Here is a 56,102-nt window from a genome sequence, read left to right on the forward strand (position 1 = left end):
TCATCCAGGCGCGGCAACTGCGCGACTGGGCTGGCGTCAATGTAGGTGCAGCGACGGCTGGCGAGGAAGTTGCCCCAACTTTGCCAGAATTTACAGCGGGCAACGGCACCGTTGGTGACGTGACTTTGTTAGCCAGCGCCAGCCTGTGCCAGCCGAGCATGGCGCTGGAGGCAAGCATGCCGCTTAGTACGTGCCGGCGTTTCAATTGGATTTCTCCTTGCTGATCCATTCAACTTTTTGCCAGGCTTTGCCACTGGCCTGGGTCTTGCTCAGTTCTAGACGGATTGGCGGGTAAGTCGCCAGGGCTTTCATGCGGGCAGGCAGATGTGTCTTTGCAGCTTCCAGGAAATTGGCATCTTCTGGTTTTGCCAGTGCAGCATAAATTTCGCGCTGTGCCATTTCTGACAAAGGGCGTGGTGTGATCAGGCCCAGGGTGCTTTGCGCGCCAGATGTCTGGTCAGCCACGCTGGGGTTGCTGCGGGCGATGGTATCCACCACTTTTTCAACCAGGCTGCCATCTGGAGAAAATACGACAAAGTCGCCACTGGCTGCCAACGTAGCCATGCTTTTGGTATTGCGCCACAATTTCTGGTCAGACTTGGCCTTGGTGGTACCCTTGCCTGGTGCTGCCTGTTCACCGCTGGCTATGGCCCAGGTCGCCATGGCTTGCAAGGTGGCGTCGCGATTGGCAGTGTTCAGTGGCAGTTTGGTGATAAACACCGGGGAATACAAATTCGATTCGCGGTACCAGCACGCGAGGCCAGGGCCAGATAGCGGTGCCAATGCCTGATCTGGCAGCTTGGGCTTGGCATCAGCTTCTTTCAATACGGTATTGACCATGCTCCAGTCAATTGGCACGACTATGCAAGCGCTGGGGTTGGCCGGTGCGGCAGTCCACAGGGCTGGATCAAGTAACTGTGCTGAAGTCGTCTTTTTTGCATCCAGCCAGACCGAGGTTGACCAGTTGCCACCAAAGTCAAAGCGCATACCTTTGAAGCCGGATACAAAAGCGCCGTAACCCAGGGCCATGGTCGGTGCACCGATCGCCATAGTATGTTTTGCCGTGCCGGCAGCCTGAGCTGGTGCAGGGGCGATATTGTCGAGATCAAATTGCAGCGACAGTGCACCATCATGTTCCAGCCACTTGGCAACAGCCGCACGCGCTTCCGACACGATGCCATTGCTGTCGTCGAACAAAAGACCCGGGTCAGACAGCACCACCAGGCGATCACCCTGACTGATCAGCAACAAGGTGCGGCGTGGATTCACTTCCATTGCCATGATCTGGGCTTTGCCATTACTGGTGCTGATGTCGCCTGCCAGTTTCAACTGGCCATCTTTCATAGCGACCTTGGCGGCTTCCTGCAGGGCTTTATTGAACAGGCCCATGCGCATGACAACAGCATAGTGACGCAAGGCACCTTTGCCATCGCGCCAGAAGGCTACTTCTGCAGGTTCATTGAAAATGCTGGCATACAGCTTGTCTTGCCAATCCAGATCATGCTCGTAGGCAATACGTTTGACTGTACCGTTCAAACCCAGACGGTCTTCATTTTGCTCGTAGTAAAAGGCCAGGTCTTCAGTCAATACATCTTTTGCGATAGGCACTTGCAGCAAATCACGTGGCAGTCTGGATAAGCTGGTGGTGCGTATCAAGGCATCCGGTTGTGAGATATCCACCATGAGGCGGGTGCCAACATAGTGATAATCCTTCCAGTGTTTGCTCAACTGGTAGGCAACAGCAGCGGCGGCAACTGTAATAACAGTGCCGGTGACGATCCAAATACGACGCATGAATTCTCCCTCAGGGGTCTGGCTTTTTTATTGCACGGATACTATCCAAAGCAAGCCCGCAAGACAATCGTTTGCGGCTGTCTAATTGGTAATTTTCTGTAAGCGTGCAGGTGAAGACTTAAACTGGCAATTGTGCCATGTATAAACTTGGGAATTTGTATTGTTGCAATATTTTTTTGTGGACTTGCAAGGCATGTTTCAGGAGGGGAAATCTGAAAGCGAAGAAGTAAAAATTCTGGGATGCACTACCCATACATGATTTGGCCCGGATATGGCCCGGATGGGCATCCGGGCCATAGGTACTGTTTTGTTGGCGTATTAAGGCCGACTCAATCAGGTTGGCCTAATCAGGCAGCCTTGTCTTCAGGCTTGGATTCACTGACGATGCGCTCATGTTCTGCCGCCCAGGCAGCATCAATGGCATCGGCTTTGACAAAAGCCGGACGGCTGCAGACACGTTCAATGTAATTCATTACGACAGGTGATTCAGGCACCAGCTTGAACATGGTACCCCAGCGCAAGGCATTGCCCCAGAGCACATCGGCTGCAGTGAAATGCTCACCCAGTAAATATGGCCCTTTTTCCAGTTGCGCCTTGATGATACCCAGCATGGTGTCAAAATCACTGTAAGGGCACATCGAAGGCGCTGCTGGCGGATGTTGTGCAAACTTGTCTACCAGCGCAGGCTCATAGCATGCCGCATAGTATGCCATCCAGCGCAGATAAGGGCCGCGCAATTGGCTATCCAGTGCGGGCGTCAGGCCTGCCTGCGGGAACAGGTCTGCCAGATATAAGTACACTGCAACTTGTTCGGTAATGAGCTCACCACGATGCTGTAATGCAGGCACTTTGCCCATGGGATTGATGGCAAGGTAGGCGCTTTGTCTTTGCTCTCCGGCTTTCATGTTCAAGACATGCAATTGATAGGGCGCCCCTAATTCTTCCAGCAAAATCAAAGCGCCGGTAGCGCGTGTTTGTGGGGCGTAGAACAGGGTGATGTTGTCTGCATTGCTCATGATAAGACCTTTCTTTTTAATCGAGGTGGCAGAATTGCCAGCCCGTTGATATAAGAATATGCCTTCATACCTGACATCTTTTGTCAGGTTGGTTTAATATTCATTCATATTTAAAAATTAATGCAAAAAGGCTTATTCCAACCATGCGCGCCAGCCGACTTATCTCCATCCTGACTATCCTGCAAGCGCGTGGTTTTGCTACTGCGCCCGAGCTGGCTGAACAGTGTGCGGTCAATTTGCGCACTATCTATCGTGATATCGACGCCATGAGTGAGGCGGGAATCCCCATTTATAGCGAACGTGGTTCAGGCGGAGGTTATCGCTTGCTGGATGGTTACCGCACCCAATTGAATGGCTTGTCGGCCAAGGAGGCGGAGGCCTTGCTCATGAGCGGGCTGGCCGGTGCGGCAACCGACATGGGGCTGGGTTCAGTCATGATGGCAGCGCAAAACAAATTGTTGTCAGCCATGCCCGCCTCATTGCGTGAAGGGGCGCTGGAAATGCGTTCCCGCTTTCACCTTGATGCGCCTAGCTGGTATGCGCGGGCAGAACAGCCACAGTATTTGCCCATGGTGGCGGATGCCGTCTGGGAGCAAAAACGAATACAGATACGTTACCAGAGCTGGAAAGGTACCAAGGAACGCATACTTGAGCCTTTGGGCATGGTCATGAAAGGCGGTTCCTGGTATCTGGTGGGGCAGGTGGATGAGATACCACGCACCTACAGAATTTCGCGGATACAAGAAATCTCTGTACTTGATCAGCATTTTCAGAGACCAGGCCCATTTGACCTGGCAGCCTACTGGCATAAATCAACAGCAAGGCTGGAGCAGGACATGCACACAAATACAGCAACAGTGCGCCTTTCACCAAGAGGTGTGAAATGGCGGGAAACTTATTTATCTCCCTACGTATTTTCTGAAATGCAGTTGTCAAGCGAGCCTGATGCTGATGGCTGGTCTGTAGTTACCATGCCAGTCGGGTCCCTGACGGTGGCTTGCGCCGAAATTTTGCGCTTCGGTAATGACGCAGAAGTGCTGGAGCCTCCAGAGCTGCGTCAAAAAATCATGGAGGCGATAGAAGGCATGAAAAACGTCTACAAGATGCAGGAATTTTCTTGAGCAAGGCGAGGAGCATGCTAGTTGGATGTGTCTATACTGCCGCCTTCTTCGCTTAATGCTTTACTTGTGAGCAGCCAGGGCCAGCAAATCCGCCATGGAACCCGCGAAGATATCAGTATCGACACTGCCGCTCACGCCAGCAACAGTACCTGATTCAGAATTTTGCCAGAAAGTCCATTTGTTCCATCCATTTGGCAGTTTCGGCTGTGCAACGCCATATTGTGCAACCCACAAGGCATATCTGGAGAAAGAACTGTTCATATACTGATTCCAGAAAGAAGGACCGGTATAAATCATGGGAGTGCGTCCCAATGCTTGTTCCACGATATTGAGCCAGGTCTGCACATTCGCTGCCAGCGGCACGCCGCCAAAGTCACCCTTGTAAGCTTCAATATCAATCACTGGAGGCAAGTCGCCTACAGCCAGACTGCCTACTGCCTTGATGAAATTGTTTGCTTGTGATACCGGGTCGTCGTTGCTTTCATAGAAGTGATAAGCGCCACGCAGCAGACCAGCCGCCTTCATGTCTGCCCAATTGGTCTGGAACTGCGGGTCGGCATAGGTGTTGCCGTCAGTGGCTTTGGCAAAGGCAAAGCCTATGCCATCATTCTTCACCGCGGCCCAGTTCACGCTTCCCTGATAATGGGATACGTCGATTCCTTGCACGTTCGTATTGGTCGTCATAGGTTTTCCGGTGAAAATTCTAGATGAAATAGCAAGTCAATAAGATAACAGAAAATAGCGTGAGTGATGTATAACAAGATGCTTTTTATTGGTGTTGTGCGATCTTTGTCTTGAATGTGCAGTTCTTGCTGCCTAGACTAAGTAGAGAAAAACCGCAAAACAGGTTTCCATTCAAGATGAAGAACAAGATCATGAAAGCCTTATTGTTATTGCTGTTAGCTTTGGGTTTCCCAGCATCAGCGGCGGAGATCATTGAGGTCAGCATTTATGCTGATGAATCCTATCCTCCATATTCATATAAGGAGAATGGTGAGGCTGGAGGCATTTATCCAGCAATCTTTAGTAAGGCTTTTGAGCGTATGCAAGCTTACAAGGTGCACATTAAACCTGTGTCCTGGAAGCGTGGGCTGATGCTCATGGAAACCGGCCAGGGGCTGGCTCTTTTTCCTCCCTATAATCGACCTCTGGAGCGTCCTTACCTTACTATTTCCGAGCCAGTACTGGTTGAGCAGGTTGTGGCGTTTTGCAGTGAAAACTCAATGAAAGGCAGAAAGCACCCGGCAGTATGGCCAGACGATTTCCATGGATTGAAAGTGGGTGTCAATGCAGGATTTAACATAGGTGGCGACAAGTATAAAAAAGCCGTCAAGGATGGCAAGATGTATGAAGACCAGGCACCCAGCAATCGTTCAAACATACTCAAGCTTTTGTTGGGGCGCATAGACTGCTATGTCAATGACCGCCTTTCCATCTTGTGGGAGATAGAGCGCATCAAGGCAGACGGTGTGTATGCTGACTCCAGGCAGGCCATCGTTGAAGCAGCTGTCATCAATCAGGAGCAGGCTTATCTGGGATACACCAATCGTGACAATGGACGTTATCCTTATAAGGTTGACTTCATGCGTGCACTGAACCAAATTTTGATTGATATGAAAAAATCTGGGGAAATTCAAAAAATTGTCGAAGAAGTGCTGAGTAAATAAGCATGTTTTATCTGGTTTGCGGCAGTCAAGCTCAGATGTCAAAAAACATCTGTCCGAGACTTGAACATAATATGGCTATGTGGAACTATATGGTTTGCATGGCAGGAAGCATTGCCATTTGTCATTATCTTGCGCAACCATAAATAACCATACATGAACATACACCTTACTCTCATGCCCATTCTCGCTCTGGTTGCTGGCATCTGCATCCTGATCAAACCTAAACTCGTTAGTTTCATCGTTGCACTTTATCTTATTGCCATCGGCCTCATTGGTATTCTTGGCCTGGGCCGTTTTGGCTTGCATTTGTAACTCATATTCTGGATCAAACCTGGCACAAACAGGAGATGCAAAATGGTGCTTGCATCCATCTTTTCACTTGAAGGCGGTTGTGATTGCGGATGACTCCGTTATCGCATGTTATGTGAGCCAATGATTGTGCATTGCTGCGATTGCCGTTGGTGTCAGCATGGTAGTGGCGCGGCCTTTGTACTGAATGCGATAATAGAAGCAGACCGCCTGCAGAATCTTGGAGCAGAACCATAGATGGTGGATATAGCCTCAGCGAGCGGCAAGGGACAATTGTTTGCCCTTTGCCCTGCATGTCGTGTGCCATCTGGAGTAATTATGCTGGTGCTGGCCCATTATTGCGATTTGTGCGTGTCGGTACCCTGGATCAACCAGATTATTTACCGCCAGACATCCATATTTATACGGAGTTAATGCAGCCTTGGGTTAAGTTGGCTGGCAATGCACCTGTGATGGCGCAGTACTATGACAGGGAACAATATTTGTCCGCAGCCAGTCCGAGCAGGCGGGCTGCACTGTTGCCGAGCATAGTGGCAGATCTGGCTGGATTGAAAAAGGCTCAACTGTAATGAAAGTAACGGTTTGCAGGTTAAGAAAATCATGAACATTGAGAGTGCAATATGGATGTAAGCAAGATCACTGTATGGGGCAGAGACACTTCATACAATGTACAAAGAGTGCTGTGGACATTGGATGAATTAAGTCTGGTTTATGAGCACAGAAATGCTGGCGGCAGCTTTGGTGGTCTGGATACGCCAGAATTTCTTGCCATGAATCCACATGGACGCGTGCCTGTCCTGCGAGATGGCGATACTGTTGTTTGGGAGTCAAATGCCATTGTACGATATCTGGCAGCTCACTATGGAAGTGCTACACTTTGGCAAGAGTCTGCGGCGGAGCGTGCGCTGGCCGATGGCTGGATGGATTGGTCAGCCACAACGTTGCAGGCAGACTTCATACGTCTTTTTTGGAGTTATTACCGCACACCGTCAGCACAACGCGATGAAAAAGTGATCAGCAATTTACTAGCGTCCTGTCAAAAGCATTTCCGTGTTTTGGATGGTTATCTGGCGACAAGAAATTATCTGGCTGGCGCGCAATTTAGTATGGCAGATATTCCTGCAGGGTCTATCCTGCATCGGTACTTTACAATGGGACTGGAAGTGGAACGTCCGTCAAACGTGCTCGCATGGTATGCTCGCCTGCAAGAGCGGCCAGCTTTTCAAAAGCAGATAGCTCAAGTTTTTGATGCTTTGTTCGGGCGTTTGGCATACTGAACTAACTGGCGTATTCCGCTTCGTGGCAATTTATTGGAGGAGACGAGCGTGAAGCAAGGATATAGGCTGGCGTTGCTAATGTGCATGCTCATGCCTGTGTTTGCCCACGCCGGAACGTACCGCTGCGTATCGCTGGATTACCCACCCTTGATCTACAAAGATAGCGATAGCCGTGTCAAAGGCTTCGCTGTGGACATCGTCAGTGGCGTTTTCAAGAATATGGGGCATACGATAGAAGTTGAAATCTATCCTTGGGCCAGGTCCCTGGAAATGCTCAAGACTGGTGAGCGCGACTGTATCTTCACTATTTTTCATTCCTCAGAACGTGAGCAGTTTCTGGACTTCAGTGCAGAGGCTATCGTTCCACAAGCGGTTTATTTTTATACCAGAAAAGATGCTGGCGTCGTATTCAATGGTGATTTCTCCAGTCTGGAAGGCATGCGCATCGGCACTGTGCGCAAAATCAACTACGGACCCAGATTTGAAGAAGTGCGGCACAAGTTGCGCTTGGATGAAGCTTACGAGCTGGAACAAAGCATGAAAAAATTACTGATAGGAAGAATAGATTTATTTCCCAGTAATTATTACTCCGCATCCTATTTGCTGAAACTGCCAAGGAATAAAGAAATAGCAGAAAAAATCCTGCAATTACCCTTTGCCATTGATGTCGTTCCAAGTCACTTGGCTTTTGCCAAATCGAAAAAACTGGGTTTGCTACGTGATCGTTTTGATCAAGAATTCAGGCACTTCGTTTCATCTGGTCGCTACAGAGATTTGCTCATCAAGTATGAACTTGAAAACGCACCAGAGTTACTTCGTTTTCTACAGCAGAAGTATTGAGATGTGTTTCAACAGGAGGAGTAATCTACAAAAGATTGTCTTGGCTGAAATATGGCTTCATGACAGGTGAAAGAGCGGCGCGTGTCTGTCTTGCCATGCACCTGGCCGCTCGTCTCACGTTTGAACTAACAACCTGAGCAGCGGTGGATAGGTTTGTAATAATTATTGCAGGCTGTCTGGTCGCCATTCTGGCATTCTTCAAGCCAGGCATAGCATGCTTCGCATGGTACTAATGCAGAGGCACTTCCGGCGATGCCGAAAGAAACGCCAACGCCAACAAAAAATACAAACAACGCTTTTTTCATTTTGTTCATTACAGACTCCTGTGGATGTATGAAAGTCAAACGCTTGGTATTGAGTGTGATCTCAACTTGTTGATCTTATTTTAACGATATTTTCAAGTCAATATTCATTTATTAAATATACTTATTGAATATTTATATTGACAACATTTGCTTTTGAAGAATATCGTTCAAGTTCAATTGCCGCGGAGTTGTCCTGCTTTGCGCCACTTTATAAAATGGTTTTGAGCTATCAAGAGGGGTCGGGAAGAGAATGCTGAAACAAAAATTGAAGTCATTTGCTGCATACGCCTTGATACTTGTGGCAGGTTTGGGGGTAGGGCTGGCTGCTGCTAACGTCCCGCGCTGGCTGACCCCGGCCTATGTGGAAGGGGATTACAGCGCTTATTTCCCTGATGCGAAAACCCAGGTTGTGGTGTATGCAACGGCTACCTGTCCTTTTTGTGCGAAAGCGCAAGAACATCTGAAGGCCAGGAATATCGCCTTTGTAAAGATGGATATCAACGACTCTCCCAAGGCAAAACAAGACTTTATACAATTAAAGGGCGATATCGTCCCCTTGATCCTGGTGGGCAATCGACAAATCCGTGGTTTCAAACCTGAAGTACTGGATACTGCCCTGGATAAACTGCACTGATAACTGGGCTGATGGCCTGCAAGAGTTTGCAGGCCAGATGGCCGAAGTGAGAGTAAGCGTAAAACTCAGCTTACCCGCACCCAGTCCATGATCCAGTTGTCTTCCCAGGTTTTTCCATCATCGCGGGAAGCCGCCTGTTGCCAGCGGCATGTCGTGGCTGAGATATTGTCCCAGATGCCGCGCACCTTGATGGGTTTGCCTTCCTCCTCTTCATCGGAAACAAATAAGCCGACACCATTCTCAAAACCACCGATGACACCAGGCGGGGTGAGCACGCCAGTCTGGATACCAACGACTGGTATCGCAATGAGCAAAGTACCATGGAGTTGCCGCGCATTGCCCGCGCCGTAATGGCGCAGCAGAAACTGAAAACCAGTTATGAAAGCTGGTCTGGCTTGCCGCAATGGCAAATGGAACCTCTGGGCCTGGTGCTCAAGGCGGGGGGCTGGTATTTAGTGGCGAATAGCCAGAGTCGTGCCAGCAGCTCTAAAAGAATACGCATCTTCAAAGTAGTACACATCACTGACATGCAAGTAATGGAAGAATACTTCGACAGACTTGGTGATTTTGATTTGCCAGATTTCTGGAATGAGGCAACAGCAAGGTTTGAAAAAGAACTGAGATCAAACACGGCACATTTGCGTGTCTCAGCTGCAGGCCGCGACAGGATAAGCAAACTGTGTGCCTTTGCAGCGCAGGCAGTGGAAACGCAACGGGATAAAATAATTAATGGGCAGGATCAAACCTGGCAAACCATCACTCTGCCCATAGAAACCATAGAGCATGCTGCGCAAATGTTATTGGGGATAGGGCCAGAACTGGAAGTGATTGCGCCGCCAGCATTGCGCCAGCGTCTGCGTGAACTTGCCTGGCAATGCTTTCAATTGCATGAGCAGGCAGATGCTCAGGATTAGTCTGCGTTTCGAGTTATATAGCAATGATGGGCCATGTTTCATTCTGCTGGCCCATCAGGGATTCATGGCGAATCAGGCAAAATGGCAGACGTAATCAAGTGTCTCCAGAGTTTCAATCTCGAATTTTGCATTTGCTGGTACATTAAATTGCTGACCACCTTCATAGGTGGACCATTCAGCTTCGTCATTGATGCGCACGCGGCATTTGCCTGCGTTCAATTCCATGATTTCTGCGACACCAGTGTTAAAAACCAGGCTGGAAGGGAAGATGATGCCCACGGTTTTTTTGCTGCCATCGGCAAACAATACAGTGTGGGAAACGCATTTGCCATCAAAAAACAGATTGGCTTTCTTGACGACGCTGACTTGATCAAATTGGGTAGACATGCAGGGCAACTCCGAAAAAAAGACCCGCGCAAATGAATGGGCGGGTCGGGAATAGGTTAAGTGTTCAGATAGTTATTGACTGCGTTACTGACCGCGTTTTGCGCGGGCATTGGCAGCAATACGCATGCGCAATGCATTCAGTTTGATGAAGCCGCCAGCGTCTGCCTGGTTGTAGGCGCCGCCATCTTCATCAAAGGTAGCGATGTTCATGTCGAACAGCGAATCGGTTTTCGAATCGCGCGATACCGTGATGACATTGCCTTTGTAAAGTTTCAGGCGTACCCAGCCATTGACTGTGTGTTGGGTATGATCAATCAGGGTTTGCAGCGCGACGCGCTCTGGTGCCCACCAGTAGCCGTTATAAATCAGGCTGGCGTAACGTGGCATCAGATCATCTTTCAGATGGGCGACTTCACGGTCCAGGGTGATGGATTCAATTGCACGGTGGGCGCGCAGCATGATGGTGCCGCCGGGTGTTTCATAGCAGCCGCGGGATTTCATACCGACATAACGGTTTTCTACCAGATCCAGACGGCCTATGCCGTGCTTGCCACCCAGGCGGTTCAGTTCTGTCAGTACGGTTGCTGGCGACATGCGTACGCCATTCAGTGCGACGATGTCACCGCGCTCAAATTCTACATCCAGGTATTCTGGCTGGTCTGGTGCCGCTTCTGGGCTGACAGTCCAGCGCCACATGGATTCTTCGGCTTCGGCACTTGGGTTTTCCAGGTGACGGCCTTCAAAGCTGATGTGCAGCAGGTTGGCGTCCATGGAGTAGGGCGCGCCACCGTTTTTATGCTTCTGGTCGATTTCTATGCCTGCATCTTCAGCATATTTCATCAGTTTTTCGCGGGACAGCAAATCCCATTCACGCCACGGAGCAATGATCTTGATACCTGGCATCAGCGCATAGGCGCCCAGCTCGAAACGCACCTGGTCATTACCTTTGCCGGTCGCACCGTGGGAAATGGTGTCTGCACCAGTTTCCTTGGCGATTTCGATGAGGCGTTTGGCGATCAGCGGACGAGCGATGGAGGTACCCAGCAGGTATTCACCCTCATACACGGTATTGGCGCGGAACATAGGGAAGACGAAATCGCGCACAAATTCTTCACGTACATCATCGATATAAATATTTTCAGGCTTGATACCAAACTTGATGGCTTTGGCACGCGCTGGTTCCAGCTCTTCACCCTGGCCCAGATCGGCAGTGAAAGTGACGATTTCGCACTGATAATTATCTTGCAGCCATTTTAAAATGACAGAGGTATCCAGACCGCCAGAATAGGCGAGGACGACTTTTTTAGTATCGCTCATGATGTGCTTTCGAAAAATTAAAACTTAAGGCTTAAGACCGAAAAGATCACCACAGAGGCACAGAGACACAGAGAAAAGAATGAGGAAAAACATCACTTATTTGTCTGCGACTTAGCGACTATGACCACCCTTAATTTGATCTTGCCCCTTCCAATACAAAACGATTACAGAGATATTGAACCAAGACAGTCTTTATTGACGCAGATTAAATCTCAAGTCACAAGATTTTCTCTTGTTTTTTCTCTGTGCCTCTGTGTTGAGAGGTCTTTTCCAAAAATTACGGCGTTTGAAACAAGACTAGCGAATCTCGCCTACAACCAAATATTCCAGCAAGGCTTTTTGCACGTGCAGGCGGTTTTCTGCTTCATCCCAGACGACTGATTGCGGGCCATCTATCACGCCGGCAGACACTTCTTCTCCACGGTGGGCGGGCAGGCAATGCATGAAAAGGGCGTCAGGATGGGCGCGGGCCATCTTGGCTTCATCGACTATCCAGCCGTCAAAGGCTTTCAGGCGGGCCTGGTTTTCATCTTCATAGCCCATGCTGGTCCAGACATCGGTATTCACTAGGTCGACTCCGGCGCAAGCGTCGGACGGGCTGTCAAATACCGTGTATTGCGATGGGTCTGCCGTCACCTGCTTCAAGTCCATGTCATAGCCTTTCGGCGTGGAGATATGCAGATGGAAGTTGAATACCTGTGCTGCTTGCAGCCATGAGTACAGCATGTTATTGGCGTCACCTATCCATGCCACCTTTTTACCGGTGATGGAGCCGCGGTGTTCAATATAAGTAAATACATCTGCCAATACCTGGCAGGGATGATGTTGATTCGTCAAGCCATTGATGACTGGCACACGTGAATTTGCAGCAAAGCGTTCTATCATTTCCTGCTCAAAGGTGCGGATCATGATGATGTCGCACATGCGTGACATGACCTGGCCTGCGTCTTCTACCGGCTCACCACGGCCCAATTGGCTGTCGCGGGTATTGAGGTAGATGGCAGCACCGCCCAGTTGATGCATGCCTGCTTCAAATGACAGGCGGGTACGGGTGGAGTTTTTCTCGAACACCATCACCAGGGTTCTATCCAGCAATGGGTGATAAGTTTGATAAGCCTTGAAACGTTGCTTGATGATGCGGGCGCGCTGCATCACGTATTCAAACTCGGACAAGGTGAAATCGGAGAACTGCAGGAAATGTTTGATAGCCATAAATAAAACGGGCAGCATTTTCATGCCGCCGCTTGTCATAACTGCTTAATTATAAGGGATTAATCAGGGCTGCCCATATTAAATTCCGGGAACAGGCAAATTTGATCCATATTACTTGGAGCTTGCCTGAAAAATAAGCTGTTCAGCCGCTTAATCTTCAGCTTGTTGAAGCTTAGCACTATTTACATGTCCCGGTGCACGCCCCGCGCCAAATGAGTTCAATTTACATGTAAAAATCGCTTGCAGTTTCCCTGCTTAAATTTATTGCTTAAAGAAATGTATTTGTGAACTTTCGTCAACTAGCTGGAATTTCAAACTGGTTTGTTTAAACTAGATTTTATTGCTGTATTTGCATAAATATCTGTCCTTAGTCTTGAACTTGGGACAAGGTCCAAGTGAATTGTAAGCAAATGCAATGAAGTGTAAATAAATGCAAGATTTAGTTTCCAGAGTTCGTCCAGCATGCTTGTCAAACAGCCAGGCGCGCAAAAACGACGAATATTTTTTAAATGAATATTTAAAAGTAAACATACCATGAGCGCACTGTTAGCCGGACTGACCGTCCTGATTATTGGCGATAGCCATATGTCGACTCCAGATTACCTGATCACCACCCTGCATGACGATTTGATGAGCAAGGGTGCTGTGGTGTATTCCTTCGGTGCTTGCGGTGTTGCAGCTGGTGACTGGATGGTGAAGAGTCAGTCGCCTTGCGGCGGTGCTGCGCGTATCAAGGATGGCCCGGTAGAAGTCAAAACCGGTCAGGATGCGATGACACGTCCATTCAATGAACTCATCAAAACCTACAAGCCAAATCTGGTGGTTGTCGTCAATGGCGACACTATGGCTTCTTACGCTGCGCCTGAATTGCCGAAGACCTGGATCTGGCAACAAGTGTCCCGCCTCACCAAAGGCGTCAAAAACAATGCGGTAGGTTGCGTTTGGGTTGGCCCTGCATGGGGTACTGAAGGTGGTAAGTTCAATAAGACATTTGCCCGCGCTAAAGAAATGTCGGGTTATTTGTCCGAGATCGTCGCTCCCTGTACTTACATAGATTCGCTGACTTTGTCCAAGCCGGGTGAATGGGCGTCTTCTGATGGTCAGCATTTTGATTTGGCGGGTTACAAAGCCTGGGGCGCAGCAATTGGCAATGCGATTTCTTCGCCGGCAGTCTTGCAGACCATCAAAAAATAATTACGGACACTGATTACCCATGAAAAAGCTTATCTTTGCTTGCTTGACTTCAGCCTTGACTCTGGCTGCACACGCCGACAATCCCTTGTATGAAACCGGGCCTGCTCAGGATTCATCCTTTGTCAGGTTCCTCAATGCAAGTGAAGATAAAGCCAATGTCGTCAACGGCGCAGCCAAAGTAGCTTTGGCTGCTCAGGGTGACGGCAGGGTTTCCCGCTTTTATCCTGTCAAAGCTGGTGCCAAGCTAGCAGCCAATGTACAGGTAGGCAATGCCAAGGCAGCAGTGGAAGTAGTCGCCAAGCCGGGCGAGTTCGTGACCATTGCCATCGTCAGCAATGGCGCAGGGATAGATACCGTGGTCGTCAAGGATACGCCTACCGATTTCAATGCCAGTAAGGCTTCTGTCGCCTTGCTGAATCTGGATAAGTCATGCAATGCTGCTGGCTTGAATGTGGCCGAAAAAAACACAGCCATAGTGGAAGCTGTTAAACCAGCCGGCCTGCAGCGTCGTCTGGTTAACCCCATCGGCCTGAAAACTCAGGTAATGTGTGATGCCAAAGATGCAGGCAAAGTAGTCGACCTGGGACAATTACAACCAGGCGAACGTTATAGCGTGGTGCTCATGCCTGGCAAAAAAGCGCGCCAGACTTTCTTTGTACGCGACAGTACATCCTGATCTGAATACGGGTTCTGGCTATGGTATTTGCGTCCCTGGAGTTTCTTACACTCTTTCTCCCCTTATTTTTTGCAATTTATCTCGTCACGCCCCAGCGCTTTCGTAATCACATCCTGCTGGTCGGTAGCTGGCTGTTTTATGCATGGTGGACCCCAAAGTTTTTGCTGCTGATCATCGCCCTGACCGTCCTGGGATGGGGTGCTGCAATACTGATAGACAAGAGCCAGAGCGAGCAGCGCAAAACCCGTTTGATGGTCATTGCCATTGTTCTTAATCTGTCTTCCCTGGTCTGGTATAAGTACACCAATATGCTGGTGTATTCACTCAATACCATCTTGACAGGGCGTGACATGCCCACCATACCGTGGGAAAACCTGATGTTGCCTATAGGCTTGTCTTTCACGGTCTTGCATGCGATTTCTTATATCGTTGATGTGCGTCGAAAAACTGTGGATGCGCAGTACAGCATTATTTCTTTCAGCGCCTATATGGCCATGTTCCCGCATTTGATCGCTGGCCCGATTGTGCGCTACAAGGTTATCGATACTGAATTGCGCGAGCGGGTTTTTTCCATCGATAAATTTGCCGCTGGCGTGCGTCGCTTTATGGTTGGTTTTTCGATGAAGGTCTTGATTGCCGACACCTTATCTCCCATCGTCACTCTGGGATTTGGCTTGCACAATCCCAGTTTGATCGATGCCTGGACTGCTTGCGCTGCTTATACACTGCAATTGTATTTTGACTTTGCCGGTTATAGCGCCATGGCCATAGGTCTGGGCATGATGCTGGGCTTTGATTTCCAGGAGAATTTCAATAATCCCTATCTGGCCGTATCAATACAGGATTTCTGGCGGCGTTGGCATATGACGCTGTCGTCATGGTTGCGTGACTACTTGTATATCAGCCTGGGTGGTAACCGTGGTGGCCCTGCCCGCACCTATATCAATCTTCTGTTGACCATGGCCATAGGTGGCCTGTGGCATGGTGGCGAGAACTGGAATTACCTGATCTGGGGCATTATTCAGGGCACGGCCCTTTGCTGTGACCGTGCATTTACGCAGCGTGGTTTATCCATGCCCAATTATTTGTCACGCACTCTGACCTTGCTTGTTGTCATGCTGGCGTGGACAGTTTTCCGTGCCGAGAGTTTTTCCACCGCCACTGATATATGGGCAGGCCAGTTTGGCATGCATGGCGTCGCCATGGGCGATGCGATTGCACAGGCGCTGCGCCCCAGCATTATCCTGACCTTTGTGCTTGGCCTGATTTGTGTCATTTATCCTGCCACCAAAATTGGCAAGCAGGGTGGTCTCGGCTTTGCAGGCTGGAGCATGACCTGGCCAGTACTGACTTTTGCTTATGCTGTCGTGGTTCTGGCCGGGCAAAAAGCGATTCCCTTTTTGTACTTCCAGTTTTAGGAGATCATCATGAGTGAGTGTTTTACCTTTGATCCCCAAAAAGCTGGCTGGACACGCTTTATTCCGGTAGCGGCCTTTAGCCTTATCATGCTGGGTGGTTTCGCCGTAACGCAATCATCTTTGCGCGATGTGCCTGTTGAAAAATGGGAAGGCATTGCTGATCCCCGGCGTTTGCTGGAAGGCGAGGCGACACGGCAATTCTCCGCGCAACTGAATGACCACTTCCTGTTAAGCAAATCATTTGCAAAAATTGAACGTGGCGTTACCTGGGTGATAGCAGGCGATACCGGTGCATCAGTGCGCCAGGGCTGCCCGGGCTGGCTATTTTTGTCAGATGAACTCACGCCACATGCCAACGCAGCAGACAATGCCGCCGCCAGGGCAAAAATCATCAGCCAGACTGCGAGTGACTTGCAAAAGAGCGGCATCAAGCTGGTGGTCGCCGTCGTGCCGGATAAAACCCGCATAGAAGAAAGCCATTTATGTGGCCTGCATCGTCCTGCGGCTTTTGCCAATCGCGTGAATGACTGGGTTGCCACGCTGGTCAATAACAGGGTTGAAGTGCTCAACTTCACACCAGCGCTGGCTGCCATGACGGGAGAGCGCTATTATCGCAGTGATTCTCACTGGAATGAGCGTGGTGCTGATCTGGCTGCAAAGACCCTGGCAGAGCGCTTACAAGCGATGAAGCTGGTTGACAAGCCAGTCACGCCGCCTGACCCCAAGGCCATACAAACCAATACGACTGAACGATCTGGTGATCTGATGCGCGTTTCCAATCTGGAGGGACTGCCAGCCTGGATGCGGCCTGCAACTGAAGTGACCCAGGTCAGCAAGGTTGCGCCGGTAGCAGTTGCCAGCGATGACTTGTTTGGTGACGCAGGTTTGCCAACGGTGGCGCTGCTTGGAACCTCCTTCAGCCGTGCTGCGAATTTTGTACCATTCCTGAGCCAGTATCTGGGTGCACCAGTCGCCAATCTTGCCAAGGATGGCGGTGATTTTGATGGTGCTGCCTTTGCCTATCTGAACAGTAAAGAATTCAAAACCCAGCCACCTAAAGTCGTGGTCTGGGAAGTACCAGAGCGCATGCTGCAAAAAACGTTGACAGCATCAGAGAAAAAATGGCTGGCATCATTCAGCTCCAAAAGCTGATGGCAGTACGAAGTATGCATGCAGGCATGACGGCGATGAGGGGATCATTGACATCACCCGCACGGATAATGGTAGGCTGATGCTTCTTTGATGTCTTAAATTGAAGTCAGAAGCGTGAAACCTGAAATACAATCCAACAAAATCGTCATTTTGTCCGGCTCTGGCATTAGTGCCGAGAGCGGCATTCCAACTTTTCGCGATGCGAATGGCTTATGGCATAACTACTCCTGGGAAGCTGTAGCCAGCCCCGCTGGGTGGCGCGCGCATCCAGAAGTCGTTCTGGAATTTTATAACGAACGTCGCAAACACGCTGCAGAGGCACTGCCGAATATAGCGCATTGCGCAATTGCTGCCCTTGAGTCAGCTTACGAAGTAGTCGTGATCACCCAAAATGTCGATGATCTGCATGAAAGAGCAGGCTCCACCCATGTAATTCATGTCCATGGACAGTTGAACTATGCGCGAGGTACTTCTGATGCTCGCAGGCGTTACCGTATCAATGCAGCGCCCATACTTATGGGACAACTATGTGAAGATGGCACGCAACTCCGCCCTGATATTGTCTGGTTTGGTGAAGATGTCGAGTACATGACAGAATCACGGCGGCATATTGAGACTGCGGCTAAGGTGCTGGTGGTTGGTACTTCACTTTCAGTTTTTCCTGCCGCATCGCTGGTCAAGGCTGCGCGGGGCAGGGCAGAGAAAATACTGATTGCCCTGGAAATGGATAAGTTACCCTTTGGTTTCAAGTTCATGCGTGGAAAGGCAGGCAGCATCGTTCCTTTTCTATGCGAGCGTTGGCTAGAAGAAGCGGGCAAGCATAAAATAACTTAGATGCAATTGGATTGCTAACCGCATGCCTACCACATAAAAAAGCGAAGGCTGAATAAATCAACCTCCGCTTTGATGATGAAGATAGCAGGAATTACCAAAGTGCAGTCTTGCAACTCAGCTTGTTCAGATCAAGATTGCTCAAGCTTAAAAAGTAAGAGCCAGGGTCAAGCGCCTTGGCTTTACAGGCCAGAGTTTGCTGTCTCTTCTTGTCTTTCTCCATCGCTGCCTGCATGCTGTACACCCATCCGTAATACGGAAAGACCAGTTCATAGCTGCGCAGGAATTGCAAAGCTTCAGTTCTGTATGCGTCATTACCTGTCTTCTTGAACATCAGGTAAGCTGCTGTTGCATACTGATAGGATGGAGGAATGCCTCTTTCTCTCATCTCGGATTTTCCTGATTCAGACAGCCCATAGCGTGCTGCTTTCAGATATTGCAGCGATTCACGCGACTTGCCTTCGAGTGCAAATATCATGGATTTGGCGAGTACATGATCAAAACTTTCATGCAGGTCTGCATTTCTGACAGTATCCAGATTTGCATCTTTGCCGTCACTTGCCTGCCATGCCACCCAGGCAAAAAAAGGTAAAACGAACTGGTTGCGTTTATTGGCGTCATAAGGCGCCAGGTTGGCAATAGCAAATTCATAGGCTTCTTTTGTGCCACTTTGCTCTAACGCACTCTTAATCAATTGTGCCGACACTGCAAACGTCTTGTTCCTATACTTGTTTGGTGCTGAGGGCTTCAGCAAAAGTTTGATATCATCATTGTTGGGAACTCTGTCTGTGACAGCATGCATGTGCACATAGAGATCATTGACATCCTGAAGATCAATTTGCACTGAATCATATTTCTGAGATTTGAGCCAGTCGTTAATTTGATCCAGGCTCTTTCCTTCCATTCTTTGCGCTACATAAGCAGCAACCCACAATTGGAATGTTTCCGCGGTGGCTGCACGTGGCTGGATAACTTGCCATCCCATCTCAGCCTGGCCTTCCATGAACAGGAAACTGGCGAGGTCACGTCGGGTAAAGTCAGAGTTATAGCGAGCCAGCGCCTGTATGGAGGATTGCATGGCTTCGCCTAGTCGGCTATCTATTAGTTTCAGCCTGGTTTGTGCATGAAATTCTGAAGAACTGCCAGTGCCCATGGCCAGACTGCGTTGATAGAATTGTTTGGCAGCCTCTAACTCTCCTGAGAAAAAGAAACCATGAGCAGGTGCTGCCCAGTCGTGGGATTCTTTCACACGGTCATTGATTTCAGCGCTTTTTGGATAAGCGTTGATGATCTTTAACGCATCTTGCAAAGTCTTTCCTTCTTTTCCTTCTTTTAAATGACGGAATGCTAGTGCGACCCTGGAGTCCATATCACCAGGGTACTGCTTGAGCTTGCTAAGTAATTGCTCTTCAGACGGAGTCTTGAACAAATGAAAGCGAAGAGGGAACAAACCTTGTTTTGTCGCATCTGCTTTTGGTGCCGCCTGTATAGCTGCCATCATCGCGGCTTGTTGTGGTGTCGGCAAGCTGGATGTGAGGAAGCGGTCAGCCTTCAGAATTTTGATCAACTGCGCTTCTTTGGAGCGGGCTTCCTGGATTTGCCTGTCATTGTCAATATTCTGACTGCCATTGCCTATGTAATGGTCTGACAAAGAACTTGTGGCAAGCCAGCTGTCATAGCGCTGCAGATTAACTATCATTTGCAGGTACGGCTTGAGCAAGGCTTGCTTGTGAACCAGAAAATCACCAGCATTACCGGTAAATTTCATGGATTGTTGCGCTGTGTGCTTGATCTGTTGAAGGTAAGGATGGCCGGCAATATCTTCGGGCGATTGCGCCAGAAGCATTAAACCTTGTTCAGGTAGGCCAAGGAAGCGTACATATCTTGCTGCATTTTTGTAGTGGGACAACAGTCGCCAGTCCTGATACAGTGCCAATTCTGCACTGCTAAGTGCCTTTGCCTGCCCGTTCTGAGTTTTGGATGAAGGACATGATTCCGGCGTGGGCAAACCTGAGAAGTAAGCCGCTATATCGCAAAACTTGACAGGCTTGGATGGATCTTCAATGTTCAGGCGCTCATTCATCAATAATCGCGTCAGCGCAGGCAATTTTTCTAAACCATGGGTATCACTGGGCTTACCGTTTGCTCTGGCTAATAGTTTGGCGACTTGCGAGACAATCGGGTCTGTGGACGACAACAGCATGGGGGAGATTTCATAGCTGCCTGTCAGACTGAGCCCCAACTGTTGCAAGGCTAAAGTTCGTATCACCTGCGCTACAGGAGGGGCCGATGGCCCCATATCTGCCTTGGCATAAGCTCTGGCCAGCCATGCACGTTTCAGTGGTGACATCAAGCGACCATAGTCGAGAATTGAGGCTTTAACATAATCGTAGGCAGGCAATAATGTGCCAACTGCCAGGGCATGGCAGGCTTGTTGCAAACGGTCTTTACCTGACGCAGGCAAAGAGAAGTCCCAATTGCTCTCTGCGCAAATGCTACCGTCGTTGCTGGCAGCAGGGGGCTCTCCGGCTTCCTTCAAGCCTGCTTCTTTAAGCAAGGCCGGCAGGGATTTTTTGATGATATCCAGCGCCTGCTCCGGGTCTTGAGGTAATTCCAGCGATTTATGTGCCTTGATGCTCTCATTTTGACTGCGTATGACGAGCGTAACAAAATTCTGCCCTTTATCTTGTCCAAGATAAAGCATGATCAATTTCTGTTGCTGGTATTGCTTGAGCAAGGCTTGTAATGTGGCCTCATCGAAACTGCGTACGAAGGGGCCATTGATATCTGCCAGATCGGTTTGCTGTACTGTGTGTATGCCACCAAGGCTTAATGCTTCGTCCAGTTGCGCACCGACTGCTGCACGGAATGAAGGCGCAAATCCAAGAGCCTGGGTTTGCACCGGCAGCACGATATACTTTGTTGACTCAGTGATGGCGTTTTCCGGAATCTTGATAGTACGAAACTTCTCATCAGGTGTCATGCCAATTGCGGACAAGGCAGTCGCCAGCCTGTCTGCTTGCGGCCAGGTTTCAACTTGTTTTTTAGCTGGCGCAGGAGTAGTGGTTTCGACTGGTGCTGGCTTACTGCATGACAGCGATGACATGCAAAGTAAGCTCAGAAGTGCTACATTTTTAATGTGTAAGTAATTGCGCATTCGGATGTTTTCAGCAAAATAATGGCATGGAATATCCATGAAACATTACATTCTGTCAATCCAATTCAGCTTTACTTGTTTTTTTGAAATGTTTTAATACAGCCATTTCCTGACAAGTTTTGGCCCATATCTCTGGGCAAGAAGTTCAAGGCCTGCTTCTTCGTTCTCGTGTATTTCTGCGAGGCAGCGTATCATTAGCGCATCAAGGTATTCTTCCACTGAGGTGAAAAAAGGGCAGAGCAAGTTGTCGTCATCATGGTCAAAATAAAAGACTTCGCCGCTTTCACGAAGAAAGCAAAACATATTGCCATTACCCAGGTAGTCACCAAAGACTATCATATCTTCAAACAGCCTTAGCACTTGCTCATCTTCGTGTTCCAGCATGTCAACTATGCCTGGATAGGCTTCCAGCAAAGGCTGGATAGGCGTATCGCTGTCTTGACTGACACTGCATAATTTTTCTGTCAGTGACAAAGCACCAAATTCCTGGTGGTAGCTCTTTAACGCAGATGGTAACGGGCAAGACAAACGTGTTTCCAGATCGAGAAGCTCAGTCTCGCTGACTGGTTTGAAATGTGCCTCAGTGACATGACCTTCCCATAATGAGGCGTAGGCGGTAATGACTGAACGATACCATGGCACCCTGGTCTCTGAAGTGAGTTGTTCTGGCCAGCACAAATCAGGACAGCCTGGTGGCGGCCAGTGATCAGTTGTCAAGTCGTTTTGCATGGGGTTTCCTGCTTATTGATACATTTCACTCAGGCTACGCTTAATTGCACACTTTCTTGTCAGACTGGCTCAAGACCTTTGCTTGGGTAATCAGTAATTGATAGATAGGGTAGGGCCAGTGCTCAAAAAGCTTCAATTTGCCGCTCACAGGGCAACTGGAAGTAGCGTATATCTTGCTGGAGTTTGTCTGCATATAGCCCATCTTGAATTTAATATCTTCAGGAAATGGGTTTTCTACTTCGAGCAGCATGTCCTTCTTTTTATCCATTTGCTGGAATTTAAATACCAGAGTACGCTCGGGGTGTGCATTGGTACTGACAGCTTGCTCCAGCCTGATTGCTCCATTATTGATACTTGCTTCTATGAAGACAGTCTCACCCGGGAAAACTGAGATTAATTTTTTATTGATCAGAACAGGAAGGGGTGTCTCAAAGGCGCCTTCAAATACATCTTTATTATTAAGCTGGAGTGTAAAGCTTGGTGTACGACAAAAAACCTGCTTGCATAGCTCCTTCACATCCAGCGAAGAGTCGGCAGATTGGGCAAAGGATAAATTTGCTTGCAGGCAGAGTAGGGCGATTATCAGTCTTGTTCTGAAGCGTGCTCGTAGTACATTCATGCGTTTTAATATCCAATTGTTTGCTTGGATTCATGCACCAGTTGTTCAAACATATCATGCCGCATGGTCGAGATATCGCCGTCCTTGACCGCTGCAAGAATCGCGCAACCAGGTTCGGTATGGTGATGGCAATTATAGAATTTGCATTTGCCCAGATGCGGCAAAAATTCTGGAAAGGCGCGTTCCAGCATGCCTTCACTTAAATGATGCAGACCAAATTCCTGGAAACCTGGTGAGTCGATCACATAAGAGTTTGCATCCATGTGATACAGGCGGGTGAAGGTGGTTGTGTGTTTGCCAGTATCCAGCGCTGCAGAGATTTCGCGGGTGGCGATTTCTGCGTCTGGGATCAGCAAATTGATCAGTGAAGACTTGCCCATGCCAGATTGGCCGATGAGGATGGTACTTTGCCCCTGCATCAGATTATGCATGAGCTGGCGTGTGCCTTCGGGGTCTGTTCTGACAGATACTTCATGTACCGGATAGCCCAGTTTGGCATACAGGCCAACGCGTTCTCTTGCCTTGGGCAGAGAGGCGGTGACATCCACTTTGTTTAAGATCAGGTGTGGCTTGATGCCTGCCGATTCGGCCGCCACCAGCGCGCGGGATACCAGATCATCGGTGAAGCTCGGTTCAGTCGCAACCACGATCAGCAACTGGGTGAGGTTGGCTGCCAGCATCTTGGATTTGTACTGGTCAGAGCGGTATAGCAAAGTCTTGCGCGTAGTGATGGCTTCGATGACGCCCTGGTTTTTTGAGGTCAGGGCGTATTCAACAATGTCGCCAACCGAGACATCGCTTTTCTTACCACGGGTCACGCAATGCAACTTGACCTGCTCACCATCAATCTCCGCCTGTACCAGATAATGGCGACCATGGGCAGCAATGACTAATGCCTGTGAACGCGCCATCAGGAAAAACTCTGCTGGAAAATGGCATCTATCTTGGCGGCGCAGATAAAATCATTTTCTGAAATGCCACCTTTACCATCATTGACGGTATGCGTATCAAACTTGATAACGCAGCGGTTGTAAGTGACGACAAGTTCAGGGTGGTGATCTTCTGCATGGATTACATAGGCAATCGCATTGATGAAGGACAGGGTTTCATAGTAATTCTTGAACTGAAAAGTCCTGACGATACGCGGGCCATCCTGCGTCCATTCAGGAGTAGCCGCAAAATAGGCTGGCAGGCTGGCGTCGTCCAGGGCGGTTTCTGTGTGCTGTGATTTTTTCGCCAGCAAGTCTGTGAATTTGATCATGGTATCTCCGTTATTGTGCAGCCAGCAGATGGTTAATACGCACCGATGCTGATGGGTGTGAGTCATAAAACGCCGAATGCAGGGGATCAGGCGTCAGGGTAGATGAATTGTCGTCATACATTTTGACCAGGGCAGTGATGAGGTCATTGGCATGGGTATGTTTGGCGGCAAAGGCATCGGCTTCGAATTCATGTTTACGCGAGGTGATCGCACTCAGCGGTGAAAACAGGAAGGTAAACACGGGTAAGGCCAGCATGAACAAGATAATCGCCATCGCATCATTCTGTGCCAACAGCATAGGATCAACACCCAGGCCAGTGTAGAACCAAACTTGATCTTTGAAAAAACCTAACATGGCCATGAAGACCAGTGACAAGGCGAACATCACTGCCATACGTTTGATGATGTGCTTGAGCTTGAAATGACCCAGTTCATGCGCCAGCACAGCTTCAATTTCATTCGGTGCCAAGCGTTCCAGCAAGGTATCATAAAACACGATACGCTTGGCTCCACCAAATCCAGAGAAATAGGCATTACCATGGCCAGAGCGTTTGGAACCATCCATGACAAAGATGCCTTTCAAAGCAAAGCTGACACGCTTGCTCAGGCTTTCTATGCGTTCGCGTACTTCTTCATTGTCCAGTGGCCAGAACTTGTTGAACAAGGGGGCAATCACGACAGGGAAAATCAGCATGATCAGCATCTGGAAGGCGATGAAGAATGCCCATGCATACAGCCACCAAAGGCTGCCTGCTTTTTCCATCAAGGTCAGAATCACCCAGATCAGGGGCAGACCCAGCACTGCACCTATCACGGCATTCTTGATCATGTCGGTGAAAAACAGTCCCAATGTCATCTTGTTGAAGCCAAATTTTTCTTCCAGCACGAATTGCGAGTAATAGCTGAAAGGGAATTCGATGATGCTGCTGATGATGGTAAACGCGACCAGTAAACTAATTTGATACCACATGCCTGGTCCCGTCAGTTTCACAAGATACACGGACAGCCATTGCAGACCGCCAAACAGGGTAAAACCAACCAGGACGAGGGCGTTCACTAACAGCATGACCATGCCCAGCTTGGTCTTTGCAATAGTGTAATCCGCTGCCTTTTGATGCGAGGCCAGGCCTATTTTTTCTGCGAATTGTGCAGGCACAGCCGCGCGGTTACGAAGGATGTGTCGGATATGACGGGAGGCCAGCCAGAACTGAATTATCAGCGTCAATAGCAGGAAGGAAACGAATAAAACCGAAAAAGCGACTGAAATCATGGGAAAATGTGACATTCGATAAGTAATAGCCAAGGAAGAATTATGTCACAAGCGACCGACATTCAAACAAACACTGCAAATCCTGCCACACCAGCACGCCCAAACGAGTTGAACCTGATCTGGCTGGACATGGAAATGACAGGCCTGGACCCGGATACAGATCGTATCATTGAGGTGGCTGTGGTGGTAACTGATTCACAATTGAATGTATTGGCGGAAGGCCCTGTATTTGCAATTCATCAATCCGATGAAACCCTGGACAAAATGGATAACTGGAACAAGGGCACACATGGCCGCTCTGGCCTGATCGACAAGGTCAAAGCCTCCACAGTCACAGAAGCGGATGCTGAAGCTGCCTTGATCGCTTTCCTGAAGCCATTTGTTCCAGCTGGTAAATCACCTATGTGTGGCAACACCATTTGCCAGGATCGCCGCTTCATGGCACGCGGCATGCCCAAGCTGGAAGCTTTTTTCCACTACCGCAATCTGGATGTGTCAACACTGAAAGAGCTATGCCGCCGCTGGAAGCCAGAACTGGCATCCGGCTTTAAAAAGCATCAAAAGCATACAGCTTTGGCGGATATTCTGGAATCAATTGAAGAATTGAAGTATTACCGTGAACATTTTATTAAAGAATAAATCGGTTTGAGATTGTTTTTGCTAAGACTTAGCCAAATGTAAAATGCTCAATGTAAAAAGCTCCCGCGCTGTCATCTTGCCGGGAGCTTTTTTAACGTACAACTAAATGCATTGCAATATAGCAATCACAATGTTTTATGACATTTTTTTGCCACTCAAGTGTTCTACTGCCAATTCAGCAAATTTTTCATACAACCAGCTCAGTCGCATTCCGTCCTGTCCGCCGGCAAGGCCGCCGAGCGCATAAGAAGCGCTGACTTCGAAGCGATTGATTTCCTTGCCGGTCGCGTCTTTCAGGATAACATCGCCGACGATATGATCATCACCGGCCATGAAGCCGAACATGATGGCCGTAAAGGCGGAGCGAACACGAAAATCCTTAACCAAGATCTCTACTGTATTGCTTGCTTCTGTATTGTTTTCGTTAAGTAGGTTCCGTGAGGACATTGCTCGTTTGACATTGCCAACCAAAGTATTCTGATCGAATTTTAAATTATCGGCGACTTGTTTCTTGGCTTCTGTAGACAATGATATGGAAACGGATTTAGCGGGGCGATTTGATAAATATTGCTTGTTGCCAGTATCCGCGTGCTTGACTCCAGACGCGCAACCAACGAGTGAAAATGCAATTAAACTTGTGATGAAGAGGCGAGCGAACATGAACTTCCTTCGTGATTTAGAATTGACCGTGAAATTACGGCCCGCCATTAGACTTGAAAGTTCTTGTCTTTACAATATATTTAAAAAATAATTAATCCTTCGTAGGAAAAATGCTTGAAGCTTTCTAGGCGAGTTTGCCAATCTCCCTCATGTAACTCCAGCTTGTACCCGTCGGGGTCTAACAAATAAGGCGAATCGCCTTCGCTTTGATTGGTTTTCCAAAGTTGGAATTCGCCAGCATCTGCTTTTTGTGAGAAAACTTCAAACGCCTCCCTGGTAACCGAAATTGCGCTGTGGGTATATTCTACAAGGGGACTGGTACGGCATTCCATATCCAGCGACAGACAGATCCAGTCGTCGCCAGCCAGCAGGTAAGCACCGCTTTTCCAGCGCGCCAGCGGTTTCTAGCCCAGCACTTCCACATAAAAGTGGAAAGAACGCTCCAGGTCTGAAACGGATAGCGTCAAATGATTCAAGCCCGTGACGGCGGCCACGGGCTTGTTTAAGTCAGGCATGCTGAGTTTTGATTGGTATCGCGAGGGAAATTAAACGCCCAGCAATTCCACTTCAAATATCAAGGTTGCATTGCCTGGGATAACACCGCCCGCACCACGTGGACCATAGCCCAGGCTGGATGGAATCGTCAGAATGCGGGTGCCGCCAATTTTCATGCCTTGTACGCCTTCATCCCAGCCCTTGATCACGTGACCAGCACCGAGAGGGAAAGAGAATGGGTCATTGCGGTCTTTGCTGGAATCAAATTTTTTGCCTGCGCTGCCGTCAGGATTTTGCAACCAGCCTGTGTAATGCACAACGACGTGGTTGCCTGCTTGCGCTTCAGCGCCCTCTCCAACGACTTTATCTTCGTATTGCAAACCGCTTACTGTAGTAATAGTGCTCATTATTTCTTCCTTGTTTTTGCGCTGGGGAACGCGGGTCATTTATTTCAGGCTTTGCCCTTGCAAGACAGGCGGGTGAACGCAGTCCTGTGCCGTACATCGCCAGATATTATTCAATTTATTGCTTACCAGTAATTGTCAATATGGCAGTGCGAAAGACACAAAGACAAAATGAAATCACTGTTCTTCCATGAATTAAGGATTACATTGAAAAAAAGCTGGCGCAATTGTAGAGCAAAAGAAAAGACTTGGGACAGCTCAAGATCATTTCTTATTTTAAAAGCAATGCGATGAAGCTTGATTTTGAACAAATTAAGTGAAAAAGCTGAAAAACAATTGAAGGAAAGCTCTTTCCTTATTGTCATGCGCTGTAAAATGCGAGTTCGATTTATTTTTTTGCGGTCCTCTTTCATGCGTAGTCGTATTCTGTTGTCGTCTTTGGCGTTTGCTTTCCTTTCTGGTTTTTCAGCACATGCTGCTCAGGCCAATGTTGTCGTGGTGTTGAATTCGCGCGATGCCACAGTGACTCTGTTGGACCAGACCACCTATAAAGAAATCAGTACTTTCCCTGTCGGCAAGGAACCCCATCACCTGATGGCAACGCCAGACAATAAATCCTTGATCGTGGCGAATGCTGTGGGCGATGATCTGGTATTTCTTGATCCCAAGACGGGGCAAATACAGCGGCGTATCAAAGATATTGTTGACCCATACCAAATTGGCTTTTCACCTGATCAAAAGTGGTTTATTTCTAATTCCTTGCGGCTTGATCGTGTCGATTTCTATAAGTTCGATGGACAGGACATGAAATTAGTACAACGAGTACCCTTAGCCAAGTTGCCCAGCCATATGGCTTTTGATGCGGCAAGTACTACGGTATTCATCACGCAGCAGGGTAGTGATCAGGTCTCTGCTATTGATCTGGCGACTCAAAAGGTCAAATGGACCATCCCTGTTGGCAAATTGCCAGCGGGCATAACCATGACACCAGATGACAAGTATCTATTGGTCGGCATCATGGGTAGCAATTATGTCGAAGTCATCGACTGGCGTACGCAAAAAACCGTGAAGAAAATCAAGGCAGGCGAGGGTACGCATAATTTCCGCGCCCTGGGTGATAAGCGTCATACCTTTGTCTCTAACCGCACTTCCAATGAAATCAATATTCTGGATCAGCAAACACTGGAAATCGTTGGCAGCATCCCAGTGCCTGGCGGGCCAGATTGCATGGAGGTCAGCGAAGACGGCAAAACCCTGTGGGCCACCCTGCGCTGGATCAAGAAAGTTGCCGTGATCGATATCGCCTCTCGTAAAGTGATCAAGATGATACCGGTAGGCCGCTCCCCGCATGGTGTCTACTTTGCCAACCGTGCCGGCAATATGTAAATTGCCGCGCTCTTTGCACCTGGTATTGCTGGCCATGCTGGTAATGCCAGCGACAAATCTTGCCCTGGCGGGTAGTTGCAAGGCCACGATCTACCTGACTTTTGATACTGGCAGTCAGTCTCAGGCTGAACTGATTGCAGCGACTTTGCGCCAGCATCAGATCAAGGCGACGTTTTTTCTGGCGAACGAAAAGACTGTGCAGGGCGATTATTCGCTGGATATGAGCTGGTCGCCCTACTGGAAGAAACTGGCAGAAGAAGGCCATGCTTTTGGCAGCCACACTTTTGATCATGTCTACGTCGTCGGTGACTTGCCTGACGGGCGCATTGCCGTCAAGCCGCAGTTCGGCGCGCAAGCTGGCAAAACCTTGCAATGGACAGCACAAGAATATTGCCAGGAACTGCGCCGGGTTGATCAGCGGTTTTTTGCAATGACGGGCAAGAAGCTTGATCCATTTTGGCGCGCTCCAGGTGGGAAAACGACCCCCAATTTACTGAAAGCCGGGCAGGCTTGCGCTTATCAGCATGTGGGTTGGGCACCGGCTGGATTTTCTGGCGATGAGTTGCCTAGCGAAAAATTCAGCAATCCAATGCTACTCAAGCGCGCCTTGGATAGGCTGCGGGATGGTGATATTTTCATGGCGCATCTGGGGATATGGTCACGCAAACAGCCCTGGGCACCAGAAAATCTGGAGCCGTTAATCAACGGCCTTAAGCAAAAATCCTTTTGTTTTGCTACTCTACGCGAACATCCCGCTTACCAAAATTTACATCAGCGGAAAAAATAATGACTATTTCCGATCTGTTCACAAATCTGCAAGCCTGGATTTTTGAAACGATAGTACAGCCCGCCATGTTTAGTCTGGGTTTGGGTGAATTTGTGGAAGATGCCTTCGAGGGCGTTGAATGGTTCATCCTTGGCGTTTTGCAATTGATCGTGCTATTTCTTGTCCTGCGCCCACTTGAAGCCTGGGTGCCGGTCCATGAAATCAAAAACCGCTACGCACGCTGGAATGATTTCATTTATACCGCATTACACAGGCTGGGGGCATTTTCCATCCTGGTGTTTTTTGTGCTGGACCCCTTGCTGGATCAACTGACAGCGACGCTGCATTTGCAGGGTGTTAATCCCTTTCATCTGGAAAATATCTGGTCAGGCATGTTGCAGTACCCGGTATTGCTCTTCCTGGCCTATCTGGTAGTGCTGGATTTTTTCGATTACTGGTATCACCGCGCCGAGCATCACTTCAACTGGTGGTGGGCTTTGCATAGCCTGCACCATAGCCAGCGCGATATGAATTTGTGGAGCGATAACCGCAATCATTTGCTGGATGATTTTTTGCGCGATATCTATATGGGTCTGATTGCCATCGTTATCGGCGTCGAGCCTGGGCAATACATTCTGCTGGTGATGGCATCGCAAATGCTGCAGAGCCTGCAACATGCGAATGTACGCATACATTTTGGCCGCATTGGTGAATACTTGCTGGTGTCACCACGCTATCACCGTACCCATCATGCCATCGGCGTTGGCCATGAAACCCATGGCAAAGGTACTATGGGTGGGCATAATTTTGCTGTGCTATTCCCGGTCTGGGATGTGCTGTTTGGCACGACGCTCTTCAGCAAGGAATTTGCCCTGACCGGCATACGAGATCAATTGGCCGCACCTGAAGGCAGTGCTCGCAACTATGGTGAGGGATTCTGGTCACAACAATGGTTGGGTTTGAAGCGCATGTGTGGATTTGACAAGGAAAAGCAAACATGAATATGGCATCTGTGATGCGGGCATGGGGCAGGGCACTGGCCGCGCAAATGCATTACCGCATGTTGCTGTTGACACTACTGCCTTTCGTCGTCGCTTTCATCTTGTGCGGTGTACTCATGTACCTGGGTTTGCAGGAAGCGATCGATTTTGTCCATGCCTGGATGATGGAAAATAACGGTTTTTCCAAGAGTGACGGTATCCTGGCCAAGATCGGCTTGCTTTCCCTGAAGGTAATTATTGGTCCCTTTGTTGCTATGTGGGTGTTATTGCCTATCATGGTATTTACTTCCCTGCTGTGCATCGCCATGTTTGCCATGCCGGCCATCAATAAACATGTGGGGACAAGAGATTATCCTGATCTTGAGCAAAAAAATGGTGGCACTCTGCTGGGTAGTATCTGGCATTCCTTGTCTTCTTTCGGTATTTTCATCATTGTCTGGCTGGTGACACTGCCACTTAACCTGATACCTTTTGTTAGCCTGGTTTTGCAACCACTGCTATGGGGTTGGCTAACTTACAGGGTCATGGTGTACGATGCATTGGCACTGCATGCCGATGCTGAAGAAAGAGCCAGTCTGGTGCAGGAGCACCGCTGGTCCTTGCTGTGCATAGGCATTGTCGCTGGCCTGTTTGGTGCCGCCCCGGGTTTGTTATGGCTGGGCGGGGCCATGTGGGTCGTCTTGTTGCCAGTGATGGCAGGGGCTGCGATCTGGATATATATCCTGGTTTTTGTATTTACCGGCCTGTGGTTCCAGCATTATTGTCTGGAGTCCTTACAGCGTCACCGCACCAAGCAAGCTGCTGTATAAAAGGAGAAATTGTGGCAATCGGTCTGATTATCGTAGGCGATGAAATTTTATCCGGCAAACGCGAAGACAAGCATATGTCCAAAATCATCGCCTTGCTGAAAGCGCGTGGCATGCAGCTCGACTGGGTTGAATACATAGGTGACAACCGCGAGCGTATTACATCGACCTTGATGCGTAGCTTTGCCAGCGGTGATATCGTCTTTTCCACTGGCGGCATAGGCGCGACGCCGGATGACCATACGCGCCAATGCGCGGCAGCAGCACTGGATGTGCCAATAGTCCTGCATCCTGAAGCCAAGCTCCTGATACAGGAGCGCATCATGGATATCGCCAAAGAAAAAGGCGAAGTCGCAGATCTGACTACGCCTGACCATCAGCACCGTTTGAAAATGGGGGAGTTCCCGCTTGGGGCTGACATTATCCCCAATCCTTTCAACAAGATCGCTGGTTTCTCAATACGCAATCACTTTTTCGTCCCTGGTTTTCCGGTCATGGCCTGGCCCATGCTGGAATGGGTGCTGGATACACATTTCACTCATTTGTTCCATCAACATGCGCAGTTTGAACAATCGGTGCTGGTGTATGAAATTGCCGAATCCATCGTCACACCTTTGATGGAGCAACTGGAAGCAGACTTTCCGCTGATCAAAGTCTTCAGTCTACCCAGCGTCGGCAGTGCAACTGAACGCAGGCATATAGAACTTGGTGTCAAGGGTGATGAGCAGCAAGTGCCCGTTGCCTATGAAAAAATGCTGGAGGGCTTGCAGCAACTGAAGGCGGAATATATTCCAACGCCTGCCAAAATCAGTTAAAAATGCAAAAAATTAAATTCACCCTCTTTAATTTGCGTGATTTGCTGGTCGCATTTGGCCCGGTCACGCTGATGGTGGTGATAGTTTGCGGCGCAGGGTATTGGCTGGTTGATCCGGCACCACCCCGTGTAATTGATATATCCAGCGGACAGGAAAATGGTTCTTATGAACGTTTTGCCAAACGCTATGCACAAGAACTGCAAAAGAACCAGATCACCTTGCGCCAGCAAATCTCGCAAGGCTCGGAAGAGAACCTGAGTCGTATCAGCGACCCTGATTCTGAAATTGAAGTGGGGTTCGTGCGCAGCGGCTCTACCGATGAAGCACAGGCGCATGAGCGCGGCCTGATTTCACTGGGTAGCTTGTTCTATGAACCGATCTGGGTGTTTTACCGCAGCCCCAAAGAAATAACGACCATCAGCCAGTTCAAAGGCAAGGTTGTGAATGTGGGGCCAGATGGTAACGGTGTCGCCAAACTCTTCAGCCAGATTTTGAGTGTCAACAGCATGTCGGAAGAAGACGTGAAGATACAAAAACTGGCTGACACGCCAGGCACGGTGGCTTTATTGGACGGCAAGGTCGATGTACTGATCTTCAACTCGGCCAGCGATTCACCTCTGGTACAAATGCTATTGCAAACACCTGGCATACGCCTGTTTGATTTCGTCCAGGCAGAAGCGTATACAAGGCGCTTCCCGTTTTTATCGCATGTCGTGCTGCCACGTGGCATTGTCGATATAGGCAAGGATATACCCGCCCATGATTATCATTTGATAGCACCAACCGCCACCCTGGTTGCCCACGAAAGCCTGCATCCTGCATTGATGGGTTTGCTGCTGCAAGCGGCGCGCAGGATACATAGCAGTGCCGACTGGTTTAGCCGCCAGGGTGAATTTCCATCTGATAAGTATACCGAAATACCGGTAGCACATGAAGCGGAGAAGTTTTATAAAAATGGTCCGCCCATGTTGCAGCGTTACCTGAGCTTCTGGATCGCCAATTTCATTGAACGCATGTGGGTAGTCATCGTCGCGCTTGGTGCCTTGTTCTTGCCGCTCTCGAAGATCATTCCTCCCTTGTATGTCTGGCGCATACGTTCACGCATTTACCGCTGGTATGGCCAGTTGCGCATGGTAGAGCAGGCAATAGAAGATGTTACCGCGGCCGACAGGCAAAGTGTTGCACAGGATCAGTTACGCCATCTTGATGAGTTAGAAGAAAAAGTGAATCGCATCACCATACCTCTTTCTTACGCTGAAGAGTTATACGGTTTGCGCAGCCATATTCACTTTGTGCGGTCACGGGTGCAGACTATGCTGACTGCGGCTTTGGAGCGGGCAGCAACGTAATGGATCGACATTATTGCTGGCGCGCTGCAGTTTAAGAGACCCATTTTCCCATGAATATGCAGTCTGGTTGCCCCAGTTTGCAATTCGTCGTAAACAGTAAGGTCAGCAGTTTCTATGAGATAGAATATTTTACTCATTCTTTTGATTGGAAAAACCATGCTGCGATATGCGATGCTATTCATTTTTCTTTTTCCAGGTTTGGGCGTTGCAGCAGATGAAGAGCACTGGCTAATCCAGCTGGACAGATGGGGAAACCGCTCTTATCAAAGCCTGACACTGACGACGCAGGGCACAAATATCAGCGGCAAGCTGGATGGTGATAATTTTGTTGGCAAACGAAATGCCAAAGGTATGGTGCTTACTGTGACCGACGCAGACAAGGCAAGCTACACATACACAGCAACCAGTAGTGCAAACGGGATGCAGGGTACAGCCGACTTCCCGGATACAAATAATCCAAAGGCCAGAGCCTCGCACACATTCACTGCACGCAGGTTACCTGATCGTCCTGCCGGACCTGCACGACAATACGATTTCCAGCCCACAGATTATTCCAATGAATTCAGTCCACACCGCTCGCCCGTGCTGACTATCTGGCCTGGTGACACGGTGAAGACCAAGACCATAGATTCTGGTGGTGTCGATGAACATGGTGTTACCAAAGCCTTGTATGGCAATCCGCAAACCGGGCCGTTTTTTATCAGCACTGCTGAACCGGGTGACACACTGGTCATACATTTGAAACGCTTGCGGCTGAACCGTGACTATGCGGACAGCCTGGACAGTATCGTCGGCAGGGCGATGGGGCCAGCTTTGGCAGCCAAGGCAGAAAGTCTTGGTAAGTCCATACGCTGGAAGCTGGATAGAGAGCGCGGTTTGGCAAGTCCAGAAAAACCGTCAGAAGGATTGCGTAATTTGAGCTTACCAGTTCGCCCCATGCTGGGTGGACTGGCCGTTGCGCCGGGTAACGGTTCCCCGCCTGTATCTACAGGAGACACAGGGCGCTCTGGCGGCAACATGGATTTTAATGAGGTCATTGAAGGCAATACCGTCTACTTGACTGTGCAGCAACCCGGTGCCTTGCTCTATCTGGGAGATGCGCATGCCTTGCAGGGAGATGGCGAGACTAGTCAATATGGTTTGGAAACATCCATGGATGTTGAATTTACCGTGGATGTCATTAAAGGAAAATCTGTCAATGCACCGAGAGTGGAATCGCCAACGCAGATCATGGTGCTGGGGCAGGCTGGCTCGCTGGATGATGCCTTGCGTGCAGCAACCACCGGCATGGTGCAGTGGCTGCAACAGGATTACGGGCTCAGCCTGTCGGAGTGTGCCCAGATATTGGGGAGCGCAATTCGTTTCAGTGTTCCCAATCTGGCGGGGCGCAGCGTTGGCGTTGCAGCAAAGCTGGATAAGACTGTGCTGGTAAATCTGCTTCGTCGCTGAGGTATGCTTTACTGAATATCTCTTCTGCTTTCACTGATAAGCAGAAGGGGTCTTGTATTTTAAACTTCCTGCCTCTTGCTATGATAGCCAGTTCTCCAGCAATGGCCACAGAACCTGATTATTTCGCTTGAAAAAGCCGAAATGGCCTATGCTTCTTAATCCATGTTCGGCGGGCTGGATTTCTTTGTGGAATTTTTGCGCAAGTGGAAAATGATCCAGTAAATCTGCCACAGTCCCTGGTGGAGAAAACCCATGGTCGTCGGCAAAAGAAAGGGAAAAAATCTTGCCACTATAATTTTTATAGCCATCAGTATCGATTTCCTTATCAGAGAAAAGATAGTCATCGGCCAGGCTCCAGTTGCGCCAATCCCAGGCTATTCCTCTGGGCAAGTCATGTCCTATACCTGCCTTGCCGGGGAAATAACCCAGGCTATGCAACAGCAATGGTGCAGCCAGACGCCAGGCGAATAGTAGGCGTGGCCATTGCGCCTTGGGATAAAGACGCCAGTTGCAAGTACCTGAGGCTAGCAGAATTAGCCTTGGTACATTTTGCAGGGAGGGAGCCAGAGCAGCCAGGTGGCCACCTGAACTATGCCCCAGTACAGTCACCTGTTCCCACGGGATATCGAATGTGCTGACTGTGCAGCGCAAGACGGCATCCATATCCAGCCTGCCCCAGTCACGCATGCGTGCAGTTTCCAGTCTTGCATGGCAGGTTTGCGAGGCACCTATGCCGCGTGCATCCCAGGTCAATACATCATAGCCTCTTTGCGACAGGTGTTCGGCCAGATGACGGTAATAAGACTGCAGTACGCCGGTGGCTGAATTGATCACAATAACACCGCGTCGTTCTGCCGCCTGGTGTGGGAAAAGGGTGCTGGCAAGTTGTCTGCCGTCCGCACAAATGATATTCATCATAGGTAAATGGACCTGGTAAGGTGAAATTGCATGCATTATCTGAAGCGTAAAATACTTACAAACTATGGTAATCTATTGACTTAACTCCACAGTCAAGCACTATGCGTATTTCTGAACTGGAAAGATTATCCGGACTGAGCCGCGACACCATACGTTACTATGAACGCATAGGTTTGCTGGCATCTCCACCACGCTCCGATAATGGTTACCGCAGCTATGAACCCCATACTGTGGACATCCTTAAATTCATCAAGATGGCGCAGCAGATAGGTTTTTCACTTGATCAAATGCGTGAGGCTTTGCCCCATTTAAGCCAGCCACCAGAGCGATGTGAAGAGTTGTTGGCTGCCATGCTCGAAAAGCGTCAAGAAATAATCCAGCGTATTGCTGATGAAAAGGCCAGGTTGGCGCTGCTGGATAAACTAATGCAAAGATTTCTCGGTGATCAGGACCTCATTGCCTATATTGATGAGAATGCATGTCCCTCGCTGCAGAATGCCGGGCAAGATATTTCTGCAATCTGTGAACTTATGAATACTTCAAAACTATGCTGATAAAACACGAATTTGAAGTCAGGGCCAGCGCCAAGTATCTGTTCGACCTGACTCAGGATTACACGCTCAGGACAGAATGGGATACCTTGACGACTGAAGCTTATTTGCTGAACGATGCCAAGGTGGCGGCGTTGGGTGTGCAGGCGCGCTGCATCGGTGGTAATGGCCTGGCGATGGATATAGAGTACATGTCGTATAAGCCCAATGAGGTCGCCGCCGTCAAAATGGTCAACGGCCCCTATATTTTTGACCATTTTGCTGGCGGCTGGCAGTTCAAGGCTTTGTCTGATGAACTCACGCGCGTGCGCTTTTCCTATAACATCACCGCTAAGCCAAGATGGCTGTCATGGATTTTGACACCCATACTGTGCTTCAAATTCAAGCGTGAAACAGAAAAGCGTATCGTCGCGCTGACCTCATATGTAGAGAGGCAATTTGTTGTCTCTCCTTGATGCTTGAGCACTTTTGGCCTCAAAGTGCATTCATAAAAGCTTTGCGTATCTGACGACCGCATTTGACTGATGCTCCGTAAGCACCTATTTCCTTGTCGTGTCGCGACAGGATGCCATAATATTTTTTGTCGGCAGAAATCCAAGGGTAAAAACCCCATTTTCCGGGGCTGGAATAAGCGTCAATACTACCGTTCCCTTTTTCAGATTCTACCCAATGGTTATAAGAGTAAGTCCAGGGTTCGTTCAATAACAGTATTGGGGAATACACGACTTTACCAGGGCAGGCAGAAGGCAGAGCGCAGACTGCCTGGTCGCCAAGATAGCGACCAATTTCCAAATCCTGCTTCATGATCTTCTTCAAGAACAGCGCATAGTCTGTCGCCGTGCCCATCATGCCGCCTGCCATTAATGGATCTAGCGCAGCCATGTGGAAACCCGTGCTCAGGCCTATGGTGTTTTGATATTCGGCATCAAGCTGGGCTGCTGTGAAGTTGCCCAGTCCTAAGTCCACATTGGCAAGTTTTTGATCATGGCCGCTGTCATAGTCAAATTTATTGACGGTATCTGGATTGGCCTGACCGGTCTTGCCATTCATGCCCGCGATATAACAGGCAGTTACATTCTGTTTGCCTATACAGGCGTCCTCATTGAAGCCAGTGTAGCCGGACATGAAGCGCAAACCGTCTTTTAAAGCACTAATGCCGCGTACCTGGTCTATACCCTTCTTTTCCAGCACATAAGCACCAAATATCCATTTCGATGCTGAGGCAATATTGAAATAGCTGCTTGAATTGACGCTACCAGTACCTTGCGAGCTGTACACTATCGGCGCGTTATCACTGGCATTGCCAATTTCCCAGTAAAAATCGCCGAGCTTGTCTGTAGTACACATGGGGTCTGTATTTGCCGCATTTTTTGCCGCTACGGTGGCTGCTGCAAGGCGGTTGTTGTTGACCCCAGAGTTTGTGCTGTTTGTGTTGTTTGTGGTCGTCGCGCTGCTATTGCTGGCAACAGGTGGCGCGGCGTCAGATGGGCTGCCAGAACCGCCACCGCAGGCGCTGACTATGCAGCCGATAGCTGCAATAGTGACAACTGTGTGTGTTCGTGAAGAGTAAGGCATGTGATCTCCATTGTAGGGACAGATGATGTGAAGACTTGCAATAGACACCAAGAGGAGGCAAGCCAGCTGTCAGAAACTGTAAACATGAATTCTGTAATTTTGATGGAAGGAGTTTTACTTGTCGGCTGTATGGCAAAATGAAGACATATTCTTTGTTACGACTTGTTTCAATGCCCATGAACTCAGTAATTTCAGTTCTCTTAGTTGAAGATGATCCCATGATTGCCCGCACTTTAAGTATGGGTTTGCGCTATGAGGGTTTTGCGCTTAGTCATGCGGACAGCGTCGCAGCCGCGTTGGGAGTACTGACGCTACAGACCTTTGAACTGATCTTGCTCGACGTCGGCTTGCCTGATGGAGATGGCATCAACCTGTGCCGACAATTGCGTGCACTCCAAACTGTAACGCCAATTTTGATGCTGTCAGCCAGAACAGATGAAAGTGCAGTTGTGGCTAGTATAGAAGGTGGTGCCGACGATTACATACGCAAACCTTGTGGCTTGCGTGAAATGAGTGCGCGCATGCGTCGTCTAGTGGGACGGGTGCCTGCAGACAATCAAAACCTGAATGTGATCGGTTTTGGTGATATTCATATGGATGTTGAGCGTCGTAATGCAAGTATTGCCGGAACTGCTCTGCAATTGGGCAAGAAGGAATATGAAGTGCTGATGTTGCTGGTAAAAGCCAATGGAGCCGCCATCACCAGGGAACAGATACTGAATCAGTTTGAGGGCACCCATCTTATATACGACCGCACCATAGACTCACATTTGAGCCATTTGCGTCGCAAATTAAAGGACGCTGGCGCGACTGAGCGTATTGTCGCCATTTATGGCGTTGGTTACAAACTGGAGCATGCATGAGTCGTTCACTATGGTTGCGTTTTTTTGCGATCAGCATATTTTTTGCTCTGCTGCTAAGTTTGTTTTATCTCTGGATGATCAGGGAGGTGACCACGCGCCCCGGCGACGAAGTACAGCGCAGCATGTATCTGTTTATCGCCCGCATCGTCGAAGAGCATGATTATGCTGAAGGCCTGCGCCGAGTCCAGGCTTATCGCAGTGAGTCACCGGCTATCCCACTGAAAATGTGGATAGTGAATTCAGACAATAAAATCCTTGCCAGCAACCCAGTCGATGCACCGCCGCCAGCCGCACTCTTGCAACGTATCAAACCTGGAGTGATTCATGAGGTAGTGGCGCGCGGACGTTTTTTTTCCGGGAGTGCAGCGACTGCTATAGTACGTCTGCAGGCAGATGAGCCACGTTATTTGCTGATACACAATCCAGGCACGGCAGCCCGTGGCGCATTTTTTACCATGGCGACGCTGTTTGTTGTGACGCTGGTGACCGCAATTTTGCTGGGCTTGCTATTGCTTGCACTGTATTTGCGTGGGCGTTCTGCCGAAGCGAGAGACGTTATTAAAAGTATGGAAGCTGGTAACCTGGGGGCGCGTTTTACTTCCGGCAGGCTGGATGCCATCGGCGGACTGATGCAACATTTCAATGCAATGGCCGATGAAATACAGCGACTGGTCATGCAATTACAAGCGATAGAAAAAACGCGACGTGAACTTTTGCAAGAACTGGGTCATGATCTGCGCACACCTTTGACCAGTTTGCGGACTGCGATTGATACTTTGTCTGCCCACGGCGAAGCCATGGAAATGCAAGAGCGCGAAGAGTTTTTTACTGTCGTCAGCTGTGAGCTTGATTATTTCACCAGGTTGATCGATGACTTGTTTTTTATTGCGAATATTGATGAGCCTCGTTATCGCAATCAGGCCACCAGCGTGGACCTATGTGATTTGTTGAAAATAGAAACCGATCATGCCGATCATCTGCAGCAGCAAGCAGATCAAGCCATTGAATTTGCGCTGCAGATAGATGCAACTTGTGATCAGGGTGGCGAGCCGGGAGGGAGTATCACTGGCGACACTTATCTCATGTCCAGGCTTTTGCGGAATGTGTTTGATAACGCTGCCAGATATGCACATAGCAAGGTGCGCATACGACTCTCAGTTATTGCTGATGCGCTGGAATTGATTATTGAGGATGATGGCCCTGGCCTGTCAGCAGATGCCATGTTTCGCTTTGGGCAAAGGCGTGACACACGGCTGTTATTTTCGGGTTTGCCAAGCAAGCAGGCCGAAATTTCACTGGGCCTTGGATCAGTTATCATCAAGGCGATAGTCGAACTGCACGGTGGTCATTACGATATTGGTAATGGAGAGACGCATAGCGAATATCCCGGCGCACGCCTCAGCTTGATTTTCCCCAGGCGATGACCTCAAATGCACTGCCGCACAGATTTTAATACTGTTGACTTACAGTTCGCTCTTTGGTTTTCGGGCGCGACTTTGCCAAAGAGGGTTTTAACTGCGAATCTGTAATCCGGAAGGTCTCTCTTTTGTCACCCATCAGTGCGCGCAATTCCTTGATTGTGAGGCCGCTGATTTCATGCATGGTGATCATGAGTGATGCACCTATTGGCAAGCGAAGATGACGGATCTTGCTGATTACTGGCGGTGCAACATCCAGCATTTTGGCCAATGCCGCATCGTTTTTCAAACGTAGGCGTTTGATCAAGATATCAAACAAATGGTTGGGGTCGTATTTGACTTTATCCGACTGGAGATTGAGCAGGCTTATCATTATTACTCCTTTGCGTTTCTTCAAATGACGAAACAATGAAAAGAGCTTAATGCACGCAGAATGTCTTGTATGTGCGATAACTCACATAACGAGCAATGATTGGATTGATCAATAATCTGTTTTGTTTAAGGCAGTTGCAAACAGATTCAATGCCAGTCTGAGTTTTTCGTCTGCCATCGTTAGCAAATTGTCGCCCACATACCATTCAAACATGCATTGTCCTGGCAAGGCAGTATGCACAGCATTATTGAATAGCCATATCCCGTGTTCTTGCGCAATGCGGTTGCGGATGGCAAGGGCGGTCTCACTGTCTGTCGGCAGGTACAGATGCAGCATATTGCATTGTGGCGCTGCCGGATTGGCTTTAAATAGTGGGTAGGCGCGCAATTCTTCATACAGCCAATGCGTGCGGGCATAACAGGCGGGCAGCGCAGCCAGCCTTTCGTCAAATTGCATGGCAGCAGCCACAACATAAGGGCTGCGGCGGAATACGCTGCCGCCTTGTCTGTGCATCCAGACCCGCGCTTTGGCAATGAATTCTGCACTGCCTAATAACATCGCACCACCCAGACCGCCTATGCCTTTGTAAAACGATACATAGACCGTATCAAAACCCGCAGCCACCTCTGCCAGGCTGCGGCGGTAACCTGCAGCTGCCTCCCACAAACGGGCACCATCCATGTGCAGATGGATATCTTGTTCGCGGCACCAGGTCTTGATGTCATTCAGTTCTTCCCACGCAGGCAATTGCCCGCCTATCTCACGCATGGGCAATTCATATTGAGCAGCAGCGATTTTTTCTGGCTGGACCTGCAAGTCTTTTAGCATCCATGGACGATGTGGGTTGCCAATTTGCAGGGCATGGAAATGTTGCAGCAACTGATAATTGCTTCTTTCATGCACGAGAATATGTGAGCTGGGATGCAGTGCCACCAGTAAACTGCCTCTTTCTTCACAAGCAAGTCGCAACGCCGTGACCTGGGTCAGCGTGCCAGTGATGCAAAACAGGCCCGCTTCCATGCCCAGCAAGGTAGCGATTTTTTTCTCAAAGCCTTGCACCAGCTCACCTTCACCATAAGTGTCATGCTGTACCTGATGCTCCTCGCACCAGCTTGCCATGCGCGCAAAGCTTTCAGCGGGGGTGACGGCGCGGTGTCCCGCCAAATTTGTCTTGCAGCTCTGGCGCAGTGCGCTTATTTCGGCGTCGGTCACTAAATTCTCCAGCAATACTTGGGGAAATCAAAAAAATGTTTCAAGCGGGCATCAGTATGCCATGCCTGTTTAGCGACTTGTACGCTAAAATCCCGGAATACATTTACTTTCAATTGGTCTAGCGCATGTCATCACATACCAAGCATCCTGCTGACTTCATCACACCCTATGAAGCTGGCAACCAAAACCAGACCACCACCTGGGAAGCTTGCATACAGTTTTATCAGTATCTCGCTGCGCAATTCCCTGGTGTTTTGCAGTTCAGCCAGATTGGTGTGTCCGATAATGGCAAGCCCATTCATGCTGGCATAGTGACGGCAGATGGTGTATTTGACCGCGTCCGTATCAAACAAGAGCAACGCCCCATTTTTTTCAATAATAATGGCATACATCCAGGCGAGCCTGAAGGCATTGATGCCTGCATGGCCCTGGTACGTGATTTTTGCGTCCAGTCTGAGCGCCTGGCTGCGCTGGGTAATACGGTCTTTCTGTTTATCCCTGTCTACAATGTAGATGGCTGCCTCAATCGTCAGAATACCTCTCGCGTAAATCAGGACGGGCCTGAGCAATTCGGTTTCCGTGGCAATAGCCTGCACCTGGATCTGAATCGTGACTTCATCAAATGTGATAGTGAAAACGCCCAGGTCTTCAATCGCTTTTTCAGCGAATGGAGCCCCGATGTCATGGTCGATACCCATACCTCAAACGGTGCCGACTACCACTACACGATGACCCTGATACAAACCCAGGCAGACAAGCTGGGTTATGGCCTTGGCCCCTTCCTGCGGAATACCATGTTGCCCGCCATTTACACAGAAATGCAGGCGCGTGGCTGGCCAACTTGCCCCTATGTGAATCCGGTCAAGGACAGCCCTGATCATGGCATTGAAGATTTTCTGGAAACGCCGCGTTTCTCTACTGGCTATGCAGCTTTGCATCACACCATAGGTTTCATGCCAGAAACCCATATGCTGAAACCCTTCGCCGATCGTTATGTATCCATGCGCGCGCTTGTAGAAACGGTATTGGCATTCACCGTTGCGCATTGCGCTCAGATACAGGCCTTGCGAGCCCAGGCGCGAATAGCCGCCAGCCAGGCTCAGCAAGTTGCTATTCACTGGGCGGCAGATCATGGTCAGCCTTCGAGCTTCCTGTTCAAGGGATACCAGGCTGTCTACAGCCCCAGTGTACTGGGCAATTACACGCGCCTGTCTTATGACCGCAGCCAGCCATGGGAAAAGCCTATCGCTTACTACGACCATTTTGTCGCCGATATCAGCGTGACCAGACCAAAAGCCTATTTGATTCCGCAAGCCTGGCGTGCCGTGATAGAGCGCCTGCAATGGAATGGCGTGCAAATGCAACGGCTGGACAGTGACACCGTCATGCAAGCCGAAGTCTATGGCATACAGTCTGTACAGTCCCGCCCTCATGCCTATGAAGGCCATATGTTCCACGACGACGTGCAATTGCAACAGTTTGACGACCGTATTGTTGCCCATGCTGGTGATTATCTGGTATCACTGGACCAGCCACAGGCACGCTATGTCGTCGAGACACTGGAACCGCAAGGGCATGACAGTTTCTTCCGTTGGGGTTTCTTTAACAGTGTTCTGGAAAAGAAAGAAGCTTATTCAGATTATGTATTCGAAGACACCGCGACAGATATACTCAATACCGAACCCGAAGTGAAGCAGGCTTTCGAACTCTGGAAGCAGGCCAACCCGGAATTGCTCAGCAATCAGCAAGCCGTACTGGACTTCGTTTTCAGCCGTTGCGCCAGGTTCAAAGAACCAGAATGGCGTCGTTATCCCGTGTTGCGCATAATGCATTGATTTTTTGAAAATTGTTACAAGTTTTTACAGAAACATAATAGAATCTTTCTCGGGATTCTCCCTGTTTTTTAACCTGAGATTTAATTGAAAGGTCAAACACTATGTCTAAATTGCTGGATTATTTGAATACACTGGATAAAGATGCAGCTGCGCGTGAGGCGCATGTAAATGATCCACTTGGCGCAATGACTAACTTTGGATTAACTGAAGAAGAAAAGAAGGCTGTTCATTCGGGAGATACACAGGCTGTTGCTGATGTACTGGGGATTCCCGTCGAGCAGTTGAATGCGTTAGATTCAATCGTTACCGCACCCTAAATTAGCCCTGTTTCCGGCGCAAGCAATGTCATTGGTTCGAACTATACTATTTTGGGCGTCCATGTTGCTTGTCGCCGGAAGTGCGCGGCCAGCGCAACCATCAATTGATGTGACACAGTCGATTGATGAACTTCTAAAGCGCTCTGGTCAGGAGATCGTTACTGCACCTGAAAAAGCATCCGATACTTTAAGTAAGTTGAGTGAATTGAAACAAAATTTCACAGAAGCTCAGCGTAGTAGATTTTTTTTGTTGAGTGCAGCAACACTAGGATTTAAGGGGCGGCACAAAGAAAGGGTGGAGCTGGTTCAATCCGTAATAGATCAAGTAAGTGATCCTCTTTATCGGGTTAGATTCTTGTATCAACTTTCATCGGGCTTTACCAATCTAGGTGAGTATGAAAAAGCCTTGGAGGCAATGAATCAGAGTATTTTGATTTTGCCAAAATTGAGCAGCGTTGAAGCCAAAGCTGATACCTTGCAAGGCGCAATCACTCTTCTGAATTCTCTGCATGCTTATGATGAAGCCCTGATTTATGCTGATCGGATGTTGGCGTTGGCAACAACTTCAGAAAGTAAAAATACGCAATGTCTCGCTTTAGGCGATCAAGTTGAAATTAATTTTTTGCGTGGTGAACGGCAACGAGCCAGAGCGGTTCTGCCTGATGCGATACGAGTATGCGATGCCGCGAACAAAAATTTTTATTCACTCTTGCTAAACACGCTGGCAGGCATAGATTTAATAGATTCTGGCAACTATCTGCAAGGCAAAGGGGCCGCTATAACACTGCTTCAAGATTTTTCAAAGTTGAATCAAAGTTCGGATTATGGCACTCAACTTGAAGAAGCTTTGGCACGCGCCTATTTGCATACAGGCAATCTGGAGCAAGCTGAGCGCTATGGATTGCAGGCTTACCAAAAAGCGAAGGCAGGTAATGCCATTCAATTGATGGAAAAAACGGCAGAAACTATGGCTAGTATAAAGCGTGCGCAAGGGCAGTACTTGAATTCTTTGGAGTATTTTGAGACAGCACTGGTTTTGAAAAATCGCGTGCTGGACGACTTGCTCCATAAAAATCTTGCATTTCAGCGTGTCAAATTCGATACGCAGGATAAAGCCAACCAGTTGAATCTGCTTGAACAAAAGAATAAAATCCTGGCAGTTGAACGTGAACTGGAAAAAAAGAATAATCAGAATTTATTACTCTTGATTGCACTGGTATTGGTCATTGTGTTCGTATTGGGTATATGGCTAATGAGGGCTTTACAGCAAAAAAACCAGTTCCGCCAATTTTCTCAAACAGATGGTCTGACTCAGGCCGCCAATCGCATGCATTTCATCAGTTTTGCCAATGAAGCATTCAAAATGCGCACGGGCAGCGTGAGTATCATTTTGTTTGATATGGACTTGTTTAAAAATATCAATGACACCCACGGCCATGCTACTGGTGACTGGGTTTTGAAAGTAGTCAGTGAAACCGTCAAAACCCACTTACGCAAAGTTGACTTGTTTGGACGACTGGGTGGCGAAGAATTTGGCATTTGTATGCCAGATTCAAGCCAGGCTTCTGCATTGCAACTGGCAGAACGCTGCCGTATGGCGATTGCCATGATAGACACAGAACCCAGTGGCCATATCTTCTCTTTGTCTGCCAGTTTTGGTGTTGCCACAGTAGATGGAAATGGCCTCAGCAACTTTGACGAAACCCTGGAAGCCGCAGACAAAGCACTGTACAGATCCAAGGCGGAAGGTAGAAATTGCGTAAATGTTTTCAGGCAAGCATCCTGATTTTGAGCATTTAATTATTGTTGAGAATTTACTTTCCATTGCCTGAAAATTAAGAATAAAATCAACGATGGTATTACCCCGGTGTTTTTTAAAGCCACGGAGAAATCTATGTCCAAGGTATTAGATTATTTGAATGCCCTAGATGCAAATGCTGTTCTTATACAGTCACATAAAAGTGACCCGCTTAAAGCTACCCGTGATTTTGGATTATCTCGTGATGAGCAGCTTGTTTTGTTGAGATTAGACAGGCGTGAAATATCGGCCTTTTTGGACATTCCATTTAGAGACTTTGATGTACTTGATTCTATAGTTATACGGTTTGATCAAGAGGAAACCGTTGCAGCATAGAGTGATCTCTAAAGATTATCTTTTTTGTGGATCGGGCTATTTAATTTACTTATTTTGAGGCAGTATCGCATTTTGTTCTGCTGTCATCTCATGTTTATGTCTAAAAGTCTATGACAAATAAAAAACAAGGTTCACTGGTCTTTGTTGGTACAGGTATGCGCATGGCTGGGCAACTGACGCCTATTGCGCAAAGTTATATTGAGTCTTTCGATATCGTCATTGCGGCGGTGCCCAATATTTTTACGCGCAAATGGTTGCAAGGTGTTGCCAAAGAATATGTTTGCCTGAATGATCATTACGACGACACCAAGGTCGAGGGCAAAACCAGGCGTGATACTTATAGGCGTATGGCCGACACTATTTTGAAAGAAATGCGTGCTGGCAAGAAAGTATGTGCTGCCTTTTATGGTCACCCAGGTATATTTGCCTGTATCTCGCACATGGCCATTGCCGAAGCCCGCGAAGAAGGTTATGAAGCGCATATGGAACCAGGCATTTCTGCGCTTGATTGCCTGGTCGCTGATTTGGGCATTGATCCGGGTAGTCATGGCATGCAATCCATGGAATCTACCCAGTTCATGATCTATAAACGGACTTTGGACCCGACAGCTTTGTTGATTTTGTGGCAGGTTGGTATTGCCGGGGATTTGACATTGAAGCGTTTTGATACAGAGCCAGCCCATTTACAAATACTGGTGAATAAGCTGGCGCAGTATTACCCTCTGGATCATGAAGTCATTCTGTATGAGGCCGCTACTGACCCGCTCGAAAAAACACGCATAGACAAGCTGCGTCTGGGGGATTTGCCTAAGATGTCGTATAAACAAATCACGACACTGGTAATACCACCAGCACAAACCCTGGAAAAAGATCAGGCGATTATTGACGAACTCAATGCACTTGCTGCTTTGAGGGCGCAAGTCCAGCAAGCTGCCTGATTGATACGACTGAACCTGTGTAGTAACGATGAGCCTTTTACAGTTAGTGCAGATTGTGCGAGCTGTGAATGGCTTATTGGCAATCTGCATTGCAGATTGCTTGCTAAAGCCTGCATACCACTTATAAAAGTGCGTAAATGTGCCTAAGTGCTTAATTTGCAAGTAAGTTCACTAGATTTTGCAGGTTACAAATATCTGCTTTCAATTTGATTTACACTTATTTAGAATTGGCTGCGTGAGACAAAATGGTTTGTCAACATGTTGGGGGATACTGATGAAAAAAATGATGAAAAACACTTTGTTGGGACTGGCTTTGGCTGGTAGTTTGTCGGTGGCCTTTGCTGAAGGCGTAGACACTTCTGTTGATGGTATTTTCAATGCATTGACGACGACGAGCAATTTGCAGGCAACTGTAGATGGTCTGGTTGCTAGTGGTGCCAATCCACAATCCATCGTTTCTGTAGCTGCTGCTGCCGGCATCCCGCTGGATACAGTCAAGGATTTGCAGGTGTGCGTTAATTCTGCTGCACCAGATGCAACGGTACTCAGTGCATCTTGCATGCGCCAGCGTAGCCTGGTGACTGCCTATGCTGCAGGTGTGAATGACCCTATGAAATACTTGCCAGCAACTGCTGCGGGCAAGCGTCAGAGCAAAGACGTCACTAAGACTAACTGATCAGTCTGGGTAAATAGAAAAGGCAGGCATGGTGATCATGCCTGCCTTTTCTCGTTTTGACTTGGTAGTCTCTGTAAATCGCTCGTTTGGGCGCGATAGCTCAGATTTGTTCAGGTTTTCTTTCTGAGTGGTGCCAGCAATTCACCCAGATTATTGTGATCAATCTCATACATCAATTCCAGCAAGCGACCAATTTCACCTTTAGGAAAACCTTCACGTGCAAACCAGCACAGATAATTACCGGGCAAGTCGGCGATAACCGTGTCTTTATATTTGCCATAAGGCATTTTAAAACTCAATAATCTTTGCAGGTCATCGGCTTGCATGCACTCATTCCTCTGATTTTTTAGCGGACTGTTCTGGTGGTGTGCTTGTCACTGTCTGGCTGGCCGTTGCCGGAGCTAATGGAGGCTGTGGTGCAGTCGTTCCCTTGTTGTCCACTTCCTGGACATAGGGCACAGTATCCAGATAGCGATCTACCAGTTCAAAAAACTGTTCATAAAACTGGCCAGTCGGTATGGTTTCACTGGCAACCTTGACCAGAGCATCATCCGTAGAACCAAAGGGCAGGGACACCGAACCTATGGCGCTGACGCCTATGCTGGCTGAGGTGTTGCTTTTCTTCAGTGAATAACGGTCACGTACTGCATTGGCAAAAACCGTGGTGCTATTGCTGCCTTTGCTATCCGCCACGCAGACGACGTTGAATTCGATTTCTGCATGAATGTCAGCTTCTGGCTGGTATTTCCTGCGGCCCTTGAGGACCGATGGTTTCCAGTCGCTGATGACATAGCCCTGGCTTAGCAGCGCGCGGCGTGCCGCTTCGCAGGCGCTTTTTTCAGTACCAGGAAAGCTGCGGGTAAATACGCCGGTAGCGCCAAATTCTTCATGCTGCGTACCACTATGCTTGGTGGTGGTGCAGGCGCTTAACAAAGCAAGGGATAGGGCGAGTGGTACTAATAATTTGCGGTGAATCATCTTTATTTCTATATGCTTTAGAGGTGAGCTTGTGCTGGCACTCAGGCCAGGGCTTCTTTAGCTGCCTCTTCTGGTGTTAATCCATCAAAAAACAGATCGGTGAACCACTCTATCTGTTCCTCTATATGATCTTGTGCCTGGCTGACGGTAGCGCCGCCTGCGACCAGGAAGCCTTCTACTTCGGTACACCAGGCAATCAGCGCCTCGGTTTCCGGGTCCAGTTCATTCTTTTTTGCCATGATATTTCTTTCTTGCTTATTTGAGCGTAAGCCGTATTTTAACTTGCCAGCACCCTTGAGGTGTGACGGCTGCATTAAATGCAAAATGGCAAGTGCCAGATTGTTAAGATATAACGCGGCGGGAAGGCATTTGGGTGACAGCTATCGCGGAAATTTCTTGGAGCAAAAAGCTCATCGCAGTGGAGGGAGTGATCTTTTGCAAAACAACATTGTTTCGTCAGCAAGCAACATAATGCATGAATTCCACAGTTCGCTCCTGCGAAATTCGCAAATGAAACATACTCAGAAGAGTTTCTCAGTGCCCTCTGTGACACCTCTGTGTCGATGTGTTGAGAGGTCTTGAAAACTAAAAACTCCCGGCAAACTGATAACGTTTACCCGGATGCCACATGGTCACGCTGGTCGCGATCATGTCGCGTGAGCGGGTGGTTCTGTGTAAGACCAGGCAGGCTTCTTTGGCTGAGATATGCAGCATTTCAGCTATCTGTTTGGGTGGTAGCACGGCTTCTATGCTGTAGTCAACGCCTTGCAAGGGGGCCACAGCAACCAGGTATTCATTCGGGGTCATGACGCTGAAGTCTTGTTGCAGGTATTCCGGCGTCACGCTGGAGTTGACCCAGCGGTCTTCTACCTGTATCGCCACCTCGTTCTCAAAGTGCACGATGACGGAGTGAAATAAAGTGTGACCAGGCTTGACCTGGAATTCTGCCGCCAGTTGTTCGGTGGCGACTTCTTCCTTCAATTGATGTAGTTCGCTACGGTGGGCATGGCCACGTGAACGGATTTCTTCTGCAATGCTTTTGATGGCCACCAGCGTTGCCTGGTATTTTTGTTGTGCCACATAGGTGCCAGATCCCTGTATGCGCGTCAGGATTTGTTCACTGGTGAGTTCGCGCACAGCCCTGTTGACTGTCATGCGTGATACCCCAAACTGGCTGGCCAGCGCAGTTTCAGCAGGAATCGCGGCACCTTCTTTCCATTTGCCTGACTGTATTTCCTGGAGCAGGGTATCTTTTATGACTTGAAACGCGGGAGTATCTGGCTTGCTGGGTTTCACAGGATAGGTGGCGTAGAAGTGATAGGTGTCTGCATTTTCTCATAGCATGCCGGTGATAGCGAATTTATTGGTTTGCAATGTCATTTTTTGCGGCCATGCAGGAGATTGGCATCTTGCAGATTGTGATGCAGGAGTTGAAGCAAGAGTGCTTGCGGCCTGGCAAGCAATTGGTGGCTGCGTGCGCCTCACCGCCAAAGATATGCAGCCAGTGAGGTCGAAACGGAGATGAACCCCGCCAGTGGCCGTATACCGATACCGTGCACACAAATTGCCAGCTTTGTCGTAGGTACTAAGGGCGTGTTGACATATCTTTTAGTCAAGCGAATGGGTGAGAAACCTTGCCTGGCTAGGCGTACGTAGCGTTGCTTGGCGAGCCAAGTGAGCGACGCACAACAACGCCAGGCAAGGTTTCTGGCCCATTCCCTCCGGGTTCCCGCCATATTGCACGCTGGACTGCGTTGCGCGTCTTGTCAGGGGCACCAGCCCTGACTGCACCACACGCCTTGCCAGCCCGCGATATGGCGGGAACGCTTTGTCTAAAAGATATGTCAACACGCCCTAGTAGTTACTTTACAGTGCCAGTATCCAGGCCTCCCAGTTAATGTCTGGCTGGCCACCCAAGTTGCGATAAAACTGCCTGGCATTTTCATTGTCAGGCAATACATCCCATTTTAGCCGACCGCAACCGCGCAATCTCGCATGTGCTAACACTGCGTTCATGAGTGCCTTGCCCACTCCCATGCTCCTGGCTGCCGGGCTGACATACAATTCCTTCAATCGACAATCTGCTTGCAAATCAAAGGTGAAGGGGGTTTCTACCAGCACCGCATAGCCCAGCAAAACACCATCGGCTGATTCTGCCAGTAGTGCATGAAATTGGGCTGGTTCATGCCCCAAGCCCCGCGTCAGCAAGTCGTCAATGGTGACACGAAATTCAGCCAGGTAGCCTTCAAAGGCTGCCAGTTCACGCATCTGTTGCAACAAGCCTGTCGCGTCAGCGGCGAGGGCAGGGCGTACGCTGAATGTCGCTGGCGCTGCTTTTGCACTCATGCCAGTTCAGCGACTTCTGTCGTCAGGCTGAAACCTTCATCGAGCCAGCCTGTAATGCCGCCTATCATGATTTTGACAGGACGGCCGAGTTGCGCCAGCCTGATCGCTGCCTTTGTCGCGCCATTGCAATGCGGGCCAGCGCAGTAAGTTACAAACAAGGTATCTGGCGGATAGCTGGCCAGTTTCGAGGCGATGATCTTGCCTCTCAACAGATTGATTGCACCGGGTACATGGCCCTTGGCATAAGACTCGGGGCTGCGCACGTCCAGCAAGACAAAATCGGCTTTGCCTTCGGACATGGCATGGTGTGTATCCCAGCAATCAGTCTCAAAACGCAGGCTGTCTGCAAAATGGGCGATGGCTTCCTGGCTGCTGGCTGCGGCGACTTCAGTGACGACGGACATAGTGTTTGCCTTTCATGATTGGGTTGAACATGTAGCTATTGTCTGCCTCGCTGATAAAACCGCAAAGTGGCGTTAGCGGCATGATCCGGTAATATCGCGCCAAAATGTGGCCTGCCTCATATTTTTGCAAAATCCTTTTAGTATTCGCTTGCAAAAGTTGTATATACAACTTAAACTTTCTCTTAATGATTCAGCTTTGTCCGGTCTTATGCATTTGTTCGCTTGCCGGATTTTTATATTTGGGCGGTATTTCTGTGAATTGCCGCTATCCTGTATTTAACTGATGGAGAGAGACAATGAATAACGACCCACGCTGGGATGCCACTCGCGTAATCCACGCACCGCATGGCGCAGAAAAAACCTGCAAGACCTGGGTAGCCGAAGCGGCTTACCGCATGATCCAGAATAATCTTGACCCTGCGGTGGCAGAAAACCCCAAGCATCTGGTCGTCTACGGCGGCATAGGTCGCGCAGCCCGCAACTGGGAATGCTATGACCAGATCCTGGCATCGCTGAAAGAACTGAATGAAGACGAAACCCTGCTGATACAGTCCGGTAAACCGGTAGGCGTGTTCAAGACCCACGAAGATGCACCCCGCGTGCTGATCGCCAATTCCAACCTGGTCCCAAAATGGGCTAACTGGGAACATTTCAATGAACTCGACCGCAAGGGCCTGTTCATGTATGGGCAGATGACAGCCGGCAGCTGGATCTATATCGGCACCCAGGGCATCGTCCAAGGGACGTACGAAACTTTTGCAGAGGCAGGTCGCCAGCATTTCAATGGTGACTGGGGCGGCCGCTGGATATTGACAGCTGGCCTGGGTGGCATGGGCGGCGCTCAACCTTTGGCTGCCAGCTTTGCCGGTGCGGTATCACTGAATATAGAATGCCAGCAATCAAGCATAGACTTCCGCCTGCGTACCCGTTATGTCGACAAGCAAGCCAAAGATCTTGATGATGCCTTGGCTTTGATCAAGCATCATTGTGACCGTAAGGAAGCCGTATCAATTGCATTGCTTGGCAATGCGGCAGAAATCTTGCCTGAACTGGTCAAGCGTGCAAAAGCGGGTGGCATGAAACCTGATCTGGTGACTGACCAGACTTCTGCCCATGATCTCATCAACGGTTACCTGCCTATAGGCTGGACAGTGGCTGAATGGAAAGCTGCGCAACAAGACGTTGCTCAGCATGCGAAACTGACTGCCGATGCTGCACAGGCCTGCGCCGTCCATGTGCAAGCCATGCTGGATTTCCACACCATGGGTATACCGACTGTTGATTACGGTAATAACATCCGTCAGGTAGCCTTTGACACAGGCGTCAAGAATGCCTTTGATTTCCCTGGTTTTGTGCCTGCGTATATCCGTCCCTTGTTTTGCGATGGCAAGGGCCCGTTCCGCTGGGTAGCATTGTCGGGTGATCCTGAAGATATTCGCAAGACCGATGCCAAGATCAAGGAGCTGTTCCCTGAGAATAAAGGCGTGCACAAATGGCTGGACATGGCATCAGAACGTATTGCCTTCCAGGGTTTACCAGCGCGTATTTGCTGGTTGGGCCTGGGTGAGCGCCATATCGCTGGCCTGGCCTTCAATGAAATGGTCAAGAATGGCGAATTGAAAGCACCTATCGTCATTGGCCGTGACCATCTGGATACAGGGTCAGTCGCCAGCCCCAACCGCGAAACAGAAGGCATGCGCGATGGTACGGATGCAGTATCCGACTGGCCTTTGCTGAATGCTTTGCTCAATACTGCGGGTGGTGCGAGCTGGGTATCGCTGCATCATGGTGGCGGTGTGGGCATGGGCTATTCCCAGCATTCTGGTATGGTCATTGTTGCTGATGGCACAGATGCGGCGGCCAAACGTCTGGCGCGTGTACTGGTCAATGACTGCGGTTCTGGCGTCATGCGTCATGCGGATGCTGGGTATGAGCAGGCTGTTGCTTGTGCTGAGCGTGAGGGCTTGAATTTGCCTATGATTGCCAAAGCAAAGTAAGCAAGCATCGGCTTAGCCCTTTCCCTTTAATGGGAAGGAATCCAAGACACTATTAAAAGTATTCAGGAAAAAACATGAGCAATCATTTTGAAATTCAACCAGGCCAATTCACGCTGAGCGACTTGCGCTCCATCTGGACCAGGGCGCAGCCTTTGAAATTGGCAGAGTGCGCCTATGCCGGCATCAATGCTGCCTCTGCCACAATCGATAAAATTGTCGCAAAAGGCGATGCGGCCTATGGCATCAATACCGGTTTCGGCAAATTGGCCAAGACCCGCATTCCTGACGACCAGTTGGAACTCTTGCAGCGCAATCTCATCCTGTCGCATTCCGTCGGTTCTGGCGAATTGATTTCGGATGAAGTCGTGCGTCTGATTTTGGCGATGAAGATCGCCAGCCTGGCGCGTGGCTTTTCCGGCATACGTGCTTCTGTTATTGACAGCATGATTGCCATGTATAACGCTGGCATCATGCCGACTATCCCGGTCAAGGGTTCAGTGGGCGCATCTGGCGATCTGGCACCCTTGTCGCACATGACCCTGGCTTTGCTGGGCGAAGGCGATGCGCGTGTGAATGGCAAACTGGTTCCTGCCAAAGAAGCGCTGGCTGCTGCCGGTATCAAGCCTGTCGTACTGGCTGCCAAGGAAGGTCTGGCACTCATCAATGGTACGCAGGTATCGGCAGCGCTGGCTTTGAATGGCTTGTTCCTGGCAGAGCGTCTGCTGGAAGCAGCGACCATTACTGGTTCCTTGTCAGTCGATGCGGCCAAGGGCAGTGATGCACCATTTGATGCACGCATCCATAGCAGCCGTGGTCAGCCTGGCCAAATTGCGACAGCGCAGATTTATCGCAACCTGCTCTCTGGCAGTGAAATTCGCCAGTCTCATCTCGTCAATGATGAACGTGTGCAAGATCCTTATTGCCTGCGCTGCCAGCCACAGGTTATGGGTGCTTGCCTCGACATCATCAATAATGCGGCACGTACTTTGCTGATAGAAGCCAATGCTGTTACCGATAATCCATTGGTGTTCGTGGAAACTGGTGAAGTCATTTCTGGTGGTAACTTCCATGCAGAGCCAGTCGCTTTCGCGGCGGATACGCTGGCGCTGGCAATTGCAGAAATTGGTTCCATTTCTGAACGTCGCATCGCCCTGCTGATTGATTCATCGATCTCTGGCCTGCCACCTTTCCTGGTGCCTTCGTCTGGCTTGAATTCCGGTTTCATGATCGCCCATGTGACAGCCGCAGCGCTGGCATCTGAAAACAAATCACATGCCCACCCATCTAGTGTGGACAGTATTCCGACTTCCGCTAACCAGGAAGACCATGTCAGCATGGCGACCTACGGTGCGCGCCGCTTGCATGAAATGGCCCACAATACGGCGACCATTGTTGGCATAGAATTGCTGGCCGCAGCACAGGGTGTAGATTTCCATGCGCCTTTGCAAACTTCAGCCATGTTGAAGCAGGTTCACACGCTGTTGCGTGAAAAAGTGGCTTTCTATGACAAGGACAGGTTCTTTGCCCCAGATATAGAAGCTGCGAAAGCACTGGTCGTCGAAGGACATTTGAGCGCACAATGCCAGCAGTTGTATCAGAATCTGTATTTAGCCTGATTTTTTTGCCTGATTCTGTTTGAAGGTTTGTATTAAGATAATGGCTCTCTCGCCTGAGGGGGCCATTCTGTATTTTGCTGAAAGTTTTTGAATACTATGCGTAAGTGGACAAGACAAGACTATCAAACCATGCCATGGAAAAATGGCGGCGGCAGCACGACTGAGCTGGCGATATTTCCTGGCGGCGCCAGCCTGGATCATTTTGTCTGGCGCTTAAGCACGGCTGAAGTCAGCAGCAATGGCCCATTTTCGCATTTCGCCCAGATAGACAGGACTCTGGCGATTTTATCTGGTGATGGTTTGATACTGCATAGCGATAGCGAACACAGTCATGGGCAAAGTGTCTTCCTCAAACAAGACAGCCTGCCGCATCAGTTCAGGGGCGAGACGCCCATCAATGCTGAACTCCTGCATGGTACTGTGTTGGACTTGAATATGATGACACGGCGCGATGTCTGCACCCATCACATGCAAAGGCTCGAGGCAGGCAAGCATTTCATCGAAGCCAATGATGCCCAGCAACTCTTGCTGTTTTGCGCCAAGGGCAGCGCCCGCCTGACGACAGGTGAGACTTTGCAAGACTATGATTGCTGCCTGTTCGAAGAAGAGCATGAACATAAAGGCATACGTTTGAACTTGCAGGCCGATGAAGATTCTGTACTCTATCTGATTCGCATACAATTTTTAAACATGGGTGACAGCTGATGATATCAACTGGATTGTCCTGGGATAGCTTGTGGATCAATGTCCACCTGGCATGCATGACTGATGGCTATGGCGAAATCAAGGATGCTGCCATCGCCGTGAAAGATGGCAGGATTGTCTGGCTGGGATCTCGAAGTGAATTGCCAGCAGAATATGTCGTCGCCAAAACCCATGATGGCAAAGGCTGTTGGCTGACTCCCGGCCTCATCGATTGCCACACCCATCTGGTGTATGCCGGTAACCGCAGCAATGAATTTGAGGCGCGTTTGAATGGCGTCGCCTATGAAGAAATTGCAAGGCAGGGCGGTGGTATTAATTCTACCGTACGTGCCACCCGCGCAGCGAATGAGGATGAATTGCTGGCTGCTACCTTGCC

61 protein-coding genes and 2 pseudogenes (2 of these 63 cut by a window edge) are annotated in these 56,102 nt (G+C 49.2%); 35 read left to right on the top strand and 28 right to left on the bottom strand.

Annotation, left to right across the window (positions count from 1 at the left end):
- The 3 genes from H8L47_RS13440 to H8L47_RS13450 form a co-directional block, all read right to left on the bottom strand.
- A protein-coding gene (locus H8L47_RS13440; RefSeq protein ID WP_230413731.1) for a DUF1175 family protein crosses the window boundary here: on the bottom strand, positions 1–205 show its beginning. It extends 521 nt beyond the left edge of the window; only the first 205 of its 726 coding nucleotides appear in the window; the start codon lies at positions 203–205; its stop codon lies off the left edge, out of view.
- Positions 202–1,794 carry a DUF2138 family protein gene (locus H8L47_RS13445; RefSeq protein WP_186954119.1) on the bottom strand — a complete coding sequence of 531 codons (1,593 nt, stop codon included), beginning with the start codon at positions 1,792–1,794 and terminating at the stop codon, positions 202–204. The genes H8L47_RS13440 and H8L47_RS13445 overlap by 4 nt, the downstream gene beginning before the upstream one ends.
- A 347-nt stretch (positions 1,795–2,141) precedes the next feature.
- Complete coding sequence (locus tag H8L47_RS13450) at positions 2,142–2,810, bottom strand: glutathione S-transferase family protein (protein WP_186954120.1); 669 nt, start codon at positions 2,808–2,810, stop codon at positions 2,142–2,144.
- Between the two features lie 143 nt (positions 2,811–2,953).
- Here H8L47_RS13450 and H8L47_RS13455 point away from each other — a divergent pair, with 143 nt between their 5' ends.
- Positions 2,954–3,931 carry a helix-turn-helix transcriptional regulator gene (locus H8L47_RS13455; protein WP_186954121.1) on the top strand — a complete coding sequence of 326 codons (978 nt, stop codon included), beginning with the start codon at positions 2,954–2,956 and terminating at the stop codon, positions 3,929–3,931.
- Positions 3,932–3,991: 60 nt separating this feature from the next.
- On the opposite strand, the gene H8L47_RS13460 is transcribed toward H8L47_RS13455, so the two are convergent.
- A complete protein-coding gene (locus H8L47_RS13460; RefSeq protein ID WP_186954122.1) occupies positions 3,992–4,615 on the bottom strand; it encodes a glycoside hydrolase family 25 protein in 624 nt (207 codons plus the stop codon).
- Between the two features lie 191 nt (positions 4,616–4,806).
- Between H8L47_RS13460 and H8L47_RS13465 the strand changes: the two genes are divergently transcribed.
- The 5 genes and pseudogenes from H8L47_RS13465 (at position 4,807) to H8L47_RS13485 (ending at position 8,024) form a co-directional block, all read left to right on the top strand.
- Complete coding sequence (locus H8L47_RS13465; RefSeq protein ID WP_222616526.1) at positions 4,807–5,598, top strand: substrate-binding periplasmic protein; 792 nt, start codon at positions 4,807–4,809, stop codon at positions 5,596–5,598.
- 153 nt (positions 5,599–5,751) lie between these two features.
- Positions 5,752–5,910 (top strand): DUF3096 domain-containing protein, encoded by a 159-nt coding sequence (locus tag H8L47_RS13470; protein ID WP_186954124.1) that lies wholly within the window; start codon positions 5,752–5,754, stop codon positions 5,908–5,910.
- Between the two features lie 105 nt (positions 5,911–6,015).
- Positions 6,016–6,476 (top strand): annotated as a pseudogene (locus tag H8L47_RS13475) (GFA family protein).
- A gap of 51 nt (positions 6,477–6,527) precedes the next feature.
- The gene (locus tag H8L47_RS13480) at positions 6,528–7,184 is read left to right on the top strand and encodes a glutathione S-transferase family protein (protein ID WP_186954125.1); all 657 of its coding nucleotides are present in this window, start codon (positions 6,528–6,530) and stop codon (positions 7,182–7,184) included.
- Between the two features lie 48 nt (positions 7,185–7,232).
- Positions 7,233–8,024, top strand: a complete 792-nt coding sequence (locus H8L47_RS13485; protein ID WP_186954126.1) for a substrate-binding periplasmic protein — start codon at positions 7,233–7,235, stop codon at positions 8,022–8,024.
- Positions 8,025–8,149: 125 nt separating this feature from the next.
- On the opposite strand, the gene H8L47_RS13490 is transcribed toward H8L47_RS13485, so the two are convergent.
- Positions 8,150–8,338, bottom strand: coding sequence for a hypothetical protein (locus tag H8L47_RS13490; protein WP_186954127.1), 189 nt, complete (start codon positions 8,336–8,338; stop codon positions 8,150–8,152).
- A gap of 241 nt (positions 8,339–8,579) precedes the next feature.
- On the opposite strand from H8L47_RS13490, the gene H8L47_RS13495 reads away from it, so the two are divergent.
- Positions 8,580–8,963: a glutaredoxin family protein gene (locus H8L47_RS13495; protein ID WP_186954128.1), complete on the top strand. Its 384-nt coding sequence runs from the start codon at positions 8,580–8,582 to the stop codon at positions 8,961–8,963.
- Between the two features lie 65 nt (positions 8,964–9,028).
- Here the strand turns inward: H8L47_RS13495 and H8L47_RS13500 are convergent, their stop codons facing one another.
- Positions 9,029–9,277 (bottom strand): hypothetical protein, encoded by a 249-nt coding sequence (locus H8L47_RS13500; protein ID WP_186954129.1) that lies wholly within the window; start codon positions 9,275–9,277, stop codon positions 9,029–9,031.
- A 6-nt stretch (positions 9,278–9,283) separates the two neighbouring features.
- On the opposite strand from H8L47_RS13500, the gene H8L47_RS13505 reads away from it, so the two are divergent.
- The gene (locus H8L47_RS13505) at positions 9,284–9,877 is read left to right on the top strand and encodes a helix-turn-helix transcriptional regulator (protein ID WP_186954130.1); all 594 of its coding nucleotides are present in this window, start codon (positions 9,284–9,286) and stop codon (positions 9,875–9,877) included.
- A 72-nt stretch (positions 9,878–9,949) separates the two neighbouring features.
- Here the strand turns inward: H8L47_RS13505 and ppnP are convergent, their stop codons facing one another.
- The 3 genes from ppnP to argF all read right to left on the bottom strand — a co-directional run bounded on the left by ppnP (position 9,950) and on the right by argF (position 12,793).
- Entirely contained in the window at positions 9,950–10,264 is a 315-nt protein-coding gene (gene ppnP / locus H8L47_RS13510; protein WP_186954131.1) for a pyrimidine/purine nucleoside phosphorylase, read from the bottom strand.
- 84 nt (positions 10,265–10,348) lie between these two features.
- Complete coding sequence (locus tag H8L47_RS13515; RefSeq protein WP_186954132.1) at positions 10,349–11,581, bottom strand: argininosuccinate synthase; 1,233 nt, start codon at positions 11,579–11,581, stop codon at positions 10,349–10,351.
- A gap of 297 nt (positions 11,582–11,878) precedes the next feature.
- The gene (gene argF, locus H8L47_RS13520) at positions 11,879–12,793 is read right to left on the bottom strand and encodes an ornithine carbamoyltransferase (RefSeq protein ID WP_186954291.1); all 915 of its coding nucleotides are present in this window, start codon (positions 12,791–12,793) and stop codon (positions 11,879–11,881) included.
- 534 nt (positions 12,794–13,327) lie between these two features.
- Here argF and H8L47_RS13525 point away from each other — a divergent pair.
- From H8L47_RS13525 to H8L47_RS13545, 5 genes are all read left to right on the top strand, one after another.
- On the top strand, positions 13,328–13,987 hold the full coding sequence (locus tag H8L47_RS13525; RefSeq protein ID WP_186954133.1) for an SGNH/GDSL hydrolase family protein: 660 nt from the start codon (positions 13,328–13,330) through the stop codon (positions 13,985–13,987).
- A gap of 19 nt (positions 13,988–14,006) precedes the next feature.
- The gene (locus tag H8L47_RS13530; RefSeq protein WP_186954134.1) at positions 14,007–14,663 is read left to right on the top strand and encodes an alginate O-acetyltransferase AlgF; all 657 of its coding nucleotides are present in this window, start codon (positions 14,007–14,009) and stop codon (positions 14,661–14,663) included.
- Between the two features lie 20 nt (positions 14,664–14,683).
- Positions 14,684–16,081, top strand: coding sequence for an MBOAT family O-acyltransferase (locus tag H8L47_RS13535; protein ID WP_186954135.1), 1,398 nt, complete (start codon positions 14,684–14,686; stop codon positions 16,079–16,081).
- 9 nt (positions 16,082–16,090) lie between these two features.
- Positions 16,091–17,233: an alginate O-acetyltransferase AlgX-related protein gene (locus tag H8L47_RS13540; RefSeq protein ID WP_186954136.1), complete on the top strand. Its 1,143-nt coding sequence runs from the start codon at positions 16,091–16,093 to the stop codon at positions 17,231–17,233.
- A 114-nt stretch (positions 17,234–17,347) separates the two neighbouring features.
- Positions 17,348–18,067, top strand: coding sequence for an SIR2 family NAD-dependent protein deacylase (locus tag H8L47_RS13545; protein WP_186954137.1), 720 nt, complete (start codon positions 17,348–17,350; stop codon positions 18,065–18,067).
- 91 nt (positions 18,068–18,158) lie between these two features.
- On the opposite strand, the gene H8L47_RS13550 is transcribed toward H8L47_RS13545, so the two are convergent.
- The 6 genes from H8L47_RS13550 to H8L47_RS13575 all read right to left on the bottom strand — a co-directional run bounded on the left by H8L47_RS13550 (position 18,159) and on the right by H8L47_RS13575 (position 25,100).
- Positions 18,159–21,170 carry a hypothetical protein gene (locus tag H8L47_RS13550; protein ID WP_186954138.1) on the bottom strand — a complete coding sequence of 1,004 codons (3,012 nt, stop codon included), beginning with the start codon at positions 21,168–21,170 and terminating at the stop codon, positions 18,159–18,161.
- Positions 21,171–21,314: 144 nt separating this feature from the next.
- Positions 21,315–21,950: an SMI1/KNR4 family protein gene (locus tag H8L47_RS13555; RefSeq protein ID WP_186954139.1), complete on the bottom strand. Its 636-nt coding sequence runs from the start codon at positions 21,948–21,950 to the stop codon at positions 21,315–21,317.
- A gap of 40 nt (positions 21,951–21,990) precedes the next feature.
- A complete protein-coding gene (locus H8L47_RS13560) occupies positions 21,991–22,569 on the bottom strand; it encodes a hypothetical protein (RefSeq protein WP_186954140.1) in 579 nt (192 codons plus the stop codon).
- Positions 22,570–22,574: 5 nt separating this feature from the next.
- The gene (gene rsgA / locus H8L47_RS13565; protein WP_186954141.1) at positions 22,575–23,480 is read right to left on the bottom strand and encodes a ribosome small subunit-dependent GTPase A; all 906 of its coding nucleotides are present in this window, start codon (positions 23,478–23,480) and stop codon (positions 22,575–22,577) included.
- Positions 23,480–23,830: a 4a-hydroxytetrahydrobiopterin dehydratase gene (locus H8L47_RS13570; protein ID WP_186954142.1), complete on the bottom strand. Its 351-nt coding sequence runs from the start codon at positions 23,828–23,830 to the stop codon at positions 23,480–23,482. Before H8L47_RS13570 ends, rsgA begins: the two co-directional genes overlap by 1 nt.
- 10 nt (positions 23,831–23,840) lie before the next feature.
- Positions 23,841–25,100 carry a M48 family metallopeptidase gene (locus H8L47_RS13575; RefSeq protein ID WP_186954143.1) on the bottom strand — a complete coding sequence of 420 codons (1,260 nt, stop codon included), beginning with the start codon at positions 25,098–25,100 and terminating at the stop codon, positions 23,841–23,843.
- A 42-nt stretch (positions 25,101–25,142) separates the two neighbouring features.
- Between H8L47_RS13575 and orn the strand changes: the two genes are divergently transcribed.
- The gene (gene orn / locus H8L47_RS13580) at positions 25,143–25,739 is read left to right on the top strand and encodes an oligoribonuclease (RefSeq protein ID WP_186954144.1); all 597 of its coding nucleotides are present in this window, start codon (positions 25,143–25,145) and stop codon (positions 25,737–25,739) included.
- 135 nt (positions 25,740–25,874) lie between these two features.
- On the opposite strand, the gene H8L47_RS13585 is transcribed toward orn, so the two are convergent.
- The 3 genes and pseudogenes from H8L47_RS13585 to H8L47_RS13595 all read right to left on the bottom strand — a co-directional run bounded on the left by H8L47_RS13585 (position 25,875) and on the right by H8L47_RS13595 (position 27,301).
- Positions 25,875–26,399, bottom strand: coding sequence for a DUF4410 domain-containing protein (locus tag H8L47_RS13585; protein WP_186954145.1), 525 nt, complete (start codon positions 26,397–26,399; stop codon positions 25,875–25,877).
- An 80-nt stretch (positions 26,400–26,479) separates the two neighbouring features.
- Positions 26,480–26,914: pseudogene (locus tag H8L47_RS13590) on the bottom strand (VOC family protein).
- Positions 26,915–26,944: 30 nt separating this feature from the next.
- Positions 26,945–27,301 (bottom strand): FKBP-type peptidyl-prolyl cis-trans isomerase, encoded by a 357-nt coding sequence (locus H8L47_RS13595; protein ID WP_186954146.1) that lies wholly within the window; start codon positions 27,299–27,301, stop codon positions 26,945–26,947.
- Between the two features lie 408 nt (positions 27,302–27,709).
- Between H8L47_RS13595 and H8L47_RS13600 the strand changes: the two genes are divergently transcribed.
- The 7 genes from H8L47_RS13600 to H8L47_RS13630 all read left to right on the top strand — a co-directional run bounded on the left by H8L47_RS13600 (position 27,710) and on the right by H8L47_RS13630 (position 34,870).
- Positions 27,710–28,684, top strand: coding sequence for a YVTN family beta-propeller repeat protein (locus tag H8L47_RS13600; protein WP_186954147.1), 975 nt, complete (start codon positions 27,710–27,712; stop codon positions 28,682–28,684).
- Between the two features lie 34 nt (positions 28,685–28,718).
- Positions 28,719–29,471: a polysaccharide deacetylase family protein gene (locus H8L47_RS13605; protein ID WP_230413743.1), complete on the top strand. Its 753-nt coding sequence runs from the start codon at positions 28,719–28,721 to the stop codon at positions 29,469–29,471.
- Positions 29,471–30,451: a sterol desaturase family protein gene (locus H8L47_RS13610; protein WP_186954149.1), complete on the top strand. Its 981-nt coding sequence runs from the start codon at positions 29,471–29,473 to the stop codon at positions 30,449–30,451. Before H8L47_RS13605 ends, H8L47_RS13610 begins: the two co-directional genes overlap by 1 nt.
- Positions 30,448–31,260 carry an EI24 domain-containing protein gene (locus H8L47_RS13615; RefSeq protein ID WP_329605450.1) on the top strand — a complete coding sequence of 271 codons (813 nt, stop codon included), beginning with the start codon at positions 30,448–30,450 and terminating at the stop codon, positions 31,258–31,260. The genes H8L47_RS13610 and H8L47_RS13615 overlap by 4 nt, the downstream gene beginning before the upstream one ends.
- Before the next feature lie 11 nt (positions 31,261–31,271).
- Entirely contained in the window at positions 31,272–32,072 is an 801-nt protein-coding gene (locus H8L47_RS13620; protein ID WP_186954150.1) for a competence/damage-inducible protein A, read from the top strand.
- A gap of 2 nt (positions 32,073–32,074) precedes the next feature.
- Positions 32,075–33,421 (top strand): TAXI family TRAP transporter solute-binding subunit, encoded by a 1,347-nt coding sequence (locus tag H8L47_RS13625; protein ID WP_186954151.1) that lies wholly within the window; start codon positions 32,075–32,077, stop codon positions 33,419–33,421.
- A gap of 156 nt (positions 33,422–33,577) precedes the next feature.
- A complete protein-coding gene (locus tag H8L47_RS13630; RefSeq protein WP_186954152.1) occupies positions 33,578–34,870 on the top strand; it encodes an acetamidase/formamidase family protein in 1,293 nt (430 codons plus the stop codon).
- 78 nt (positions 34,871–34,948) lie between these two features.
- Here H8L47_RS13630 and H8L47_RS13635 read toward each other — a convergent pair whose 3' ends face one another.
- On the bottom strand, positions 34,949–35,788 hold the full coding sequence (locus H8L47_RS13635) for an alpha/beta hydrolase family protein (protein WP_186954153.1): 840 nt from the start codon (positions 35,786–35,788) through the stop codon (positions 34,949–34,951).
- Between the two features lie 101 nt (positions 35,789–35,889).
- Between H8L47_RS13635 and H8L47_RS13640 the strand changes: the two genes are divergently transcribed.
- Together H8L47_RS13640 and H8L47_RS13645 are read left to right on the top strand one after the other, a co-directional pair.
- Positions 35,890–36,342: a MerR family transcriptional regulator gene (locus H8L47_RS13640; protein WP_186954154.1), complete on the top strand. Its 453-nt coding sequence runs from the start codon at positions 35,890–35,892 to the stop codon at positions 36,340–36,342.
- A complete protein-coding gene (locus tag H8L47_RS13645) occupies positions 36,336–36,794 on the top strand; it encodes an SRPBCC family protein (RefSeq protein WP_186954155.1) in 459 nt (152 codons plus the stop codon). The genes H8L47_RS13640 and H8L47_RS13645 overlap by 7 nt, the downstream gene beginning before the upstream one ends.
- A gap of 19 nt (positions 36,795–36,813) precedes the next feature.
- Here the strand turns inward: H8L47_RS13645 and H8L47_RS13650 are convergent, their stop codons facing one another.
- Entirely contained in the window at positions 36,814–37,914 is a 1,101-nt protein-coding gene (locus H8L47_RS13650; protein ID WP_186954156.1) for a hypothetical protein, read from the bottom strand.
- A gap of 176 nt (positions 37,915–38,090) precedes the next feature.
- On the opposite strand from H8L47_RS13650, the gene H8L47_RS13655 reads away from it, so the two are divergent.
- Positions 38,091–38,777, top strand: a complete 687-nt coding sequence (locus H8L47_RS13655; RefSeq protein WP_186954157.1) for a response regulator transcription factor — start codon at positions 38,091–38,093, stop codon at positions 38,775–38,777.
- Positions 38,774–40,201, top strand: coding sequence for a HAMP domain-containing sensor histidine kinase (locus H8L47_RS13660; protein ID WP_186954158.1), 1,428 nt, complete (start codon positions 38,774–38,776; stop codon positions 40,199–40,201). Before H8L47_RS13655 ends, H8L47_RS13660 begins: the two co-directional genes overlap by 4 nt.
- 25 nt (positions 40,202–40,226) lie before the next feature.
- Here the strand turns inward: H8L47_RS13660 and H8L47_RS13665 are convergent, their stop codons facing one another.
- Both H8L47_RS13665 and H8L47_RS13670 read right to left on the bottom strand, forming a co-directional pair.
- Entirely contained in the window at positions 40,227–40,568 is a 342-nt protein-coding gene (locus tag H8L47_RS13665; protein WP_186954159.1) for a hypothetical protein, read from the bottom strand.
- 108 nt (positions 40,569–40,676) lie between these two features.
- Positions 40,677–41,780 (bottom strand): threonine aldolase family protein, encoded by a 1,104-nt coding sequence (locus H8L47_RS13670; RefSeq protein ID WP_186954160.1) that lies wholly within the window; start codon positions 41,778–41,780, stop codon positions 40,677–40,679.
- A 125-nt stretch (positions 41,781–41,905) separates the two neighbouring features.
- On the opposite strand from H8L47_RS13670, the gene H8L47_RS13675 reads away from it, so the two are divergent.
- The 6 genes from H8L47_RS13675 to H8L47_RS13700 all read left to right on the top strand — a co-directional run bounded on the left by H8L47_RS13675 (position 41,906) and on the right by H8L47_RS13700 (position 47,680).
- A complete protein-coding gene (locus tag H8L47_RS13675; protein WP_186954161.1) occupies positions 41,906–43,615 on the top strand; it encodes a M14 family zinc carboxypeptidase in 1,710 nt (569 codons plus the stop codon).
- A gap of 101 nt (positions 43,616–43,716) precedes the next feature.
- Complete coding sequence (locus H8L47_RS13680) at positions 43,717–43,932, top strand: hypothetical protein (RefSeq protein WP_186954162.1); 216 nt, start codon at positions 43,717–43,719, stop codon at positions 43,930–43,932.
- A 415-nt stretch (positions 43,933–44,347) separates the two neighbouring features.
- Positions 44,348–45,718 (top strand): tetratricopeptide repeat-containing diguanylate cyclase, encoded by a 1,371-nt coding sequence (locus H8L47_RS13685; protein ID WP_186954163.1) that lies wholly within the window; start codon positions 44,348–44,350, stop codon positions 45,716–45,718.
- Between the two features lie 108 nt (positions 45,719–45,826).
- Positions 45,827–46,066: a hypothetical protein gene (locus H8L47_RS13690; RefSeq protein ID WP_186954164.1), complete on the top strand. Its 240-nt coding sequence runs from the start codon at positions 45,827–45,829 to the stop codon at positions 46,064–46,066.
- A gap of 110 nt (positions 46,067–46,176) precedes the next feature.
- Positions 46,177–47,004: an SAM-dependent methyltransferase gene (locus H8L47_RS13695; protein ID WP_186954165.1), complete on the top strand. Its 828-nt coding sequence runs from the start codon at positions 46,177–46,179 to the stop codon at positions 47,002–47,004.
- Between the two features lie 286 nt (positions 47,005–47,290).
- Positions 47,291–47,680: a hypothetical protein gene (locus H8L47_RS13700; RefSeq protein ID WP_186954166.1), complete on the top strand. Its 390-nt coding sequence runs from the start codon at positions 47,291–47,293 to the stop codon at positions 47,678–47,680.
- Between the two features lie 110 nt (positions 47,681–47,790).
- Here the strand turns inward: H8L47_RS13700 and H8L47_RS13705 are convergent, their stop codons facing one another.
- The 6 genes from H8L47_RS13705 to H8L47_RS13730 form a co-directional block, all read right to left on the bottom strand.
- On the bottom strand, positions 47,791–48,006 hold the full coding sequence (locus H8L47_RS13705; RefSeq protein ID WP_186954167.1) for a DUF3820 family protein: 216 nt from the start codon (positions 48,004–48,006) through the stop codon (positions 47,791–47,793).
- Positions 48,007–48,010: 4 nt separating this feature from the next.
- Positions 48,011–48,658, bottom strand: a complete 648-nt coding sequence (locus H8L47_RS13710) for a DUF2242 domain-containing protein (RefSeq protein ID WP_186954168.1) — start codon at positions 48,656–48,658, stop codon at positions 48,011–48,013.
- A gap of 41 nt (positions 48,659–48,699) precedes the next feature.
- Positions 48,700–48,897 (bottom strand): hypothetical protein, encoded by a 198-nt coding sequence (locus H8L47_RS13715; protein WP_174244932.1) that lies wholly within the window; start codon positions 48,895–48,897, stop codon positions 48,700–48,702.
- A gap of 346 nt (positions 48,898–49,243) precedes the next feature.
- Positions 49,244–49,954, bottom strand: a complete 711-nt coding sequence (hutC, locus tag H8L47_RS13720; RefSeq protein ID WP_186954169.1) for a histidine utilization repressor — start codon at positions 49,952–49,954, stop codon at positions 49,244–49,246.
- A gap of 570 nt (positions 49,955–50,524) precedes the next feature.
- Positions 50,525–51,004: a GNAT family N-acetyltransferase gene (locus H8L47_RS13725; RefSeq protein WP_186954170.1), complete on the bottom strand. Its 480-nt coding sequence runs from the start codon at positions 51,002–51,004 to the stop codon at positions 50,525–50,527.
- A complete protein-coding gene (locus H8L47_RS13730; RefSeq protein ID WP_186954171.1) occupies positions 51,001–51,408 on the bottom strand; it encodes a rhodanese-like domain-containing protein in 408 nt (135 codons plus the stop codon). The genes H8L47_RS13725 and H8L47_RS13730 overlap by 4 nt, the downstream gene beginning before the upstream one ends.
- A gap of 296 nt (positions 51,409–51,704) precedes the next feature.
- Between H8L47_RS13730 and hutU the strand changes: the two genes are divergently transcribed.
- The 4 genes from hutU to hutI all read left to right on the top strand — a co-directional run.
- Positions 51,705–53,405, top strand: a complete 1,701-nt coding sequence (gene hutU / locus H8L47_RS13735) for a urocanate hydratase (RefSeq protein ID WP_186954172.1) — start codon at positions 51,705–51,707, stop codon at positions 53,403–53,405.
- A gap of 74 nt (positions 53,406–53,479) precedes the next feature.
- Positions 53,480–55,021: a histidine ammonia-lyase gene (gene hutH / locus H8L47_RS13740; RefSeq protein WP_186954173.1), complete on the top strand. Its 1,542-nt coding sequence runs from the start codon at positions 53,480–53,482 to the stop codon at positions 55,019–55,021.
- Between the two features lie 96 nt (positions 55,022–55,117).
- Complete coding sequence (locus H8L47_RS13745) at positions 55,118–55,726, top strand: HutD/Ves family protein (RefSeq protein WP_186954174.1); 609 nt, start codon at positions 55,118–55,120, stop codon at positions 55,724–55,726.
- Positions 55,726–56,102: the start of an imidazolonepropionase gene (gene hutI / locus H8L47_RS13750; protein ID WP_186954175.1), read on the top strand. The gene runs 847 nt beyond the window's last position; 377 of the gene's 1,224 nt are visible here — the first part of the coding sequence; the start codon lies at positions 55,726–55,728; the stop codon falls past the right edge of the window. Before H8L47_RS13745 ends, hutI begins: the two co-directional genes overlap by 1 nt.

The organism is Undibacterium umbellatum (assembly GCF_014284125.1).
Taxonomy (GTDB): domain Bacteria; phylum Pseudomonadota; class Gammaproteobacteria; order Burkholderiales; family Burkholderiaceae_D; genus Undibacterium; species Undibacterium umbellatum.

Bases quoted from the DNA above. Each gene is read 5' to 3' on its own strand.
- H8L47_RS13555 (WP_186954139.1), bottom strand. From the start codon at position 21,950: ATGCAAAACGACTTGACAACTGATCACTGGCCGCCACCAGGCTGTCCT.
- H8L47_RS13725 (WP_186954170.1), bottom strand. From the start codon at position 51,004: ATGAGTGCAAAAGCAGCGCCAGCGACATTCAGCGTACGCCCTGCCCTC.
- H8L47_RS13610 (WP_186954149.1), top strand. From the start codon at position 29,471: ATGACTATTTCCGATCTGTTCACAAATCTGCAAGCCTGGATTTTTGAA.
- hutH (WP_186954173.1), top strand. From the start codon at position 53,480: ATGAGCAATCATTTTGAAATTCAACCAGGCCAATTCACGCTGAGCGAC.
- H8L47_RS13585 (WP_186954145.1), bottom strand. From the start codon at position 26,399: ATGTTCGCTCGCCTCTTCATCACAAGTTTAATTGCATTTTCACTCGTT.
- H8L47_RS13470 (WP_186954124.1), top strand. From the start codon at position 5,752: ATGAACATACACCTTACTCTCATGCCCATTCTCGCTCTGGTTGCTGGC.
- H8L47_RS13505 (WP_186954130.1), top strand. From the start codon at position 9,284: ATGGAGTTGCCGCGCATTGCCCGCGCCGTAATGGCGCAGCAGAAACTG.
- hutU (WP_186954172.1), top strand. From the start codon at position 51,705: ATGAATAACGACCCACGCTGGGATGCCACTCGCGTAATCCACGCACCG.
- H8L47_RS13705 (WP_186954167.1), bottom strand. From the start codon at position 48,006: ATGCAAGCCGATGACCTGCAAAGATTATTGAGTTTTAAAATGCCTTAT.
- H8L47_RS13575 (WP_186954143.1), bottom strand. From the start codon at position 25,100: ATGATTTCAGTCGCTTTTTCGGTTTTATTCGTTTCCTTCCTGCTATTG.
- H8L47_RS13700 (WP_186954166.1), top strand. From the start codon at position 47,291: ATGAAAAACACTTTGTTGGGACTGGCTTTGGCTGGTAGTTTGTCGGTG.
- H8L47_RS13450 (WP_186954120.1), bottom strand. From the start codon at position 2,810: ATGAGCAATGCAGACAACATCACCCTGTTCTACGCCCCACAAACACGC.
- H8L47_RS13710 (WP_186954168.1), bottom strand. From the start codon at position 48,658: ATGATTCACCGCAAATTATTAGTACCACTCGCCCTATCCCTTGCTTTG.
- H8L47_RS13645 (WP_186954155.1), top strand. From the start codon at position 36,336: ATGCTGATAAAACACGAATTTGAAGTCAGGGCCAGCGCCAAGTATCTG.
- H8L47_RS13600 (WP_186954147.1), top strand. From the start codon at position 27,710: ATGCGTAGTCGTATTCTGTTGTCGTCTTTGGCGTTTGCTTTCCTTTCT.
- H8L47_RS13480 (WP_186954125.1), top strand. From the start codon at position 6,528: ATGGATGTAAGCAAGATCACTGTATGGGGCAGAGACACTTCATACAAT.
- H8L47_RS13455 (WP_186954121.1), top strand. From the start codon at position 2,954: ATGCGCGCCAGCCGACTTATCTCCATCCTGACTATCCTGCAAGCGCGT.
- H8L47_RS13655 (WP_186954157.1), top strand. From the start codon at position 38,091: ATGAACTCAGTAATTTCAGTTCTCTTAGTTGAAGATGATCCCATGATT.
- H8L47_RS13535 (WP_186954135.1), top strand. From the start codon at position 14,684: ATGGTATTTGCGTCCCTGGAGTTTCTTACACTCTTTCTCCCCTTATTT.
- H8L47_RS13635 (WP_186954153.1), bottom strand. From the start codon at position 35,788: ATGATGAATATCATTTGTGCGGACGGCAGACAACTTGCCAGCACCCTT.
- H8L47_RS13570 (WP_186954142.1), bottom strand. From the start codon at position 23,830: ATGATCAAATTCACAGACTTGCTGGCGAAAAAATCACAGCACACAGAA.
- H8L47_RS13730 (WP_186954171.1), bottom strand. From the start codon at position 51,408: ATGTCCGTCGTCACTGAAGTCGCCGCAGCCAGCAGCCAGGAAGCCATC.
- H8L47_RS13650 (WP_186954156.1), bottom strand. From the start codon at position 37,914: ATGCCTTACTCTTCACGAACACACACAGTTGTCACTATTGCAGCTATC.
- H8L47_RS13445 (WP_186954119.1), bottom strand. From the start codon at position 1,794: ATGCGTCGTATTTGGATCGTCACCGGCACTGTTATTACAGTTGCCGCC.
- H8L47_RS13640 (WP_186954154.1), top strand. From the start codon at position 35,890: ATGCGTATTTCTGAACTGGAAAGATTATCCGGACTGAGCCGCGACACC.
- H8L47_RS13695 (WP_186954165.1), top strand. From the start codon at position 46,177: ATGACAAATAAAAAACAAGGTTCACTGGTCTTTGTTGGTACAGGTATG.
- H8L47_RS13605 (WP_230413743.1), top strand. From the start codon at position 28,719: ATGCTGGTAATGCCAGCGACAAATCTTGCCCTGGCGGGTAGTTGCAAG.
- H8L47_RS13715 (WP_174244932.1), bottom strand. From the start codon at position 48,897: ATGGCAAAAAAGAATGAACTGGACCCGGAAACCGAGGCGCTGATTGCC.
- H8L47_RS13495 (WP_186954128.1), top strand. From the start codon at position 8,580: ATGCTGAAACAAAAATTGAAGTCATTTGCTGCATACGCCTTGATACTT.
- H8L47_RS13660 (WP_186954158.1), top strand. From the start codon at position 38,774: ATGAGTCGTTCACTATGGTTGCGTTTTTTTGCGATCAGCATATTTTTT.
- H8L47_RS13685 (WP_186954163.1), top strand. From the start codon at position 44,348: ATGAATCAGAGTATTTTGATTTTGCCAAAATTGAGCAGCGTTGAAGCC.
- H8L47_RS13665 (WP_186954159.1), bottom strand. From the start codon at position 40,568: ATGATAAGCCTGCTCAATCTCCAGTCGGATAAAGTCAAATACGACCCC.
- H8L47_RS13540 (WP_186954136.1), top strand. From the start codon at position 16,091: ATGAGTGAGTGTTTTACCTTTGATCCCCAAAAAGCTGGCTGGACACGC.
- H8L47_RS13465 (WP_222616526.1), top strand. From the start codon at position 4,807: ATGAAAGCCTTATTGTTATTGCTGTTAGCTTTGGGTTTCCCAGCATCA.
- ppnP (WP_186954131.1), bottom strand. From the start codon at position 10,264: ATGTCTACCCAATTTGATCAAGTCAGCGTCGTCAAGAAAGCCAATCTG.
- H8L47_RS13595 (WP_186954146.1), bottom strand. From the start codon at position 27,301: ATGAGCACTATTACTACAGTAAGCGGTTTGCAATACGAAGATAAAGTC.
- orn (WP_186954144.1), top strand. From the start codon at position 25,143: ATGTCACAAGCGACCGACATTCAAACAAACACTGCAAATCCTGCCACA.
- H8L47_RS13680 (WP_186954162.1), top strand. From the start codon at position 43,717: ATGTCTAAATTGCTGGATTATTTGAATACACTGGATAAAGATGCAGCT.
- H8L47_RS13515 (WP_186954132.1), bottom strand. From the start codon at position 11,581: ATGAGCGATACTAAAAAAGTCGTCCTCGCCTATTCTGGCGGTCTGGAT.
- H8L47_RS13550 (WP_186954138.1), bottom strand. From the start codon at position 21,170: ATGTCATCGCTGTCATGCAGTAAGCCAGCACCAGTCGAAACCACTACT.
- H8L47_RS13745 (WP_186954174.1), top strand. From the start codon at position 55,118: ATGCGTAAGTGGACAAGACAAGACTATCAAACCATGCCATGGAAAAAT.
- H8L47_RS13675 (WP_186954161.1), top strand. From the start codon at position 41,906: ATGTCATCACATACCAAGCATCCTGCTGACTTCATCACACCCTATGAA.
- rsgA (WP_186954141.1), bottom strand. From the start codon at position 23,480: ATGGCGCGTTCACAGGCATTAGTCATTGCTGCCCATGGTCGCCATTAT.
- H8L47_RS13560 (WP_186954140.1), bottom strand. From the start codon at position 22,569: ATGAATGTACTACGAGCACGCTTCAGAACAAGACTGATAATCGCCCTA.
- argF (WP_186954291.1), bottom strand. From the start codon at position 12,793: ATGGCTATCAAACATTTCCTGCAGTTCTCCGATTTCACCTTGTCCGAG.
- H8L47_RS13615 (WP_329605450.1), top strand. From the start codon at position 30,448: ATGAATATGGCATCTGTGATGCGGGCATGGGGCAGGGCACTGGCCGCG.
- H8L47_RS13525 (WP_186954133.1), top strand. From the start codon at position 13,328: ATGAGCGCACTGTTAGCCGGACTGACCGTCCTGATTATTGGCGATAGC.
- H8L47_RS13460 (WP_186954122.1), bottom strand. From the start codon at position 4,615: ATGACGACCAATACGAACGTGCAAGGAATCGACGTATCCCATTATCAG.
- H8L47_RS13630 (WP_186954152.1), top strand. From the start codon at position 33,578: ATGCTGCGATATGCGATGCTATTCATTTTTCTTTTTCCAGGTTTGGGC.
- H8L47_RS13690 (WP_186954164.1), top strand. From the start codon at position 45,827: ATGTCCAAGGTATTAGATTATTTGAATGCCCTAGATGCAAATGCTGTT.
- H8L47_RS13530 (WP_186954134.1), top strand. From the start codon at position 14,007: ATGAAAAAGCTTATCTTTGCTTGCTTGACTTCAGCCTTGACTCTGGCT.
- H8L47_RS13625 (WP_186954151.1), top strand. From the start codon at position 32,075: ATGCAAAAAATTAAATTCACCCTCTTTAATTTGCGTGATTTGCTGGTC.
- H8L47_RS13490 (WP_186954127.1), bottom strand. From the start codon at position 8,338: ATGAACAAAATGAAAAAAGCGTTGTTTGTATTTTTTGTTGGCGTTGGC.